This window comes from Arthrobacter sp. KNU-44, assembly GCF_051843155.1.
In the GTDB taxonomy this organism is placed as follows: domain Bacteria; phylum Actinomycetota; class Actinomycetes; order Actinomycetales; family Micrococcaceae; genus Arthrobacter.
On the sequence record NZ_JBPXNG010000002.1, the window covers coordinates 2,608,708 to 2,662,639 of the forward strand.

At 64.3% G+C, this 53,932-nt stretch carries 56 protein-coding genes and 3 riboswitches (2 of these 59 running past the window's edge); of the genes, 29 read left to right on the plus strand and 27 right to left on the minus strand.

The window, feature by feature from the left end:
* The 6 genes from ACSVHC_RS13205 to ACSVHC_RS13230 all read left to right on the plus strand — a co-directional run.
* Positions 1-626: the 3' portion of an oxygenase MpaB family protein gene (locus ACSVHC_RS13205; protein ID WP_437771600.1), read on the plus strand. Its footprint begins 196 nt before the window's first position; only the last 626 of its 822 coding nucleotides appear in the window; its start codon lies beyond the left edge, outside the window; the stop codon is at positions 624-626.
* Entirely contained in the window at positions 619-1,479 is an 861-nt protein-coding gene (locus ACSVHC_RS13210; RefSeq protein ID WP_437771599.1) for a DUF817 domain-containing protein, read from the plus strand. Before ACSVHC_RS13205 ends, ACSVHC_RS13210 begins: the two co-directional genes overlap by 8 nt.
* A gap of 297 nt (positions 1,480-1,776) precedes the next feature.
* Positions 1,777-3,657 (plus strand): molecular chaperone DnaK, encoded by a 1,881-nt coding sequence (gene dnaK / locus ACSVHC_RS13215; RefSeq protein ID WP_437771598.1) that lies wholly within the window; start codon positions 1,777-1,779, stop codon positions 3,655-3,657.
* A gap of 2 nt (positions 3,658-3,659) precedes the next feature.
* Complete coding sequence (locus tag ACSVHC_RS13220) at positions 3,660-4,340, plus strand: nucleotide exchange factor GrpE (RefSeq protein ID WP_437771597.1); 681 nt, start codon at positions 3,660-3,662, stop codon at positions 4,338-4,340.
* 233 nt (positions 4,341-4,573) lie between these two features.
* On the plus strand, positions 4,574-5,539 hold the full coding sequence (locus ACSVHC_RS13225) for a DnaJ C-terminal domain-containing protein (RefSeq protein ID WP_437771596.1): 966 nt from the start codon (positions 4,574-4,576) through the stop codon (positions 5,537-5,539).
* 29 nt (positions 5,540-5,568) lie between these two features.
* Complete coding sequence (locus tag ACSVHC_RS13230; protein ID WP_269995195.1) at positions 5,569-5,991, plus strand: heat shock protein transcriptional repressor HspR; 423 nt, start codon at positions 5,569-5,571, stop codon at positions 5,989-5,991.
* A 4-nt stretch (positions 5,992-5,995) separates the two neighbouring features.
* On the opposite strand, the gene ACSVHC_RS13235 is transcribed toward ACSVHC_RS13230, so the two are convergent.
* Complete coding sequence (locus tag ACSVHC_RS13235) at positions 5,996-6,631, minus strand: CG0192-related protein (RefSeq protein ID WP_437771595.1); 636 nt, start codon at positions 6,629-6,631, stop codon at positions 5,996-5,998.
* Between the two features lie 165 nt (positions 6,632-6,796).
* Positions 6,797-10,198 (minus strand): DEAD/DEAH box helicase, encoded by a 3,402-nt coding sequence (locus tag ACSVHC_RS13240; protein ID WP_437771594.1) that lies wholly within the window; start codon positions 10,196-10,198, stop codon positions 6,797-6,799.
* A 32-nt stretch (positions 10,199-10,230) separates the two neighbouring features.
* On the opposite strand from ACSVHC_RS13240, the gene ACSVHC_RS13245 reads away from it, so the two are divergent.
* Together ACSVHC_RS13245 and ACSVHC_RS13250 are read left to right on the plus strand one after the other, a co-directional pair.
* Entirely contained in the window at positions 10,231-10,359 is a 129-nt protein-coding gene (locus ACSVHC_RS13245; protein ID WP_439181002.1) for a hypothetical protein, read from the plus strand.
* 104 nt (positions 10,360-10,463) lie between these two features.
* Positions 10,464-11,312 (plus strand): DMP19 family protein, encoded by an 849-nt coding sequence (locus tag ACSVHC_RS13250; protein ID WP_439181003.1) that lies wholly within the window; start codon positions 10,464-10,466, stop codon positions 11,310-11,312.
* Positions 11,313-11,426: 114 nt separating this feature from the next.
* Here the strand turns inward: ACSVHC_RS13250 and ACSVHC_RS13255 are convergent, their stop codons facing one another.
* The gene (locus ACSVHC_RS13255) at positions 11,427-11,981 is read right to left on the minus strand and encodes a COG4315 family predicted lipoprotein (protein ID WP_437771592.1); all 555 of its coding nucleotides are present in this window, start codon (positions 11,979-11,981) and stop codon (positions 11,427-11,429) included.
* A 154-nt stretch (positions 11,982-12,135) separates the two neighbouring features.
* On the opposite strand from ACSVHC_RS13255, the gene ACSVHC_RS13260 reads away from it, so the two are divergent.
* Together ACSVHC_RS13260 and ACSVHC_RS13265 are read left to right on the plus strand one after the other, a co-directional pair.
* Positions 12,136-12,636, plus strand: a complete 501-nt coding sequence (locus ACSVHC_RS13260) for a sigma-70 family RNA polymerase sigma factor (RefSeq protein WP_059389901.1) — start codon at positions 12,136-12,138, stop codon at positions 12,634-12,636.
* Positions 12,633-13,349: an anti-sigma factor family protein gene (locus ACSVHC_RS13265; RefSeq protein WP_437771591.1), complete on the plus strand. Its 717-nt coding sequence runs from the start codon at positions 12,633-12,635 to the stop codon at positions 13,347-13,349. Before ACSVHC_RS13260 ends, ACSVHC_RS13265 begins: the two co-directional genes overlap by 4 nt.
* Positions 13,350-13,384: 35 nt before the next feature.
* On the opposite strand, the gene ACSVHC_RS13270 is transcribed toward ACSVHC_RS13265, so the two are convergent.
* Positions 13,385-14,197, minus strand: coding sequence for a methylenetetrahydrofolate reductase (locus ACSVHC_RS13270; RefSeq protein WP_437771590.1), 813 nt, complete (start codon positions 14,195-14,197; stop codon positions 13,385-13,387).
* Between the two features lie 16 nt (positions 14,198-14,213).
* Positions 14,214-15,239, minus strand: coding sequence for a lipoyl synthase (gene lipA / locus ACSVHC_RS13275; protein ID WP_437771589.1), 1,026 nt, complete (start codon positions 15,237-15,239; stop codon positions 14,214-14,216).
* Between the two features lie 49 nt (positions 15,240-15,288).
* Positions 15,289-15,392, minus strand: a riboswitch (glycine riboswitch).
* A gap of 1 nt (position 15,393) precedes the next feature.
* A riboswitch (glycine riboswitch) is annotated at positions 15,394-15,492 on the minus strand.
* A 133-nt stretch (positions 15,493-15,625) separates the two neighbouring features.
* Here lipA and ACSVHC_RS13280 point away from each other — a divergent pair.
* Complete coding sequence (locus tag ACSVHC_RS13280; RefSeq protein WP_439181004.1) at positions 15,626-16,591, plus strand: hypothetical protein; 966 nt, start codon at positions 15,626-15,628, stop codon at positions 16,589-16,591.
* A 104-nt stretch (positions 16,592-16,695) separates the two neighbouring features.
* Entirely contained in the window at positions 16,696-17,175 is a 480-nt protein-coding gene (locus ACSVHC_RS13285; RefSeq protein ID WP_439181005.1) for a hypothetical protein, read from the plus strand.
* Positions 17,176-17,191: 16 nt separating this feature from the next.
* Here the strand turns inward: ACSVHC_RS13285 and trmB are convergent, their stop codons facing one another.
* The gene (gene trmB, locus ACSVHC_RS13290; RefSeq protein WP_439181006.1) at positions 17,192-18,115 is read right to left on the minus strand and encodes a tRNA (guanosine(46)-N7)-methyltransferase TrmB; all 924 of its coding nucleotides are present in this window, start codon (positions 18,113-18,115) and stop codon (positions 17,192-17,194) included.
* A 102-nt stretch (positions 18,116-18,217) separates the two neighbouring features.
* On the opposite strand from trmB, the gene ACSVHC_RS13295 reads away from it, so the two are divergent.
* Entirely contained in the window at positions 18,218-19,504 is a 1,287-nt protein-coding gene (locus ACSVHC_RS13295) for an MFS transporter (RefSeq protein WP_437771585.1), read from the plus strand.
* 82 nt (positions 19,505-19,586) lie between these two features.
* Here ACSVHC_RS13295 and ACSVHC_RS13300 read toward each other — a convergent pair whose 3' ends face one another.
* Complete coding sequence (locus ACSVHC_RS13300; RefSeq protein ID WP_437771584.1) at positions 19,587-20,879, minus strand: MFS transporter; 1,293 nt, start codon at positions 20,877-20,879, stop codon at positions 19,587-19,589.
* Positions 20,880-20,905: 26 nt separating this feature from the next.
* Positions 20,906-22,126, minus strand: coding sequence for a M20 metallopeptidase family protein (locus ACSVHC_RS13305; protein ID WP_437771583.1), 1,221 nt, complete (start codon positions 22,124-22,126; stop codon positions 20,906-20,908).
* A gap of 143 nt (positions 22,127-22,269) precedes the next feature.
* Between ACSVHC_RS13305 and ACSVHC_RS13310 the strand changes: the two genes are divergently transcribed.
* Complete coding sequence (locus ACSVHC_RS13310) at positions 22,270-23,319, plus strand: Lrp/AsnC family transcriptional regulator (protein ID WP_437771582.1); 1,050 nt, start codon at positions 22,270-22,272, stop codon at positions 23,317-23,319.
* On the opposite strand, the gene ACSVHC_RS13315 is transcribed toward ACSVHC_RS13310, so the two are convergent.
* Entirely contained in the window at positions 23,316-24,467 is a 1,152-nt protein-coding gene (locus tag ACSVHC_RS13315) for an alkaline phosphatase family protein (RefSeq protein WP_437771581.1), read from the minus strand. The two genes, ACSVHC_RS13310 and ACSVHC_RS13315, sit on opposite strands and share 4 nt — an antisense overlap.
* On the minus strand, positions 24,464-25,729 hold the full coding sequence (locus tag ACSVHC_RS13320; RefSeq protein WP_437771580.1) for an alkaline phosphatase family protein: 1,266 nt from the start codon (positions 25,727-25,729) through the stop codon (positions 24,464-24,466). Before ACSVHC_RS13320 ends, ACSVHC_RS13315 begins: the two co-directional genes overlap by 4 nt.
* A 152-nt stretch (positions 25,730-25,881) precedes the next feature.
* Here ACSVHC_RS13320 and ACSVHC_RS13325 point away from each other — a divergent pair, with 152 nt between their 5' ends.
* A complete protein-coding gene (locus tag ACSVHC_RS13325) occupies positions 25,882-27,381 on the plus strand; it encodes an MFS transporter (RefSeq protein WP_437771579.1) in 1,500 nt (499 codons plus the stop codon).
* Here the strand turns inward: ACSVHC_RS13325 and ACSVHC_RS13330 are convergent.
* Positions 27,378-28,052 (minus strand): SAM-dependent methyltransferase, encoded by a 675-nt coding sequence (locus tag ACSVHC_RS13330; RefSeq protein WP_437771578.1) that lies wholly within the window; start codon positions 28,050-28,052, stop codon positions 27,378-27,380. The two genes, ACSVHC_RS13325 and ACSVHC_RS13330, sit on opposite strands and share 4 nt — an antisense overlap.
* A 429-nt stretch (positions 28,053-28,481) precedes the next feature.
* Here ACSVHC_RS13330 and ACSVHC_RS13335 point away from each other — a divergent pair, with 429 nt between their 5' ends.
* Positions 28,482-30,206, plus strand: a complete 1,725-nt coding sequence (locus ACSVHC_RS13335; RefSeq protein ID WP_437771577.1) for a DEAD/DEAH box helicase — start codon at positions 28,482-28,484, stop codon at positions 30,204-30,206.
* A gap of 11 nt (positions 30,207-30,217) precedes the next feature.
* On the opposite strand, the gene ACSVHC_RS13340 is transcribed toward ACSVHC_RS13335, so the two are convergent.
* The 5 genes from ACSVHC_RS13340 to ACSVHC_RS13360 all read right to left on the minus strand — a co-directional run bounded on the left by ACSVHC_RS13340 (position 30,218) and on the right by ACSVHC_RS13360 (position 33,528).
* The gene (locus ACSVHC_RS13340) at positions 30,218-30,868 is read right to left on the minus strand and encodes an MBL fold metallo-hydrolase (RefSeq protein ID WP_437771576.1); all 651 of its coding nucleotides are present in this window, start codon (positions 30,866-30,868) and stop codon (positions 30,218-30,220) included.
* A gap of 36 nt (positions 30,869-30,904) precedes the next feature.
* Positions 30,905-31,924, minus strand: a complete 1,020-nt coding sequence (locus ACSVHC_RS13345; protein ID WP_437771575.1) for an aldo/keto reductase — start codon at positions 31,922-31,924, stop codon at positions 30,905-30,907.
* A 69-nt stretch (positions 31,925-31,993) separates the two neighbouring features.
* Entirely contained in the window at positions 31,994-32,359 is a 366-nt protein-coding gene (locus tag ACSVHC_RS13350; protein ID WP_437771574.1) for a DMT family transporter, read from the minus strand.
* 2 nt (positions 32,360-32,361) lie between these two features.
* Positions 32,362-32,676, minus strand: coding sequence for a DMT family transporter (locus ACSVHC_RS13355; protein WP_437771573.1), 315 nt, complete (start codon positions 32,674-32,676; stop codon positions 32,362-32,364).
* Between the two features lie 9 nt (positions 32,677-32,685).
* Positions 32,686-32,751: riboswitch (guanidine-III (ykkC-III) riboswitch) on the minus strand.
* A gap of 147 nt (positions 32,752-32,898) precedes the next feature.
* Positions 32,899-33,528, minus strand: a complete 630-nt coding sequence (locus ACSVHC_RS13360) for a HutD/Ves family protein (RefSeq protein WP_437771572.1) — start codon at positions 33,526-33,528, stop codon at positions 32,899-32,901.
* A gap of 133 nt (positions 33,529-33,661) precedes the next feature.
* Between ACSVHC_RS13360 and ACSVHC_RS13365 the strand changes: the two genes are divergently transcribed.
* The 7 genes from ACSVHC_RS13365 to poxB all read left to right on the plus strand — a co-directional run bounded on the left by ACSVHC_RS13365 (position 33,662) and on the right by poxB (position 39,306).
* Positions 33,662-34,258 carry a phosphoribosylanthranilate isomerase gene (locus ACSVHC_RS13365; RefSeq protein WP_439181007.1) on the plus strand — a complete coding sequence of 199 codons (597 nt, stop codon included), beginning with the start codon at positions 33,662-33,664 and terminating at the stop codon, positions 34,256-34,258.
* A 198-nt stretch (positions 34,259-34,456) separates the two neighbouring features.
* The gene (locus tag ACSVHC_RS13370; RefSeq protein ID WP_236813141.1) at positions 34,457-34,807 is read left to right on the plus strand and encodes an ArsR/SmtB family transcription factor; all 351 of its coding nucleotides are present in this window, start codon (positions 34,457-34,459) and stop codon (positions 34,805-34,807) included.
* Complete coding sequence (locus tag ACSVHC_RS13375) at positions 34,804-35,265, plus strand: SRPBCC family protein (RefSeq protein WP_437771570.1); 462 nt, start codon at positions 34,804-34,806, stop codon at positions 35,263-35,265. Before ACSVHC_RS13370 ends, ACSVHC_RS13375 begins: the two co-directional genes overlap by 4 nt.
* A gap of 180 nt (positions 35,266-35,445) precedes the next feature.
* On the plus strand, positions 35,446-35,874 hold the full coding sequence (locus ACSVHC_RS13380; RefSeq protein ID WP_437771569.1) for a hypothetical protein: 429 nt from the start codon (positions 35,446-35,448) through the stop codon (positions 35,872-35,874).
* 64 nt (positions 35,875-35,938) lie between these two features.
* On the plus strand, positions 35,939-37,015 hold the full coding sequence (locus tag ACSVHC_RS13385; protein WP_437771568.1) for an ATP-dependent DNA ligase: 1,077 nt from the start codon (positions 35,939-35,941) through the stop codon (positions 37,013-37,015).
* A gap of 64 nt (positions 37,016-37,079) precedes the next feature.
* Positions 37,080-37,481, plus strand: a complete 402-nt coding sequence (locus ACSVHC_RS13390; RefSeq protein WP_234754734.1) for a YccF domain-containing protein — start codon at positions 37,080-37,082, stop codon at positions 37,479-37,481.
* A gap of 88 nt (positions 37,482-37,569) precedes the next feature.
* A complete protein-coding gene (poxB, locus tag ACSVHC_RS13395) occupies positions 37,570-39,306 on the plus strand; it encodes a ubiquinone-dependent pyruvate dehydrogenase (RefSeq protein WP_437771567.1) in 1,737 nt (578 codons plus the stop codon).
* A 17-nt stretch (positions 39,307-39,323) separates the two neighbouring features.
* Here poxB and ACSVHC_RS13400 read toward each other — a convergent pair whose 3' ends face one another.
* Complete coding sequence (locus ACSVHC_RS13400) at positions 39,324-41,033, minus strand: sialidase family protein (RefSeq protein ID WP_437771566.1); 1,710 nt, start codon at positions 41,031-41,033, stop codon at positions 39,324-39,326.
* A 64-nt stretch (positions 41,034-41,097) separates the two neighbouring features.
* Between ACSVHC_RS13400 and ACSVHC_RS13405 the strand changes: the two genes are divergently transcribed.
* On the plus strand, positions 41,098-41,457 hold the full coding sequence (locus ACSVHC_RS13405) for a DUF1801 domain-containing protein (protein WP_437771565.1): 360 nt from the start codon (positions 41,098-41,100) through the stop codon (positions 41,455-41,457).
* A 45-nt stretch (positions 41,458-41,502) separates the two neighbouring features.
* On the opposite strand, the gene ACSVHC_RS13410 is transcribed toward ACSVHC_RS13405, so the two are convergent.
* The 8 genes from ACSVHC_RS13410 to ACSVHC_RS13445 all read right to left on the minus strand — a co-directional run bounded on the left by ACSVHC_RS13410 (position 41,503) and on the right by ACSVHC_RS13445 (position 46,456).
* On the minus strand, positions 41,503-42,264 hold the full coding sequence (locus ACSVHC_RS13410; protein WP_437771564.1) for an ABC transporter permease: 762 nt from the start codon (positions 42,262-42,264) through the stop codon (positions 41,503-41,505).
* Positions 42,261-43,061 (minus strand): ABC transporter ATP-binding protein, encoded by an 801-nt coding sequence (locus tag ACSVHC_RS13415; protein ID WP_437771563.1) that lies wholly within the window; start codon positions 43,059-43,061, stop codon positions 42,261-42,263. Before ACSVHC_RS13415 ends, ACSVHC_RS13410 begins: the two co-directional genes overlap by 4 nt.
* Before the next feature lie 2 nt (positions 43,062-43,063).
* Positions 43,064-43,438, minus strand: coding sequence for a DUF1048 domain-containing protein (locus ACSVHC_RS13420; RefSeq protein WP_437771562.1), 375 nt, complete (start codon positions 43,436-43,438; stop codon positions 43,064-43,066).
* 2 nt (positions 43,439-43,440) lie between these two features.
* The gene (locus ACSVHC_RS13425) at positions 43,441-43,770 is read right to left on the minus strand and encodes a PadR family transcriptional regulator (RefSeq protein WP_345448401.1); all 330 of its coding nucleotides are present in this window, start codon (positions 43,768-43,770) and stop codon (positions 43,441-43,443) included.
* 100 nt (positions 43,771-43,870) lie between these two features.
* The gene (locus ACSVHC_RS13430; RefSeq protein WP_437771561.1) at positions 43,871-44,650 is read right to left on the minus strand and encodes a 2-phosphosulfolactate phosphatase; all 780 of its coding nucleotides are present in this window, start codon (positions 44,648-44,650) and stop codon (positions 43,871-43,873) included.
* Positions 44,647-45,516, minus strand: coding sequence for a DUF4031 domain-containing protein (locus ACSVHC_RS13435; RefSeq protein ID WP_437771560.1), 870 nt, complete (start codon positions 45,514-45,516; stop codon positions 44,647-44,649). Before ACSVHC_RS13435 ends, ACSVHC_RS13430 begins: the two co-directional genes overlap by 4 nt.
* A gap of 16 nt (positions 45,517-45,532) precedes the next feature.
* Positions 45,533-46,000 carry an SRPBCC family protein gene (locus ACSVHC_RS13440; RefSeq protein ID WP_437771559.1) on the minus strand — a complete coding sequence of 156 codons (468 nt, stop codon included), beginning with the start codon at positions 45,998-46,000 and terminating at the stop codon, positions 45,533-45,535.
* 117 nt (positions 46,001-46,117) lie between these two features.
* Complete coding sequence (locus ACSVHC_RS13445; RefSeq protein WP_234754760.1) at positions 46,118-46,456, minus strand: YciI family protein; 339 nt, start codon at positions 46,454-46,456, stop codon at positions 46,118-46,120.
* A gap of 222 nt (positions 46,457-46,678) precedes the next feature.
* On the opposite strand from ACSVHC_RS13445, the gene clpB reads away from it, so the two are divergent.
* On the plus strand, positions 46,679-49,348 hold the full coding sequence (clpB, locus tag ACSVHC_RS13450) for an ATP-dependent chaperone ClpB (protein WP_437771558.1): 2,670 nt from the start codon (positions 46,679-46,681) through the stop codon (positions 49,346-49,348).
* Here the strand turns inward: clpB and ACSVHC_RS13455 are convergent, their stop codons facing one another.
* Complete coding sequence (locus tag ACSVHC_RS13455) at positions 49,349-50,065, minus strand: septum formation family protein (RefSeq protein ID WP_437771557.1); 717 nt, start codon at positions 50,063-50,065, stop codon at positions 49,349-49,351.
* A gap of 220 nt (positions 50,066-50,285) precedes the next feature.
* Here ACSVHC_RS13455 and ACSVHC_RS13460 point away from each other — a divergent pair, with 220 nt between their 5' ends.
* Positions 50,286-50,519: a DUF3073 domain-containing protein gene (locus ACSVHC_RS13460; protein WP_028265518.1), complete on the plus strand. Its 234-nt coding sequence runs from the start codon at positions 50,286-50,288 to the stop codon at positions 50,517-50,519.
* A gap of 153 nt (positions 50,520-50,672) precedes the next feature.
* Here the strand turns inward: ACSVHC_RS13460 and ACSVHC_RS13465 are convergent, their stop codons facing one another.
* Positions 50,673-51,299 (minus strand): GntR family transcriptional regulator, encoded by a 627-nt coding sequence (locus ACSVHC_RS13465; protein WP_437771556.1) that lies wholly within the window; start codon positions 51,297-51,299, stop codon positions 50,673-50,675.
* Positions 51,300-51,411: 112 nt separating this feature from the next.
* On the opposite strand from ACSVHC_RS13465, the gene ACSVHC_RS13470 reads away from it, so the two are divergent.
* The 3 genes in view from ACSVHC_RS13470 to ACSVHC_RS13480 are tightly spaced (each overlapping or abutting the next) and all read left to right on the plus strand, a layout consistent with a single transcriptional unit that may run on beyond the window.
* A complete protein-coding gene (locus tag ACSVHC_RS13470; RefSeq protein WP_439181008.1) occupies positions 51,412-52,446 on the plus strand; it encodes a succinylglutamate desuccinylase in 1,035 nt (344 codons plus the stop codon).
* The gene (locus ACSVHC_RS13475; protein ID WP_439181009.1) at positions 52,433-53,377 is read left to right on the plus strand and encodes an ABC transporter substrate-binding protein; all 945 of its coding nucleotides are present in this window, start codon (positions 52,433-52,435) and stop codon (positions 53,375-53,377) included. Before ACSVHC_RS13470 ends, ACSVHC_RS13475 begins: the two co-directional genes overlap by 14 nt.
* Positions 53,374-53,932 carry the 5' portion of an amino acid ABC transporter permease gene (locus tag ACSVHC_RS13480; protein WP_437771553.1) on the plus strand. Its footprint extends 383 nt past the window's final position, so 559 of the gene's 942 nt are visible here — the first part of the coding sequence; the start codon lies at positions 53,374-53,376; the stop codon falls past the right edge of the window. The genes ACSVHC_RS13475 and ACSVHC_RS13480 overlap by 4 nt, the downstream gene beginning before the upstream one ends.

Consider the following 53,932-nt stretch of genomic DNA (forward strand, 5'->3'; position numbering starts at 1 on the left):
AATTGGCCGCGGTGCGCCGGGCTGTGAATCGTGCGCACGCCCCGGTTCGCCGGCCAGCGGACGATTCCGCCCCCGGATACAACGCCTTTGACGCGCAATCCCAGCTCTGGGTCGTGGCAACCCTTTATGACACCGCCGTCACCGTTTACGAAAAGGTCCATGGAGCCCTCGACGACGACACGGCCGATCGGGTCTACCGTGAGTATGCGCGGATCGGGACGGCGTTGCAGCTTCCCGCCGAGCTCTGGCCTGCCGACCGCTCCGCCTTCGCGGGCTATCGGGATGAATGCCTGAGGAACCTCGAACCGGATGCAGCCGCTTTGCGGGTGGCCCACGAGCTCCTTTACCCCGCGAGCGGGCCGTTTTTGATGCGCTTGAGCATGCCGTTGGTCCGGCTGCTGACCGCCGGCCTGCTGCCGGAGCGGCTTCGCGCGAGATTCGGGCTGCCTTGGAATGCCCTGCATCGGCGCAGCTTCGACGGCACCATGCGCCTTTTGGCAGCGGCTTACCCAAAGCTGCCGGAGAAAGTCAGGCATTGGCCGAAGAACTACTATCTTGGCCGGCTCGGATCGGGCGAGCTCCGCCCTGGCGAGGGACGCGCCGGCCAGCAGCGCGCCGATGCGTGAGCTCACGGCGGTAGAGGAACTTATCGACGGGAGCGCGAGCCGCTTCCTGGGCGGTGCCCCGGCCCGAGGACTTCGATCCAGGCTCACTGAGTTCACCGTCTTCGGCCTCAAGCAGGCGTGGGCGTGTATCTTCGGCGCTTCGCTCCTTGCCGTCATTTTCGGTGCCCACCTCTGGTATCCAGCCAACGCCGGGCTCGCGAGGAACGATTTCCTGACGATCGCCGCCGTCGTGATCCAAGTCCTGATGGTGGCCACGAAGCTGGAAACCTTGCGCGAGCTCAGGGTGATCGTGCTCTTCCACCTCGTGGGAACGGTCATGGAGTTGTTCAAGACCGACGTCGGCTCGTGGTCGTATGAAGCCGAGGGTGTTCTCCGCGTCGGCGCCGTTCCCCTCTTCAGTGGCTTCATGTACGCGGCGGTCGGCTCGTACATGGTGCGGGTTTACCGGGTTTTCGACCTGCGCTTCGCCAGGTATCCAAGGCGTTGGATCACGGCGGTCCTGGCTGCGGCCGTCTATGTGAACTTCTTTTCCCACCACTACATCGTTGATGCCCGCTGGGTCCTGCTGGCCGCCGTCGTCGTGATCTATGGCCGGTGCGTCATGTACTTCCGGGTGTTTCGGCATCGACTCCGGATGCCGCTGGTCCTGGCATTCCTGCTGGTGGCGCTCTTCATCTGGATTGCCGAGAACATCGCCACCTGGTCGCACGCCTGGCTGTATCCGAGCCAACTGGATGGCTGGCACTTGGTGTCCCCGGACAAGCTCGTCTCGTGGTTCCTCCTGATGATCATCTCCGTGGTGCTGGTGGCATGGGTGTACAAGCCGATGCCGCCGGATGAGGCGTTGGCCTGACACAGGAGGGCCACTCGCGAACCGGCACTCTTCCCGCGAGTTCGACGTCGGCCCTCAGGCGTTCTCCCACGGCGAAATCGGCCTTACATCCCTGTGTTTCCGGGGTTTCTTGACCCGCATTCGGCAGAGTTGAGTGCACTCGACTCAACTTTAGATTGACATTGAATGAGGCCTGAGTACAGTTGAGTGCAGAACGCTCAACTAGCCGAAGGTTGAGTGCTCCCCGCCCTCCAAGCCCTTGACGGGTAGCGGAATCGGGTGAAATCTCGATCGTCGGCCATTGAAAGGAAGCAACATATGTCACGCGCTGTAGGTATCGACCTCGGAACCACTAACTCCGTCGTCTCTGTTCTCGAAGGTGGCGAGCCCACCGTCATTGCCAACGCCGAGGGTGGCCGCACCACGCCGTCGGTCGTTGCATTCTCCAAGTCCGGTGAAGTCCTGGTGGGCGAAATCGCCAAGCGCCAGGCCGTCAACAACATCGACCGCACCATCGCTTCCGTGAAGCGCCACATGGGCACCGACTGGTCCGTCGCCATTGACGACAAGAAGTACACGCCGCAGGAAATCTCCGCGCGTATCCTCATGAAGCTGAAGAACGACGCCGAGAGCTACCTCGGCGAAAAGGTCACCGACGCTGTCATCACCGTCCCGGCCTACTTCAACGACGCCGAGCGCCAGGCCACCAAGGAAGCCGGCGAAATTGCCGGCATGAACGTTCTCCGCATTGTCAACGAGCCCACCGCCGCAGCACTTGCCTACGGCCTGGACAAGGGCAAGGAAGACGAACTCATCCTGGTCTTCGACCTTGGTGGCGGAACGTTCGACGTCTCCCTGCTGGAAGTCGGCAAGGACGAAGACGGCTTCTCCACCATCCAGGTCCGCGCCACTGCCGGCGACAACCGCCTCGGCGGCGACGACTGGGACCAGCGCGTTGTTGACTACCTGCTGAACCAGCTCAAGATCAAGGGCATCGACCTTTCCAAGGACAAGATCGCCCTCCAGCGTCTGCGCGAGGCTTCGGAGCAGGCCAAGAAGGAACTCTCTTCCTCCACCAGCACCAACGTCTCCCTCCAGTACCTCTCCGTCACCCCCGACGGCCCGGTCCACCTGGATGAGCAGCTGACCCGCGCCAAGTTCCAGGACCTCACCAAGGACCTGCTTGAGCGCACCAAGAAGCCGTTCCACGACGTCATCGCCGAGACCGGCATCAAGCTCTCCGAAATCGACCACATCGTGCTCGTGGGCGGTTCCACCCGCATGCCCGCCGTTTACGACCTCGTCAAGGAACTCGCCGGTGGCAAGGAGCCCAACAAGGGCGTCAACCCGGACGAAGTTGTTGCCGTTGGCGCAGCACTGCAGGCCGGCGTGCTGAAGGGCGAGCGCAAGGACGTTCTCCTGATCGACGTCACCCCGCTGTCCCTCGGCATCGAAACCAAGGGCGGTGTCATGACGCACCTGATCGAGCGCAACACGGCCATTCCCACCAAGCGTTCCGAGACCTTCACCACCGCTGACGACAACCAGCCGTCCGTGGCCATCCAGGTCTTCCAGGGCGAGCGTGAATTCACCCGCGACAACAAGCCGCTGGGCACGTTCGAACTGACTGGCATCGCTCCGGCACCGCGCGGCGTCCCCCAGGTCGAGGTCACGTTCGACATCGATGCCAACGGCATCGTCCACGTCTCCGCCAAGGACAAGGGCACCGGCAAGGAACAGTCGATGACCATCACCGGCGGCACCGCGCTGTCCAAGGAAGACATCGACCGCATGGTCCGTGAAGCCGAGGAACACGCAGCCGAGGACAAGGCCCGCCGCGAGGCTACCGACACCCGCAACACTGCCGAGCAGCTCGCCTACTCCGTGGACAAGCTCATCGCCGAAAACGACGAGAAGCTGCCGGAAGAGGTCAAGACCGAGGTCAAGGCCGACGTCGATGCCCTCAAGAAGGCCCTCGAGGGCACCGATGACGCAGCAGTGAAGACCGCTTTCGAGAAGCTGCAGCACTCGCAGTCCAAGCTCGGCGAAGCGATCTACTCACACGCCGGTTCCCCGGATGGCGCAAGCAGCGCCGCCGGTGCCGAAGGCGCTCACGCCGGTGCCAAGTCGGGTTCTGCCTCCGGCGATGAGGACATCGTTGACGCCGAGATCATCGACGAAGACGAAAAGAAGAAGTAAGCATGCCTCACCACGGCAACGACGCAGAGCACTCACCTTCCAACAACGAGGGCAAGCACGACGAGCGTGAAGGAGCCGGTCAGCAGAAGCCGGTCATCCGGGATAACCGCAAGGTTGACCCGGAGACCGGGGCCGCCCGCCACCCCCAAGGATCGGCAGCTGCCTCCGCCGCTGCCGCCGAGGGCGACGCCCTGTCCCAGGCTGAGGAAATCCTCAACGGCATGGAGGTTCCGGCTGAAGAGTCGGTGGCCCCCGGTGCCGCTGCAGAAGCAGAGGCCGCGGAACTCCGCAACGACCTCCTGCGCCTGCAGGCCGAGTACGTCAACTACCGCAAGCGCGTCGAACGCGACCGCGCCGTCGCTGGGGAAATGGCCGTCATCGGCGTCCTGAACTCCCTGCTGCCGGTGCTGGACGACGTCGACGCCGCCCGCCAGCACGGCGACCTCGTGGACGGCCCGTTCGCCGCGATCGCCGCCAAGCTGGAGAACGCGCTGAAGACGTACGGCTTGGAGCGCATCGCGGAAACCGGAGTCGACTTCGACCCCACGATCCACGAAGCCCTCATCCAGCAGCCGGGCGAGGACATCGAAGTAGACACCGTCAGCCAAGTGCTGCGCTCCGGCTACCGCTCCGGCGACCGAGTGCTGCGCGCGGCCCAAGTGATCGTGGCTGTGCCGGCCTGAGGTTCTCAACGCGCTAGGTGTGCTCACCTTGGCGCTTCGCCGGATATGGGGCGGTGCCCGCTTCGCGGTGCCCTCCACACCGCCGCCCCATATCCGGCTTCGCGCCCGCTGTAAGCTCGCCTGAGGTGAGATGACAGCAGGCGCGAAGCGATGCATAGGCCCCGGGAAGGGGCGGGGGCCTATGCATCGCGTAGCGCACGCAACCGTATACACAGACGAAAGAGAGAAGCCGAGTGGCCAGCCAGGACTGGGTTGAGAAGGATTTTTACGCCATCCTTGGTGTCGCCAAGGACGCCTCTGACGCTGACATCAAGAAGGCGTACCGCAAGCTTGCGCGGAAGTACCATCCGGATACCAATTCCGGGGATGCTACTGCGGAGAAGAAGTTCAAGGACATCTCGGAGGCCTATTCGGTGCTCTCGGATGCCGAGGAGCGTCAGCAGTACGATGCCATTCGCGCCATGGGCGGGGCACGCTTCGCTCCGGGCGCAGCTCGCGGCGGGCCGGCCAACGGCGGCTTCGAGGACCTGTTCGGCGGCCTTTTCGGCGGCGGCGCACGCCAGCCTGCAGGGGCCGGCGGTATCCCTCCAGAGTTCGCTGACCTGTTCGGCGGCGGCTTCGGCGGTGGACAGACCGGTTTCCAGCGCGCGCCCCAAAAAGGCAGCGACCGTACGGCGTCCACTTCAATTTCCTTTGCCGGCTCTATTCACGGCACCACGGTGAGCTTGCGCGAAAGCAACGGGAACGTCATCGACGTCAAGATTCCCGCGGGCATCAGGGACGGCCAGAAGGTCCGCCAGCGTGGCAAGGGTAACCCCGGCGCAGCCGGCAACGGGGACCTCATCATCACGGTGAACGTCAAGCCCCACGATTTCTTCAACCGCGACGGCGACAACATCCGCATCCATGTGCCGGTCACGTTCGCGGAGGCCGCCTTGGGTTCCAACATCCACGTGCCAACGCTCGACGGCGACACTGTCACCGTCCGCGTCCCGGCCGGTACGCCTTCCGGCCGCACGCTCCGGGTCAAGGGCCGCGGCGTCAAAACTTCGAAGGGCACCGGAGACCTGCTGGTGACGATCGACGTCTCTGTCCCGCAGAACCTCAACAAACAGGCCGAGGAGGCTGTCAAGGCGTTCGCCGCGGCCACCGCCGACGCGGATCCTCGCCACGACCTGGCCGCCAAGGCCCGCTTGTAGCGGCAGAACACATGGGAGGGGACGTAGGCATGGGCATCGACATCAACCAGCCGATCTTCGTCATCTCCGTTGCGGCCGAACTGGCTGACATGCACCCGCAGACCCTGCGGCAGTACGACCGCCTCGGCATCGTGTCGCCGAGCCGTGCCCCGGGCAAGTCCAGGCGTTACTCCCAGCGCGATATCGACCGCTTGCGCGAGGTCCAGCGGCTTTCCCACGAGGGCGTGTCCCTTGAGGGCATCAAACGCATCCTCGAGCTCGAAAACCAGGTGGCCGCGCTGCAGTTCCGCGTGGCCGAGTTGAGCGAGGAACTGCAGCGCCGGCGGAGCCCGATGGAGGCCCGCGTCTTCGCGGCGGGAGCAGCCGGCGACGTCGTCAGCCTGGCCCGCGGTCAGCGCCCCCGGGCGCGGTCCCAGGCAGTTGTGGTCTGGCGGCCGCGACCGGGGGAGTAGTCCTCTAGGCCTGCGAGAGGGATGCCAGCAGCACCGGCGCTTCCTGTCCGGCCCATGTACCTCTCAGGGAAGCCGAATCTTCCGAACCCTGTGTACCCAGATCGAGGACACGGTTCACCAGCAGTGTGAGCTCACCGGCGTCGATCCTGGTGACGCCGTCTTCGGTGATCGGAGCTGCCGGGCTCAGCGCCGGGACTTCGCCACCGGGCGTTCCGCTGCCTTTGACGTTTACCGAACTCCTGCGTGGCTCCAGCATGCCGTCCACGTCCACGAACTGTTCGGCTTCCTGCTGTCCCGTGAGCATTGCGGTGGCCAGGGCAACGACGTAGACGGGATCTGCGCAGGCGTCGTACACCCACCTCGTGCCCAAAACGGAGTGTTCCATGGTGCCAAGAAGCGAGTCCTTTGCCCCGGGCAATTCCGAACCACGGTAGCTCAGGGGAACCTGGTAGACCTTGCCGCCGTGGGAGACCAAGTGGGTCTCGAGGCCGACTTCGCCGTCCGGATCATCGAAGCGGTGTGCCCCAAGCAGTTCGGGCGGCGCCGAGCCATCGTTGTTGAACCATGACTGGACGGGTAAGTACTTTTCGATGAGTTCAAGTTTGCTGGGACTCAGGGTTGCTCGATGGATGATAGCCATGCGGTCCAGCCTAAGCCACCTCGAATCAGTTGCTTCAGGGGCGAATCAAGGAAAGGTCTTCTAGTCTTTGGAACGGTGAGTTGCTCGCTCCTCATTCACATTTGTGGCATTAAAAGTGAATAGTGCCCACCTTGGTGGTTGTTTCTGCGTCGCAGGGGCGAACCCTCACTCCGCGAACAAGCCCGCCAGGTCCTCCGCCGTCAGGGCACCACCGGACAAGGCATCGCCCTCCATCACATCCGCGAACAACTGCGACTTCCTGGTCTTGAGCGCCATGACTTTTTCCTCGATGGTGTCCTTGGCGACCAATCGGTAGACCATCACGTTCCTCGCCTGCCCGATCCTGTGGGTGCGGTCCACGGCCTGCGCTTCGGACGCGGGGTTCCACCATGGGTCCAGCAGGAACACGTAGTCGGCCTCGGTCAGGTTCAGGCCGAAGCCGCCGGCCTTCAAGGAAATAAGGAACACAGGCGCCGCGCCGTTCTTGAATTCGCTCACGACGTCGGCCCGGTTCCGGGTGCTGCCGTCGAGGTAGCAATATTCGATGTCCTCCGCGTCGAGCCGCTCCCGGACCTTGCCCAGGAACCCCGTGAACTGGCTGAAAATGAGCGCCCTGTGCCCCTCGGCAACAATGTCTTCCAGCTGTTCGAACAGCACATCCAGCTTGGACGAGCGCACGGCGGACAAGGACTCGTCCACGAGGGAGACATCCAGGCTGAGCTGCCGCAGGAGGGTGAGCGACTGGAAAATGGTGAAGCGGTTCTTATTGACGTCGTCGATGAGCCCCAGGATTTTCTGCCGCTCACGCTGCAGGTGCGTCTGGTACACCTTCTGGTGCCGCGGGTTCAGTACCACTTCCAGCACCTGCTCCTGCTTGGGCGGCAGGTCCTTGATGACTTGCTCTTTGGTGCGGCGCATCATGAGGGGGCGGACCCGACGGCGGAGCTTGGCGAGCTGGGCTTTGTCGCCGTTCTTTTCGACCGGCTTTTGGTAGTACTCCGCGAAGCGGCGCGGGCTGGAGAACAGCCCGGGTGCGACGATCGAGGTCAGCGCCCAGAACTCCATGAGGTTGTTCTCAAGCGGCGTTCCCGTGATGGCCAGCTTGAAGGATGCCGGAAGTTTGCGGGCGCACTGGTACGCCTTGGACTGGTGGTTCTTGACGAACTGGGCTTCGTCGAGCATCAGCCCGGCCCATTCCTTGGCTGCGTAGGCCTCGTAGTCGATCCGGAACAGCGCGTACGAAATGATGACGACGTCGGTCCCGGCCATGGCTTCCTGCGGATCCGCGCCGCTCTTGGCGAAGGTCTCTCCCACGGTCTTGATGCTCAAACCGGGCGCGAAGCGCTGCACTTCCGCGGCCCAGTTTCCCACGACGCTGGTGGGCGCCACTACCAAGAAGGGGGCGCCGCCGCCCGAGCCGCCCGTGCCGCCCGCGGTGCCGGCGTCGGATTCAGCCTGCTCCTTCGCCGCACACATCAAAGCAATCGCCTGCACCGTCTTGCCGAGGCCCATGTCGTCGGCCAGGACCCCGCCCAGGCTGTGACGGTACAGGAAACTCAGCCAGTTGAAACCCTCCAGCTGATAGGGACGGAGCTCGGCATCGAGCGAGCCCGGCAGCGGGAGCCCGGTCACGCCGTCGTCGAGCAAGCCGCCCACGGCCTCGCGCCATGCGGCCGCCTGCTCGTCGACGATCCCCAATTGTGCGAGCTCATCCCAGAGCCCGGCCTGGAAGCGGCTGATCTGCAGGGTGCCGTGCCTGTCCGGGTTGTCCTGCAAGGACCTGGCTTCGTCGATCAGCGCGCGGAGTTGGTGCAGCTCGTGCAGGTCCAGCGAGAAATAGGCTCCGCTGGGCAGCAACATCCGGCTCTGGCCGGCAGCGAGGGCGGAAAACACCGCGGCGAAGGACACAGGTTCGCCCTCGAGCGTGATGACGATGCCGAGATCGAACCAGTCGCGGCTGTCGGTGGCCTTGGTCGAGATGGAGACGACGGGAGCCTCGGTGGCCTCGCGGTAGTCGGCGATCTCGCCGGACGTGTCCACGACGACGTCCGGCAGCTCGCGAAGCCGGGGCAGCAACTCCTCGGTGAAGGCCAGGGTGTCCAGGCCGTCCAGCGCTACCGAGGCGGCCAGCCGTGGAGCCCCCCATCCGCCGCTCGATGATTCGCCCAGCGCGGCGACTACGTCCCAAAGCCGGCCCAGGGACTCAAGGATCCGGGCCTCCTCGGCGTCGTCGCGGTAGCCGTGGTCGTCCGGGTGCCGCCAGAGGGGCTGGGCAGTCACGAGCTTGCCGGCCTTGTAGTGCCACTCCCAGTGCAGCCGCACCCGGTGGTCAGCACCGTAGTTCGCCAGAAGGGATAGCGTGGGCACGGCGAGGACCGGCAACTCCACTGAATGGTCCGCTGCCGTGACCCGGGTGGACTGCTTGAGCTTCGGATAGAAGGCCGTGAGGAACCGCTCTTCGTCCTTCGCCGGGATCTGGAGCCGGGATGCGCCCATGACGAAATCGAGGAGTTCCTGCGACTCACCGCCCTCCAACGGAGCCAGCGTGATGAGGTTCTCGGGTGCCGATACCCCGGGCAAGTGGCCCTCGCCGGGACCCGTGAAGAACAAGCCATGTGCCGGGCGGCCGATCAAGCCCAAGGTCGCCGGATCAAGGGCGTCCGTGCCCAAGGTCACCGACGGCGCGAGCTGCAGTCCGTCGTCGGGCCGGCTAAGGTCAAGCCCGACGACGGCGGGCTCCGCAGCAATGCGGACCGGCTCGGTCCCGCCGGAGTGAATGAGCGAAACCCCTATCTTGTCGGCTTCGACCAGGAGGCTCCACAAGTTCTTGCCGGCGAATTCGTTGAGGAGCATCCACATGCTCGAAGTGAGCTGCCGGTAGTCCGCAGTGGAATGCGCGGCCAGGAAGTTCTGCATCCAGTCGATATGCGCTTCGTTGAACTCGCGCTTGTAGCCGAGGTAGTTCAGGTTCGTCCAGGAAACATCGCCCCGGATCCATTTGCCCTTGGCGCCCATCATCACCGGGCGGGCCTTGAGCTGGCGCACGCTCCGGAGCGGATCGCGCCGGCCTGTGTAGGAGAAGTGCGGGGCCGGCTCTTCCACCTCGAACGCCAGGGCCAAGGGGAGGCCCTGGCCCTGCGGGGCGGCGCCCGGAGTGGCGATGAGTTTGCTGAGCGCCTGCTCCCAGGCCGGCCGCTGCACGATTCCCCCTGTTTGGGCCGTCTGCCCGAACGCCGGCGCGCTGAGCAACTGTGCCCGCACGGCGGGATGGTCCTCGGCAGCGAAGAGAAGTGCGGCCACGTGTTTGCAGTCCTTGCGGACCGGGCAGCTGCACACGCCGACGGTGCAGCTCCAGCCGCCGGGCTTGCGGACCAGCTTGGCCGACGTCGAATACGCTGACGGGCCACTGCCCCTGACCTTGCCCATCATCAATCCCGTGGCGGAATCGAAAGTGATGCTGCTGACCCGGCTTCCCATGGCATAGGCGAGGCCGGCCGCCAGGGAGCGGTCGTTAATGGCGGGTGTCTGAATCGCCAGTTCCCAGGAGTCGTCTGAGTGGGAAGGCATTCGTTAGGGCTACTTTCGGAAGGAGGCTATCTATGAATCCTAGTCCCCGCCGCCTCCCTCACTTCGCTCCGCTCAGCCAGGGAACCCGGGCGGCGTGGGCCCATGCCGCCTCACTCACTTCGCTCCGCAGCAGCCAGGGTGCGCCGACGCAGCAGCCCTGAAACTTTGCCGGACGTTCACCTCTGCCTAGCTTGCCCGACAACCGCCCCCGCGTACGTTGAAAGGGTCCGGAGCAGCACAAGCTTCCTAGCAGTGAGGAAATCCCATGACCAGCAATGAGAACCCCGTCGTTCTGACGAAGGACAGCATCGAGGCCGACAGCGCCGACGTTGTGGACGCGAACGTCACCGTGGTCAACGAGATGTACGAGGAGCTCCTCAACCATGAGGAAATCGCTACCAATGCTCTGCGCAGCTACTTTGTGGACTACTACCTGACCCAAGCACTCGCGGGCGGTTTCGCGCAGTACGTGTTCACGGTCCCGGAACGCGAAGAGGTGGATGCGTTTGTCCGCGAAGGCCTCGAAGGAATGGGCGCCAAAGGCCACCTTGAGCTGTTCAACCGCACCGCCGCAGCTTTCGACGCCCTGTCCGAGGAAGACGCCGAGGCCTACCTGGACGGCGACCTTGACGAGTCCGAAGTGGCACCGGAAGCCGTTGCTGAACTCGAAGCCCTCGACGGCGAATTCGAATCCCTCCTGGAGACCGAGGACATCATCGAACTCAACGCAGCGTGGCTCCGCAGCCAGGACGGCGTGCTCTACCTGGACGAGGAGCAGCTGAAGGCTCACATCGCCGAGCGTGTAGCACTCATCCCGAACCTCGAAGAGCGCCAGGCCGAGGCAGCCGAAGCGGAACTTGAGAACGCCCCTGAATTCGCGCTCATCATCCGTGAACTGTGCGACGTTGCCGGCTACCAGCTGGAGAAGATCACCATGGGCGATCCCAACTACGAGCACGACGGCGAGACTATCCTCGCCTGGCACTTCACCACGGACCACGGCAACTACATCATGATCGAAGAGGACGACGAAGCCTTCATGATCCACCCTGAGACGAAGGAAATCATCGCGGCCGTCGAGTTCGAGGACGCTGAAGAGTTCGAAGACGCCTAAAACGCCCGCTCACCTTTGAGGCCTTTTCGACAAACGCTCGCTCAGATCTTCCGGCCGGTCCGGAAAGATCTGAGCGAGCGTTTGCCTTTTGGGGTGCAAAAGTGAGCGAGGGTTTTAGTAGCCCATGCTGCTGCCGCTTGGGGTGCTGCTGCTCGGGGTGAGCATGGAACCGGATGGGCTGACCAGGAACCACACGCCACCCACGCCTTGGCCGTAGGTGTCACTGGAGTCTTCATCCTTGGAGAAGAAGTAGATAGGCATCCCGTTGATGGTGATCTGCATCTTGCCGTCTGCCGTGGGGATGGTGCCGATGGTTCCGCCCACCCCGTCAACCGCCGGCGTCTTCGACGTCGTTGTCACGGCGGGCCAGCTGGTGGCGCAGCCGCCGGTGCAAGCGCTCTTGCCGGAACCCTTGACGTCCTTCGCGAAGAAGTAGACGCTCTTGCCGTTCGCAGCAACCACTCTCTCGCCGACGCTCGACGACGCCGTCTTCAGTTCCGCCGCTCCAGCAGGAGTGCTCGACGCCGGAGCGCTTGAACTCGCCGACGCCGCGGAACTGGGGCTGGTGGCGCTCGAGGACGTGGAAGACGAGCCGGGGCTTCCTCCACAGCCAGTGAGGGCGATGGCCAGAGCAAGAATGCCGAGCCCGGTGCCGAGTTGCTTCTTCATGGTTTGCTCCTTCGCTTGCACCGGCCGTGGACGTGCCGGAAGCTAACCCGTACGACGCCGCCAGGTGAAGAATGGTTCAGGGGGCTTGAACCTTTTTCGTGGCGGGCACGTCGTATCGCAGGAGAAGGGGAAGCCGAGCACCAAGGAGGCGCCGATGCCGCTCGACGAGGATGTGGTGGCCGCGATTTATCGCGACCACGGCACAGCGCTGCGCCGCTTCGTTCTGAGCTGCACGCCGGATGCGCACTTGGCTGAGGACGTGGTGCAGGAAACCATCCTTCGCGTGTGGCAACACGCCCCGCAGATCACCGGCAGCCTGCGCAGCTATTTGTTCCGCACTGCCCGCAATGTCATCATCGACAACTACCGCAAGGCCCAGCGGCGCCCGGCAGAGGCTGCCGAACGCGACATGGCGGACCCGGAGGAGGCCACCGAGCGGGTGGACGAGCTCCTCAACCGGGTCCTCATGGAGGAGGCGCTCCTGCGGCTCAGCACCGAACACCGGGAGGTTCTGGTAGCCCTGCATTACGAACGTTTCACGGTGAACGAGGCCGCGCTGAGGCTCAACATCCCCAGCGGCACGGTGAAATCCCGGGCCTTCTACGCCGTCAGGGCGCTTCGCACGATTCTCGATGAAATGGGGGTGCAGCGGTGAACGAAACCGGACTTCACCAATTGCTGGGCGCCTACTTGCTCGGCGGCCTCGAACCTGCCGAGGCCCGGGTTTTCGAGGAGCACTTGGCACGCTGCGCTGATTGCCGGCTCGAGCTGGGGGAGCTGGAGAGCCTTCCGGCCCTCCTCGACGCCGTCCCCGTGCCCGACGCCGTCGCGCTCGCCGCCGGGCGGCCCGCCGTCGAGCCCTCCGCTGCAGTTCCGCCCGCTGCTTCCGACGCTCGCTCACTAATGGGGGCTTTTTCGGAAAGGCTCCCGCAGCCGATTCTCTTGAAAATGGCAGCACGGCGACGGAAATCGCGACGCCGGTGGGCGGCTCTGGTGGGTGCCGTGGCCGCCGCTTGCCTTGGCTTGGGCATACTGGCCGGGCCGGTGTTGAACCAGCCACCTAAACCTGACGCCAGCTACTCGGTGCAGACGGACAACGGCCTGCAGCTCACTGTGGGGCTCGTCAGGAAGGCGTGGGGAACCGAGCTGCAACTGGAAGGCCGCAGCATGCCGCCGCAAGGCACGATGTACCTGTGGGTCAAGGGTCGCGACGGCACGGAAGAAATGGCCTGCGGTTGGACCGCGACGTCCAGCGGCCACATCAAGGTCACGGGCGCGACGCCGGTCCAGCTTGCCGGGATTTCGGGCGTGGAACTGCGCGATGACAACCAGAAGACCGTCGCCGTGATTTCGGTCCCGGGGAGCTAGGGGTCCCCAGGACCTAGGTGGTCAGCGGTGAGCGGTCAGGCGGACGCAGGTTCGCTGGCTTCAGGATCGGGCAGGTCGTTTCGCTCCCAGGTGGGCATGTCCAGTCGGTTGAAACTGTAGAGATGTATTCCCGCGACGCCGTCCGGGTGCGCAGTGAGTTCGGAAACCAGGCCTTGCGGTGAGTACTTGTCTCCGCCGAGAAGCTTGCGGGCGAGGGTTCCTTTATTGCTGAGGAACTTCAGGGATGTCCCGACGCCGATCTGGGTTGCCAGGGCCAGCAGTTTGGTCCGGGGAACTGCCCCGGCAATCCCAGCCCATACGGGAAGCTCGACGCCTTCCCGGCGCAGGAGTGCTGAGTAGTCGAGGATCGTCGGGGTGGAGAAGCACATCTGCGTGACAACGTGCGTCGCCAGGTGTTGTTTGGCCAACAGTGCGTCCAGCAAGTCCAGCCCGCTCACGGAAGGATGCCCCTCGGGGTAACCGGCGATGCCCGCTGTGATGGTGCCACCGGTGTACTCGGCGATGTCCGCCAAGAGGGGAAGGCTCGATCGGTAGGGGCCGGCACCAAGAGGTCCGTCTCCACCGATGGCGAAGACCTCCGTGATCCCGACGGCCCCGCAGTCCCGGAGGATGCCGGAAAGCTGCGCCCTGTGCTCCAGCCCGCGCGCCGAGACGTGCGGAATCACGTTGTAGCCCAGGAGGCTGAGCTTGACGGAAGCCTCCATGGTCCGCGCGATGCCGTGATGGGGCAAGCAGGTGACTGTGAGCGTTGTGGAAAGCGGCACTGCGGCCTGGACTTTCTCAACGATTCCGTCTGAGGGAATGATTTCAATCCGGGTGGGGAACATGCTGGCTCCTTGCCGATCAGGCCGTCGCGTGGTGTGCGAGGAGGGTGCGGGCTTCCTGGCGGGTGGTGCCGGAGTCCTGGATGCCTTCGGCGATGTGGGCGAGGTGGGCAGGGATTTCGCGGCCTTTCTTGCGCATCGCGGTGGCCCAGAGGCGTCCGGCGCGGTAGGAGGAGCGGACCAGGGGGCCGGACATGACGCCGAGGAAGCCGATTTCCTCGGCTTCGGTGGCGAGGTCGACGAATTCCTGGGGTTTGACCCAGCGGTCCACGGGCAGGTGCCGTTCGGAGGGGCGCAGGTACTGGGTGATGGTGATCAGGTCGCACCCTGCGGCGTGCAGGTCGGTCATGACTTCGGAGATCTCTTCGCGGGTTTCGCCCATGCCCAGGATCAGGTTGGATTTGGTGACCATGCCGGCGGCCCGGCCCTGGGTGATGACGTCCAGGGAGCGGTCGTAGCGGAACGCGGGGCGGATGCGTTTGAAGATCCGGGGCACGGTTTCGACGTTGTGCGCGAAGACCTCGGGGGCGGAGTCGCAGATCGCTTGGATGTGTTCGGGTTTGCCGGAGAAGTCGGGGATGAGCAGTTCGACGCCGGTGCCGGGGTTCAGTTCGTGGATCTTGCGGACGGTTTCGGCGTAGAGCCAGACGCCTTCGTCTTCCAGGTCGTCGCGGGCGACGCCGGTGACGGTGGCGTAGCGCAGGGCCATGGCCTGGACGGAGCGGGCGACCTTGGTGGGTTCGAACATGTCCACGGGGGAGGGTTTGCCGGTGTCGATCTGGCAGAAGTCGCAGCGGCGGGTGCATTCGGAGCCGCCGATCAGGAAGGTCGCTTCCTTGTCTTCCCAGCACTCGAAGATGTTCGGGCAGCCGGCTTCCTCGCAGACGGTGTGCAGGCCTTCTTTTTTCACGAGGTTCTTCAGGCCCACGAATTCCGGGCCCATCTGGACCTTGGCCTTGATCCACTCGGGTTTGCGTTCGACCGGGACGGCTTTGTTGCGCTGTTCAACGCGCAGCAGCTTACGGCCTTCAGGTGCCAGGGTCATGAGGAACTCCATAATTCAGGTGGCGCGGACGCACCACGATGATTCGGTTCCTCCCCGCTCTGTATTGGACCTGAGAGTTTCCGCGTTGCCGCCTCGCGGCTGGACGCTTGCACCGTCGGTGAGTCCGGTTGCCCGGGCTGCTTTCCAGAGTTGCCTTGCCGCGGCGGTACATGGGCCTGAGAGATTCCTGGGGAGGATTTGCTCCTACGGCGCCTGCTGAAACGTACCGGCAGGGCTCTCCCGCCGCAGATCATAAGCGCGTGCCACCTTTCGGTGACACGTCTCACATGGTATCCGGTGCCTGTGCGGCACGCAAAGAGCTGAGTCATTGATTCCTGACGTTGGCTGATGTACCTTGGCGCCAAGGAATCCGACATCCTTGCCGGATGACCGTCGAAAAGGTCGACGCCATGGCAGGAACCTCAACAGCTCCCCTCCGCATTTCGATGCACAATTCGGGTCGAGCCGCACCGAAGGTCCTCGCCGCCCTGTCGGTGCTGGCAGTCTTGTTTTGCGGCATCAGTACCGCTTCCCCGGTTCTTGCGGCCACGCCCTGCTGGGACATCAGCGGTACTTGGACGACGGTCCAGGGCGGCTCCCGGACCTTAACGTTCACCTTCCAACAGAACGGCAACCAGGTGAGCGGCACTGCCGGCGACACCAGCCTCAGCGGGACCTTCACCGGAAACGTTACCGGCGACCACGTCGACGTGATCGTGGTGTGGAACGCCCAGCGCGCCAACGGCTCCACCCTCGAAGGCGAGTACGAGGCCACCATCTCGGCCGGGACGCTGACCGGGACGACCCACGACGTTGCCAATCCCTCCAGCCACGCCACATGGACCGCTACCGGTGGCCCGACCAAGGCCTGTGCCGGAGCCACCGCGACGCCCACCGGCTCGGTGACGCCCACCAGCGCGGCGACGCCAACCGGCTCGCCCACGTCGACCAGCTCGCCCGCCTCGACCGACTCGAATGAGGCCGCGGCGGAAGCGGCCATCCTCCAAGCCCTGGAGAGCACCGGGCACACTAGCGTGCCCGCTACGGAAGGTCTGAATACCAGCGGCGCCCAAGCGATTGAAGGCGCCTTCAGGGGGCTCTTCTCGAAGAACGACGACGTCGCCAATGCCCTGGTCTTCCAAGCCGGTCTGCTGGCGTCGTCGGACGGCTCGGATGGGAGGCCCAGGTTCCCGGGCGTCCGGGCATGCATGCCCATCATCCTGCGCATGGCTTACAACGGGGTTACCGGTCCGGATGCTGCTGCACGTGCATCAGCGCTGTTGGCGGGCCGTCGCCTGCTGCTCTACCTCCTGGGACGGGACTTCGCGGTCACCAAGGGGGCGGCGTCGTGACTCCGTGCCGGATCCTCGTCGTCCTCGTCGCTTTCACAGCAACGTCAGTGGCCCTCGCGGCCTGCCAGGGGCCCCGGCCTAGTTCCCCCAATTCTTCTCAGGTGATGCCTCCCTCTTCCCAGGTAACGAGATCAGGGCCGCCGCAAAGCGCAGGGCTCACCCTGACCCCGCCGGCGGGGTGGGCGAACCGGGTACTGCCCACCCTCGGCGGGATCGTGCTGGCCGGGACGGAAGCGGACCTGACTGCCCAGACCCCGGCCGGGCCGAGGCTGACCGCGGTGCCGAACACGGCGGCGCCCACGGCCGACAAGCTGATCGCCAACCTCGACACGGGCGCGCTGTTCGCGCCGACGGCCACCCAGCAGACCTTCGGCCCGTACGAACAGGTCCCGGTGCTGCGTTTCATGACGGCGGCCACCCCCAGCGACGGCGAAACCGTCGAGATCATGGCAATCACGGTTGCTCCCCACGAGGCCTATTTGATGACGCTGGAGGCGCCTTCGTCGAGCTGGAATACGGCACAGGCAACACTCGAGGGGATCGTGGCGTCCGCCTCGATCAACGCGGAGCTCTTCCCGAAATAACCGCTTCCACCCCTGGTTAGATCCTGCGATAGCTAAGGTCGAAGATCATGCGTCCGGCCTCGTGGGCCTTGTTTTCGAAACTCGTGCGGATGCGGCCATCGAAGCGCGGAGCCCATCCGCCCATGTGATCCACTCCCTCGTTGGGGCCGGTGTGCTCGGTGCTGACCGGTGCGCGGCCTTCCTTGACGGGGGCCCCGCCCACCATGGATTCGACGCCGGATTCCCACACTTGGGTGAGGGGGCTGTCTGCGCCGGTCCGCTCGCCGTCGTGCACGTTCTCAAACTCGGTAGAGCCTGCAAGGACCTCGCGGACGTGGATGGCGTAGTTGGACCAATCTGTGGCGATCCGCCACAGGCCACCCTTCCCGAGGGACCGCGCAGCGAGTTCGGCGAACGCGGGCTGGATAAGGCGGCGTTTGTGGTGCCGGGATTTGTGCCACGGGTCCGGGAAGAAGACCCAGAGCTCGCTGACCGAGCCCGCGGGGAGCATGGTGGCCAGGACCTCGGGGGCGTTGGCTTCCACGACGCGGACGTTGCTGAGTCCGCGACTGTTGATCTTGATCATGGTGTTGGCCAGGCCTGGGGTGTAGACCTCCACTGCGAGGAAGTCCTTGTCCGGGTTCTCTTCTGCCGCGTGGCATACGGCGTCGCCGAGTCCCGAACCGATTTCGACGATCAGCGGTGCTTTGCGCCCAAACTCGGCTTCGGCGTCGAACACGTAGTCCGGGTGCACGGATGTGTTGGCGACATGCCGCGGAACCTGGATGGCCCAGCGGTCCGAGTGCTCTTCCCACGCTGCTTGGCGGCGCCCCTGAAGGCGCGTCCCGCGGCGCACGAAACTGACCGGCCGGCCACCATAGGTGCCGAAGGAGGCCTGGCTGCCCGGGGTCACGGGGCGCGAAGACTGCGGTGTTTCGGGGGAATCTGGGGTTTCACTCATCTCCTCCAGAATACCGTTGCAGGACCAAACGCCCGCGGCGGAACTTGCGTACGACCCCGTCACGAGGCCGCCCTGCACGGGTGTGACTGCCAGAATGGGTTGGTGACCCCCGCTTCAGGCTCCCCCAAGAACACCAAGCCGCACCCCGGCGTCCCCGAGATCCTCGTCGACGCCGAGATCGACGAGCTTCCCGCCGCCGAGCCCACGCAGGTCAAGACGCGCGGCGGACTCGTCTTCCTGGGGATCTGCCTGGTGCTCATCGGCCTGAATCTGCGGACGGTTTTTTCGAGTTTTTCGGCAGTCCTTCCGGAAGTCACCGCCGACGCCGGGCTGCCGGGCTGGGCGGTGGTGGTTCTCACCACTGTGCCGGTGACCTTGTTGGGCGTCTTCGCGCCGCTGGCGCCGATCCTGGCCCGCCGATTCGGTGCCGAGAGAGTATTGCTCGGCGCGATGGCAGTGCTGACAGCGGGGCTGCTGCTCCGTCCTGTGGACCTCGCCGGCGCCGGGCACTTACCGGCCCTCCTTGCCGGTACCGCGGCGTGCGGCGCCGCGATCGCGCTATGCAACGTACTGCTGCCCGGCGTAGTCAAGCGTGACTTCCCGCATCGCCTTGGGCTCATGGGCGGGCTATATACGACGGCGATTTGCGCGTCTGCCGCGCTTGGCGCCGGTTTCACCTATCCCGTCTTTACCGCGGCCGGGCACTGGACCTCGGCGCTGTGGTTCTGGGCGCTGCCCGCCGCCGTCGTACTCTTGCTTTTCCTGCCGCTCGCGATCCGCCAGCATCCCGTCCGGCACAGCGCGGCCGACGGCGGTACGAACGTCTGGCGTTCCGTCGTCGCCTGGCAAGTCACCATCTTCATGGTGTTGCAAGCGATGATGTCCTTCAGCGTGTTCGCCTGGTTGGCGCCGATCCTGCGTGATCGTGGGATCGACGGCGGGACGGCCGGTTTGATCGTGTCCGTGTCGATTGTGCTGCAGATGCTTGGTTCGTTCATCGCTCCTGGGCTCGCGGCACGTTTCAAGGACCAGCGAGTCATCAACACCGTGGTGGCGCTCATGACCGGCGGCGGCTTCGCCTTGAGTATTTTCGGCCCCACGGACCTGATCTGGGTGTGGACCGGGCTGTTGGGCCTGGGCCAAGGGAGCCTCACGGCCGTGGCGTTGACCATGATCATGCTGCGTACCCGCGATTCCCATACCGCGGCGCACCTTTCCGGCATGATGCAGGGCGTCGGCTATGGCTTGGGCTCCACGGGAACCCTGATGGTCGGCCAGTTGCACCAAGCGACCGGCGGATTCGCGGCGGCCGGCATCCTGTTCCTCGTGGTGGGATCCCTCGCGGCCTTCTTCGGCTTCCGCGCGGGCCGGAACCGCTACGTCGGCTAGCCCAACTAGCTCGCAGTTGTTGTCGTTTTGAGGGCTCTAAACGACAACAACTGCGAGTCAGTTGGGTTCAAGCGGGGGGAGTTTAGTGCGTCAGGTCCTTGCCCTTGGTTTCCGGGATCATGAAGGCGAACGCGATTCCGATGGCCAGCAGGATCACGGCGTACACGTTGAACATATTGGCCTGGCCGATGCTGCCGAGCCACGTCTGCAGGTACGGGGCCGTGCCACCGAAGACCGCAACGCAAATGGAGTACGGGACGCCGACACCGACGGTGCGGATCTTGGTCGGGAACAGCTCGGCGTACACGGCAGGGACAATCGAGGCGCTGCCGGCAATGAAGAACAACATCACAGACATCGAAACGGCCAGCTGCCAGGGCGAATCCTTCAGGAGCCACGTCATCGGGAAGTGCAGCAAAGCCGCACCTGCAGAGCTCATGATCAGCACGGGCTTGCGGCCGATGCGGTCGGACAGCTTGCCCCAGAACGGGAGCGACGCAATGAACGCGATGTTGCCGATGACGCCGGCCCACAGGGCTGCTCCACGGTCCATCTTGAGTGTGCTGGCCGCGTAGCTCGGCGCCACGACGCCCCAGATGTAGTAGACAACGGTGAGGCCAACGGTCAGCCCGATAACCTGAAGGGCCTGCTTGCGGTACTTGACGATCTGCGGCCACATGGGCTCGCGCTTTTCCGTGGGCACCTCGGCTTCGAATGCCTCGGTCTCCTTCATCTTGGCCCGCATGACCAAGGCGTAGACGCCTAGGGCGCCGCCCACCAGGAACGGGACGCGCCAGCCCCAGGCGTTCATGTCGGCCTTGCTCAGCACACCGGTCAGGATGGCGCCCAGCAGGGTTCCGGCCAGAATGCCGGCGGTGCCGGAGGTGTAGATAAGCGTTGCCCAGAAGCCGCGCTTTTCCTTGGGTGCCATTTCGGACAGGTACGTTTGCGACGACGGCAGCTCGCCACCGTGGGCGAGGCCCTGGATGAGGCGGGCCACCAGGAGCATGACGGAAGCCAAGGCTCCGACCGCCTGGAATGTCGGCGCGATACCGATCAGCAGGCTGCCGACAGCCGCGAGGCCGACGGCGAACGTCATGGACGTCTTGCGGCCGATCCTGTCGCCGATCCAACCGAAGACGAAGCCGCCGAACGGCCGGGCCACGAATCCGACGGCGAAGATCGCCAGGGTGGAGAGGACCGCGGACGTGGGGTCGGCACTGCTGAAGAGCGCACTGGCGATGAAAGGCGAGAACGTGGCGTAGATGGCCCAGTCGTACCATTCGACGGCGTTGCCGATGCCGGTGCCGATGAGGGTTCGCAGATGGGATTTGTGAACCTGGACTGTGGCTGAAGTGCCAACGGTGGCGGTCATATCTTGCTCCAAGGCTGGGTTGATGGTTAGTTGCCGGCGGCGAGGGTGGCGATGCGGGAGACCGCGAGCTCTGCGTAGAGCGCCGCACCATCGGAGAGGACGCCGTCGTCGAACGTGGCGTACGGGGAGTGATTGAACGCTGAGGTGGTGTGGTCCACGCTCCGCGGCACTGCGCTGAGGCCCACGAAGGTTCCCGGAACTTCGGCCAGAACCCGGGAGAAATCCTCCGAGCCACTGATGGGCGTGGCCCAGCGGGAGAGTCGCGAATCGCCGAACATGCCGGAGATGACGTTCTCGGCGGTGTGGGTCTCGTCCTCGTCAGTGACGGTCATGGGGTATTCGCCGCGGTAGTCGACGTCCACCTCCAGGCCGTGCGCGGAGGCGATGCCCTTGAGGAGCTGCGGGATGGAGGTCATCATCCGCTCGCGGGAGGCTTCCGAGAAAGTGCGGATGGTGGCTTCGAATCGGGCAGATTCGGGGATGATGTTGCGCTTGGTGCCGGCCTGCAGCACTCCCACGGTCAGGACTACGGGATCGAACATGTTGAACTGCCGCGTGATCATGACCTGCAGCGCAGTCACCATTTCTGCCGCTGCCGTGACGGGATCCTTGGCCGAATGGGGCGCCGAACCGTGCCCACCGGCACCCAGGATGGTGACGAAAAGCCCGTCAGAGGCGCTCATCATCACTCCAGGCTTGGTGCAGAACTGGCCATACGGTTCCAGGGAGGAGAAGACATGCATGCCGTAGGCGGCGTCAACACGGCGGCCTGCGGCGTCCAACACGCCTTCGCGGATCATGTGGCCCGCGCCGTCGAAGCCTTCTTCGCCGGGCTGGAACATCAGCACGACGTCGCCCGCTAGCTGATCGCGCCGTTCGGCCAGCAGGGTTGCGGCTCCGGTGAGCATGGACGTGTGGAGGTCGTGGCCGCAGGCATGCATGGCGCCGTCGATCTTCGAGGAGAACTCGACGCCGGTGCGCTCCTGGACGGGAAGTCCGTCCATGTCGGCGCGGAGCAACACAGCGGGCTTCCGGGCCGAAGCGTGAGGCGCGCCGCCGCGCAAGACGGCAGTGACCGACGTCGTGCTCTCGCCAAGGGTGATTTCGTACGGGAGTCCGTCGAGCGCCTTGAGCACCTTTTCCTGGGTGCGCGGGAGGTCCAGGCCGATTTCCGGTTCCTGGTGGAGCTCGTGACGGAACCGGGCGATTTCTCCCTGCATCTCTTTGGCGTCTGAGGCGATCGACATCTGTTCTCCTGTTTCCTGAACGTTTGGTAGGTATCCATAGCCATTGTGAAGTGACTAGCCTCACAATCTTTAAAAGCACTGGAAAAATTCAGGAATATGCCAGAATTAACAGGAATCATGCATCACTTAGGAGAGGGTCGCTGATGGAACTCAGTGAAGAGGACCTCCGGTTGATCAATGCCCTCCAGATCTCGCCGCGGATCAGTTGGTCCGACGCCGCCGAGGTCCTGGACGTCCACGCCACCACTTTGGCCTCCCGATGGGACCGGCTGCGCGAGTCCGGAGCGGCCTGGACCACGGCGCACCTCATGGGCGACCCCAAGCATGCCTGCCTTGCCCTGTTGGACGTGGACTGCGAAATGCACCTCAGGCCCGAGGTCACGGCCGCGCTCGCAGCGATTCCGGAGATCATCACGGTTGAGGAGGCGGCCAGCAACCGTGACCTCATGCTCACCGTAATCACCCAAGACCTGAGTGAGTTCAGCAGCCGGCTATTGCCCCAGCTCAAGGAAATCCGGGGACTCACCAAGTACCGGACCTCGCTCTGCACCCGCATCCACACGAGCGGCTACGCGTGGCGGCTCAACGTCCTGAGCCGGGCGGAGCAGCAGGCGCTGCGCGCCCTCGCCGGGCCGGAGGCGCTCAATCCGTCCGCCCCTTACGCGCAGGTCACCCCATTGCCGGAGAGCCATATGGCACTCTTTCCCTTCCTTGCCCGGGACGGGCGGGCGTCCGCGGCGGAAATCGCACGCGCCCTGGGACGGCACCCTGCTACCGTGCAGCGGCAGCTCGGACGCGTGCTCGCGAGCCGGATGCTGTCCTTCCGCTGCGAAATCGCCCAACAATTCTCCGGCTACCCCATGACGTGCCAGTGGTTCGCGAATGTCCCAGCAGGCCAGCACGAGGCCGCGGCCGCCGAATTGCGGGCCGTCAGGAACGTCAGGTTCACGGCCTCCACCACAGGCAGCACCAACTTTGTGATCATCATGTGGCTGCGCTCGCTGGCCGAGGTCATGGAGATGGAACTCGCCATCCAGCAGCGCATTCCCGGGATCGAACTCGTCGAAAGCGTCGTGATGCTGAGCACGGCCAAGCGGGTCGGCTGGATGCTGAACCCCGACTCGACGGCGACTGGCGCCGTCGTGCCGACCGCCGCCGCTATACCAACCGCCGCCGCCGCGAGCCCGGCCTAGAGGCCGGCGTTGTAGACGTCGCTTCCGAAGCGGTTCAGGCCAGGGGTGCCTGCGTAGCCGAGGTACGGAAGGCCGAAGGTGTCTTCGATGCTGGCCAGCAGGCTGTAGTGGTTATAGGGCGTTGTGGACCAGGTGCCGCCCTTGGTGAACGGCGAGATGACCAAAGCGCCGACCCGGCCGCCGCCCTGTCCGACGATCCCGGGAAGCGGGGAGTTGGGTCCGGGGCCTTCGCCGCAGCAGGCGGAGGCATCCGATTGGGGGCTGTCGGATTCGTCGAAGGTGATCACCAGGACACCGTCTTGGCGGAATGCGGGAGACGAAGTGATCAGCGGAACGTACTGCTTCAGCCAAGCATCCGCGCTGGTCAGGCCGCCGGGCTGTCCGTCAACGCAAGGGGAGTCGTGTCCGTCGTGGCAGAGGTTCGGCGTGATCATCGACAGATTGGGCGTGGTGGAGACCGAAGCAAGATCGGTCTTGAGGGCTCCGAGGTCCACGTCGTTCTTGGCGCAGTCCGGTGATCCAGTGATCCCAGCGAAATAGACAAAGGGATTGTGGCGGGCGGCGTACTGGTACCCGACCTTGGCTTTCTGGGTGTCGTCGGGGGTGCCGAGGGCCGGGTGGCGGCACGACGTGCCCATGTCCTCCATGTAGCCCTTCCAGGTCTTCCCAGCTGCCGTCAATTGGCCGGCCACCGTAGGCACATCGGCGGGGAAGACGCAGCCATCTCCAACGGCCTGGCCAGGAGCTGCCGTGCCGGTCTTCACGAACGGAGAGTATGTCTGGCAATCTGCCTGCATCTGCGGATTGGGGCCTTGGCCGGAGATCTGGGCGACGTAGTTCGGTTGCGAGTTGTGTGCCGTGCCGAAGTATTGGTTCAACAGGACGCCTTGGTTGCGCAGCGTGGTGGAAAGGTACGGTGCCGCCGAACCGGGTCCCCACGTGGTGTCGTACCCCTTGTTTTCAAGGTTGATCACGAACACGTGCTTGGCTCCCGGGAGATATCCGGTGCTCTGGACGGTCTGTGGTTCGCTCGCTTGTGCTTCCGTCTGCTGCAATCCGGAGGCGATGAAGGAGGCGCCGAGCAGGACGACCAGCAGCGCAGCCAATCCGAGCCGCATCCTGGAAATGGCGAAGGTCTTGAAGGTCATGGCAGGATCCATCCGTCCGCAAGTGCTTTCTGTTTCAACCCGGCCCACTCTTCCTCCGCGGGGGGACCGACCGGGGAGCATGCCGGTCCGGCGGCATAAGGCGGAACGAGGTACGTCGGCGCGGTCAGGTTGGGCGCTGCTTGGAAATCGAGCACCTCGGCGATGTTGCGGGCGGCGTTGTCCCGCGGCGTCAGGGGTTGAAGCCCCCAGCGCCACTCGATGGCCTTCAAGATTGAGGTGTGGTCGTAGGTATTGTGAGCCACGTATTGCCTTCGGGCGCGCGGAGAAATGACCATTGACGGTACGCGGAAGCCGCGCCGGGCAGTGTCTGGATTGCTGTCCGCTGCTGTTTCCGGTGGCACGTGGTCGTAGAACCCGCCCCACTCGTCGTAGTTGACCACCAGCATGGTGTTCGCCCATTTGGGGCTCTTGGTCACGGCGTTGTAGACCTCCGCCAGGAAAAGCTCACCGGAGCGGATGTCCGCATGCGGGTGGTCATCGCCGGAGGTTCCGCTGGACTCGTCCGTGAAGCGGGGATCCACGAAGGACACCGAGGGGAGCTTGCCGGAACTGCAATCGCTGAGGAACTCAGCGTAGGGCCTGGAGATTCCGAGGTACTTGGTTCCCCATAGGGCGGTGAAGGGAATGTCGCCGTAGTAGTACTTTCCCTGCACCCCGGCTGCTGCCAACCGGTCCCAAATCGTGGGCATTGTGCTGGTGACGGTCGAGTTATGGAGCCTGTCCGTGGCCGCGGAGTGCTGATAGAAGCGGTTCGGATACGTTTCGGCCAAGGTGGCTGCGAAATAACGGTCGCAGACAGTCCAGTCGGGACCCGCTTGGCGCCAAAAGTCGAGGTCGCTCGAATCGTAGTATCCGACGGCGAATTCATCATTCTCGCCTGCCCGCAGCCAACCGTCGTTCTTGCCGTTGTTGAACTGGATCCGGCCGCCCTCATAGGAATGGTCCGGGTCTGGATGCCCGCAGCCCTGGAAGTCCATCAGGTGGTGGGTTGTATGGGGAATCCCGTAGCGGTCAACGAACGTCAGCCCGGACTGTTTTCCGTCCGCGCCGGGCATCCAACCGAGGAAGTGGTCGAACGAGCGGTTTTCCATCATCACCACGATGATGTGGTCTATGCCCGAGGAACCGGGTTGGGGGAGGGCGGTCGCAGCAGGCGCGGTCCCCGCGGAGGCGCCGCTGATAAGCGTCGCGGCCGTGGCAGATCCGGCAACTGACAGGAAGTTGCGTCTTGTGAAGTTCACGCCAAGCAGTGCATCACGGAATGATTACGGGAACAACCGATAGTTGGCTATTTAGTTCAGTGTTTGCCCAGAGTTAATTTAAGGTGAATGTTAATCACTTGAATGGATTTTGTGGGTGGCCCCAAACTCGTTTGGCCTTCTAGGCTGGGATGATGACAAGCCACGACGCAACGGCAGGCATACTGCAACGCCCCTATCTCCTGGCGACAGCGGGTGCCTGCGCGTTGGTCTTCCTTGCGGCTTTCGAGTCCATGGCCGTCACCACCATCATGCCGCTCGTGAGCCGCGAGCTCGACGGTGCCGGACTCTATGCTTTGGCGTTCGCCGGGCCGCTCGCCACTGGCGTGATCGGGATGGTGGCCGCAGGGAACTGGGCGGACAGGCGTGGTCCCTCCGCCCCGCTGTACGCCTCCGTGGCGCTGTTCGCGGCGGGGCTGCTCATCGCCGGTACTGCGGTTTCCATGCCGATCCTCGTGGCCGGCAGGCTGGTCCAAGGCCTCGGCGGCGGCGCAATGACCGTGGCGCTGTATGTGGTGATCGCCCGGGTGTATCCCGCGAGATTACATGCCCAAGTCTTTGCCGCGTTCTCGGCGGCCTGGGTCGTTCCGTCGATGATCGGTCCCTTCGCCGCCGGCGTGGTTGCCCAGTTGAGCAGCTGGCACTGGGTGTTCCTCGGCGTCGTGGGCCTCGTGGTTCCGGCCTTGGCAATGATCCTCCCCGCGATGCGGGGCATGCGTTCCTCACCGGACGCGCGGGACGGAGGCTCCCGGAAGGCGGGCTCCTCGAAGGCGGCCGCCTTCGAGGCAAAGCCCAAAGGCGCCGGCGTTCCCTGGGCCTTCGGCCGCATGGGGTGGGCCGCGCTCGCAGCCCTTGCGGTTCTCGGCCTGAACCTCTCCGGCCAGGTGCCCGGCGTCGGCTGGGTGATTGCCGGCGTCGCGCTCGTCGTCGCAATGCTGGCAGTACGGCCGCTGGTTCCGCGCGGCACGCTCGGCGCGCACCGCGGACTGCCGAGCGTCATCCTCATGCGCGGAATCGCTTCCGCTGCGTTCTTCGGTACCGAGGTTTACGTGCCGTACCTCCTCACGGAGCGGTACTCGTTCACCCCGGCATTCGCCGGACTTGCGTTGACGGGATCGGCGATTGCCTGGGCCGCGGCGTCCGCCGTGCAGGGTCGGATGGGTTCCCGGCTTGGCAATGCCCCGGCGGTCAGGATCGGGTCGGCGCTCGTGCTCGGTTCGGTGGTAGTTGTCCTCGTGACCACGATGTTTTCGTGGCCCGCCGCGGTGGCGATTGCGGGCTGGCTGTTCGCGGGCGCCGGCATGGGCCTGATGTACCCGCGGCTGAGTGTCATGACCCTGGCCCTTTCCAAGCCCGAGGACCAAGGCTTCAACAGCTCGGCAATGTCCATCTCCGATTCCCTTGGCGGAGCTCTCTCGCTCGCCGTGACGGGTCTCGTCTTCAGCGCGCTGACGACGACGGCGGGCTCCTTCGCGGGGGTGTTCTCGCTGACGTCGGTGATCGCCGTCGTCGGACTCATCATTGCGCCGCGGGTTGCGGCCCGGCGGCCTTCGGGTGCTGAACGTGCGGACGACGCCGAGCCGCACCGCGCCGCCGAAGCGGACGACGTGCGGGCCGAGGATGCGCGGGCCTAGGAGGTCCGGGTGGCCCGGAGCACGCTGTCGATGGTGGTGGCGTGCTGGCCCTCAGGACTCGTCACGGCGCGTTCCCGGGAATCGGCAACATTGATCCTCCACGAGCCCGGGCCGCCCGTGAGTGCCTCGACCAAGTCCTCGGGAGTGAAGAACTTGTCCTTCATATCCTTGTGCCCGCTCCAAGGAGTCAAGCCATCCGGGTGATGCCCCACCACGAGCAAAGCGCCGCCGGGAGCCACGGCGGCAGCGGCCGAGGCGAGCGAATCGCGCCACGGAACAAGCGGAGAATGAAGGAATTGCGAAGACACGAGGTCGAATCCCTCGTCGGGGTGCCACGAACCGAAGTTCCTTTGTAGCCACGCGATCCGGTCCTGCAGCCCGACGTCGGCGGCATGGGCTTCCGCCCGTTCAAGCGCGACGGCGGAGACGTCCACCGCGGTCACCGTCCAGCCGTGCTGGGCGAGCCAGATGGCGTCCGCGCCCTCCCCGCATCCGAGATCCAGTGCAGTGCCGGGAACCAGGCCCTTGGCTTCCGCGATCAGCTGCGGATTGGGATTGCCGCTCCACCGCTTCGCCTTTTCGCGGTACACCTCGTCCCAAAACTGCGCCGGGTCGGCGTCGTGGTCAGGTTCGCTGTGAAGGTGGGCTCCGCCGTCGTGCTGGTGCGTCATGGCTCAAGCCTGCCCCGAGGTGCCCCCGTGAGGCAACGCCTGTCCCTACCCAACTGATCCCCGCCCAACTGACTCGCAGTTGTTGTCGTTATGAGCCGTCAAAACGACAACAACTGCGAGTTAGGTGGGGACGCCGCCCGGGTGAAGGTGCCCTGTGGAAAGGCCAGCGGCCCGCAGATGCTAGAATGGGTTTACTTGATGTGCAGTGATGCCCGCTTAGTCCCCGAATTTGGCTTGGTTCCAAACTTGGGAAGTGGGCTTTTTTCATGTGAGAGGCACATCCTGCGTCGATGAACGCGTTTTCTCTGGTCCCGGCCACGGCTTATTGCCTACCGGTTGATCACTGACTTTTTCCTCGGCGAACCCTTGGCCCAACCGGCGTCGGGGGACGATGTCCGTTGGACACCGCCAGAAAGACCCTTGAAACACATGACTACTTTTGCTGCCCTTGGCACGCCCAAGGCCATCGCCGACTCGCTCGCTGCAGATGGCATCGAAGAAGCATTCCCCATCCAGGTCAAGACCCTCCCGGATACGCTCGCAGGCCGCGACGTCCTGGGCCGTGGCCGCACGGGCTCCGGTAAGACCATCGCTTTCGCTATCCCGCTTGTGGCACGTCTCGCCGAGCGCGAAGCCAAGCACTTCCGCAAGCCCGGCCGCCCGATGGGTCTGGTCCTCGCACCGACCCGTGAGCTGGCCACCCAGATCAACGCCACCATCGAGCCGCTGGCCAAGGCCATGGGCCTGAACACCACGGTCATCTATGGTGGCATCTCCCAGGCCCGCCAGGAAAAGGCGCTGCGCGCCGGCGTCGACATTGTCATCGCCTGCCCGGGCCGCCTGGAGGACCTCATCCGCCAGCGCATCCTGACTCTCGAAGCCGTCGAGATCACCGTCCTGGACGAGGCCGACCACATGGCCGATCTCGGCTTCCTCCCGGTGGTCAAGAAGCTCATGGACATGACTCCTACCCAGGGTCAGCGACTGCTCTTCTCCGCGACGTTGGACAACGGTGTTGACAAACTGGTCAACCGTTACCTGTCCAACCCGCTGACCCACTCGGTGGACGACCCCCAGGCCGCGGTCACCACCATGGAGCACCACGTCCTGGTGGTCAACGACCAGACCGTCAAGAAGCAGCTGATCGTGGAGCTGGCCTCCGGTGCCGGCCGCCGACTCCTCTTCATGCGGACCAAGCACCACGCACGCAAGCTGGCCAAGACCCTGACCGATTGCGGCATCCCCGCCGTCGATCTCCATGGCAACCTGTCGCAGAATGCCCGTGACCGCAACCTCGCCGAGTTTGCCAGCGGCGAGGTCCGGGTCCTGGTGGCCACCGACGTCGCTGCCCGCGGCGTGCACGTCGACGACGTCGAACTCGTCATCCACGTCGACCCGCCCACAGAGCACAAGGCTTACCTGCACCGCTCCGGCCGTACGGCCCGTGCAGGTTCAGACGGCACCGTGGTCACGCTGACGCTCCCCGAGCAGCAGTCCGACGTCAAGAAGCTCATGAAGGCTGCCGGCGTCGACGTCTCGTTCGAGCGCGTCACGGCCAACTCCCCGTTGATCGCCGAGCTCGTGGGCCAGGTTGCCGACAAGGTTGATCCCCGAACCCGTGCGGCATTGCTCGCAGCGAAGACCCAGCAGTCGGGCGGCGGTACATCCACCGGTGCCAACGCCCAGCGCAAGCGCAACCGCCGTTCCACCCAGGCTGCACCCACTGCGGGTGGCCGCGGTGGTCGCGGTGGCCGTGGCAAGGTTGCCTCCGAGCCCGTGCGCACCGACATCAACCGCGCCGATCGCCGCGCAGCAGCAAACGACGACGTCGCCCGCAGCCCACGTGGACGCGGAAACGCTGCTTCCGGTCACCGCAACGACGTTCCTGGTGCACAGGGCCAGGGTGGTCGCAGCGGTCGTCCGGCAACCGGTCAGCGTGCTGCCGCCGGCAACCGCTCGGCGTCGGCGCCACGCACGGAATCCGCTACTTCCACGCGTACCAGCGGCAACAAGTCCGTATGGTCCTCGAACACGGGTGGCAACTCCGGTGGCTCCTACGGCTCCGGCTCAGGCAACTCGGCTTCCGGCCGTCCGGCCCGCGGCGGCCCGCGCCGTGCCTCGGCTCCGGCGTCGAACGAGCGCCGCGGCCGCTAAGCAGGGCGGGATTACCAGCCGCGCTCGCGCCATTCCGCAAGGTGTGGCCGCTCCGCACCGAGCGTGGTCGGATCTCCATGGCCCGGATGCACCACAGTGTCGTCCGGGTAGGCGTCGAACAGCCGTTCGCTCACGTCGTTCAACAGCGAAGTGAAGCGGGCGGCATCGTTCTGCGTGTTGCCCACACCGCCGGGGAACAAGGAATCGCCGCTGAAAATGTGCGCGGGCCCTTCCGGGTCCAGGTACACGTAGGCGATCGAACCGGGAGTGTGGCCGCGCAAGTGCACTGCGGTGATGTCGAAACCGTCGAAGTTGCCCACATCGCCATGGCGCAGCTGCACGTCCACCGGAACGGGCAGCGCGTCGGCGTCGTCTACTCCGGCCGAGGTCTTCGCGCCCGTAGCTTCCACCAACCCGGGCAGCGCACGGACGTGGTCCCAGTGCTGGTGCGTCGTGGCGATCAGGGCCAGTTTCGGCGTGGCGGTGGTGTCAGCGGCCGCGTCTTCGATCATGTGTTGGATGGCCGGAAGGTCGTCCGCAGCGTCGATCAAGAGCTGCGCGCCGCTTGACTTGGCGGTGAGCAGGTACACGTTGTTGTTCATCTCGCTGACCGAGATTCGCCGGATGGTGATGTCACGCAGTGAATGAATGAGTGAGTCCATTCGTCCACTCTACGGAAGCCGCCTGCGGCCCACCGCCTATTCGCGGCCCTGCGAAACCCAAGCGGGATCCGCGGACCGTGAGCCGACGACGGCGTCCGCGGCGCCGTCGAGCACGTCCAGTTGGGCGGCACTCAACTCGAGTGACAAGGCGCCCAGGTTCTCGTCGATCCGGTGCGCTTTGCGCGTACCCGGGATGGGGACCACGCTGAGCTGGAGACGGCGGCCCTGGGCGAATAGCCAGGCCAAAGCCACCTGGGCGGGAGTTGCATCCCGGCCGGTGCTTTCGGACAGCTCGGCGGCCACGGTGCGCACTGCGGCAACAACCGCCTGGTTGGCGTCGAGTGCGCCGTCTGCAAAACGGGGAATGCGGTGCCGGAAATCGTTCTCGCCGAGTTGGTCGGCGCTGACGGTTCCCGTGAGGAAACCCCGGCCAAGCGGCGAATAGGGTACGAAACCCACGCCCAGCTCTGCCGCGGCCGGGACAACGTTGCGCTCAACGTCCCGGCTCCAGATGGACCACTCGCTCTGCACTGCGGATATCGGGTGTACGGCGTTGGCTTCCCTCAGCTCCTCGGCTGTTACTTCAGACAGCCCGAGGTGCCGGACTTTGCCTGCCCGGACAAGCTCTGCCATGGCCTCCACGGTTTCCACAATCGGAACGCGGAGGTCGCGGCGGTGCATGTAGTAGAGGTCGATGACGTCGGTGCCCAGGCGGCGGAGGCTTGCTTCCGCCGCCTGCGCCACGTACTCGGTATCTCCCCGGACATCGGTGTAGCCTTCGCGCGGGTTGCCCACGATTCCGAACTTGGTGGCCAACTGGACCTCGTCGCGGCGATCCCTCAGCAGCTTCGCGATCAGTTCCTCGTTGTCGCCCGCGCCGTAAATATCCGCGGTGTCAATGAAGCTGATGCCGGCATCCACGGCGTGATGCAGCGTCTTGAGGGATTCGGCGGGATCCACCTCGCCGTATACCGGCGTCAATGCCATCCCGCCGAAGCCTAGGGGGCTCACGGTCAGGCCATCGCCGAGCCGTACGTTTGTGGTTTCCGGGCTCATGGTGCTTCTCCTTCGCCGAGGGTTTGTCTCATTGCTCGCAACTCCGAGCAGCGGGGGAGTATTCCGCTCTTATGATTGGGCCGGTTCCGTCACTTCTTCACGCTTCTCCGTGGGAAGGGCCTTCAACCCGGCCGCGCAACCCACGATTCCCGCAATGAACAGCAATTTGAGTGGGCTGGCCGGTTCGACGCCGGTGGCCATCGCCCAGCCGACCGTCAGCGCAGCGCCGATCCCGACCCAGACGGCGTAGGCCGTGCCCAGCGGAATCTGCTTCACGGCGACTCCGAGGCCGATCATGCTGAGGCTTGCAGTGACGGCGAAGACCACGGTCGGGAGGGCTTGGCTGAAGCCGTCGGACAGTCCAAGGGCAGTCGCCCACACAGCTTCGAGCACGGCGGAGGCCAGCAGAATGGCCCATGCGAACTTGGCGGTCATGGCTACGCCACCACCTTCAAGCCGACCACGCACGCACCGATCCCGGCGAGCAGGAGCAGCCGGGCCGCCGTCGGGCGCTCGACTTTGGTGATCATCGCGTAAGCCGCAGTGAGGACGACGCCGACCCCCACCCACACCGCATACGCGGTCCCGGTGGGAATGGATTGCATCGCGAAGGCCAGCCCCGCGGTGCTCGCGAGGACGCTGACGAGGAAGATGGCGGAGGGGGCCGGTTTGCGGAAGCCGTTGGAACGGTGGAGCGCTGCGGCCCAGACGGCCTCAAGCGCGCCGGACAGAATGAGGATTAACCACGGCATGACAGATCCTTTGGCCAGTCTTGTCGCGTGCCGGGTACTGAACCGTCGTCCGGAGGTCCCTCTTCGGGCCTTCCTTCGAGGCTAGCAAATCCCGACGCCGGGTAGCCAGCCTTGGTGGCGAGCCTCACCAAGGGACATGCGCTGCTGCGGGCTTAACCAAGGGACATGTCCAGCGTTGGGGCGAGCGGGTGCGCATGTTGGCATTATGTCCAGTGCTGGGACCTACGAGTGCGCATGCTCCACGCGGTCGATGGAGATAACGGCCAGGAATCCGCGGCCCAGAATCTCCGGACTGCGGGTGTCGGAACCGACTACCGCGTCGTAGCGAGCGAGTTCGACGAGCTCCGTCGTCGCGGCCTCACTCTCCGGTACCTCAGCCGTTTCCGTGGGATCCGCGCCTGGACTAACAGAAGCCTTGCCCTCCAAAAGGACTGCCAACTGGCCTTCGAACACGGGGTGTGCGCGCTTCTTGGAGAGCTCGATGATGGACGTGTAGCCCTTGAATTCGCCGGCCCGGGCGATCACGTTGAGGTCCCGGATGTCGCCGGTCGGGAGTGCGCTGGCAGAGGCAGCCTCGCCCGAAAACCGGAAAGGCCGGTACTTTTCCAGAGGGTGCTCTTCGCCGTCCACAGTGAGCAGCAGCAATTCGCCGTCGATCACCGTAATGACTCGCTCCATGCCGGGGAACGTCGAGAAGTCGCCGGCCGACCCGACGTCGGCGATGCTGACCCGCCAGTCCCACGCTCCGTCTTGCGCCGACGCCGCTTTCGGATGGCTGGCGAGTTCGCGGGTCACCCCGCCTCCGTTGCGCCACGGTTCGGGTTTGAGCTCGGCAAAGCGGATGATCTCCATGCGCTCCAGCCTAGCCCGAGGCCGTCGTCGGCCTGTTGAACGTCCGCGTAACATCGGTGCAATCTTGGCACGGTTCAACAATCCCGGAGGCCCTTGCTAACGTCGTAGGGAGGGAAACGGTTGGAGGCGCGGAATGTTCGTCAAAGTGTGTGGCTTGAGCACGCCGGAATCCGTGCAGGCCGCCGTCGAGTCCGGCGCAGACGCCGTGGGTTTCGTCCTGACGAAGAGTCCGCGCGAGGTATCGCCCGATCGTGCCCGAGACTTGTTGACCCATGTACCGGAAGGCATCACCGCCGTCGGGGTCTTCCGCCACGAGGCAGCCGCCGACGCCGTCGCAACCGCGCGCGCGGCCGGCCTTGAATGGGTCCAGCTGCACGGAAGCCGCTCGCCGGAAGACGTCAAGACCGTGCACGACGCCGGCATGCGGCTCATCCGGGCCGTCACCATGGGTGCCGCTCCGGACGAGTTCGAGGCGTGGGGCGAGGAGCTTCTCCTGATCGACGCCGCCGTCCCGGGTTCGGGTGAGGCCTGGGACTATTCCTCGGTCCGGAAACTGGGCCTGGGTGCACGCCATTGGTTGTTGGCTGGCGGTTTGACCCCGTCCAACGTCGGAGCCGCCGCCCTCGAAGCCGAGGCATGGGGCGTCGACGTCTCCAGCGGCGTGGAGTCCTCGCGTGGGGTGAAGGACCTCGACCTCGTGCGCGCCTTCGTCCCAGCAGCAAAAGCCTGACGCACTTTCCCCAAACGCTCGCTCACTTATGACGCACTTTCCCCAAACGCACGCTCAGATGATGTGAGCGAGGGTTCGCGGTTTTGCCCTCAAAAGTGAGCGAGCGTCGCTGAAGAGACCCTTGACAGGCGCCGTCCGCCGTCGCATATTTAATACATCGGTTAATTAGCCGAGCAGTTAAATACAAAGGCGCCAGCGATGTCCGCAGACCGGCTCAGTCTCATCTTCTCGGCTCTTGCCGACCCCACCCGAAGGGCCATTTTGGCACGGCTTTCGGAGGGTGAGGCCACCGTGAACGAGCTTGCCGAACCGTTCGACATCAGCCTTCCCGCCGTCTCGCGGCATCTCAAGGTCCTGGAAAACGCAGGGCTGATCAGCCGGAGCCGGAATGCACAATGGCGGTCTTCCAAGCTGGAAGCGGAACCACTGCGCGAAGCCACTGAATGGATGGACAAATACAGGCGTTTCTGGGATGCCAGCTTTATCCGCCTCGACGCCCACCTACGCAAGATTCAGCACGATTCAAAGGATCCAGGAGCCAAGCAATGAACACGGAACAGCACATCCTCACCATGACCCGCGAATTCGAAGCCCCGCGCGAGCTCGTCTTCCAAGCCTTCGTGGACCCCGAGCAGCTCGCCGTATGGTTCGGGCCGGTGGGCGTGGATTCGCCGCGCGACCGGATAGTCGTCGACCCCCGGGTGGGCGGAGTCTGGCAGCTCACCATGACCTGGGAGGAGAACGGCGTTGCAAAGGAATCACCCATCGACGCCGTCATCACCGCGTACGATCCGCCCGCCCTGCTGGTCGCCACCCAGAAAGCAGAGCCCGACGCCGGGATCACACTTTTGCTGGAAATGCGCCTTGAGTTCGAGGTACTGGATGGCGGCCGTACGCGGCTTCATCTCACACAGGGTCCCTTCGACTCCGACGAATGGGTGGACATGACCCGCGAGGGGTGGGGCACCTCGTTCACCAAATTGGACACCTTGCTGGTGCGGGAATAGGGAAGCGGTCTAAAAGGGGCTGGAAGTCAACTTGGAAGGCCAGGGCCCATCCGGGCTAGACTCCACGGCGGGGACAGAATGCCATTGCTCTGGAGGCCGAACGGTTCCGGAGACACACGATCAAGCAGAATGCGACCTTTGAAAATCCTTTCCAAACCTCTTAACGGCCCTATCCGATACATGACAGTCGCGCTCTTCGCTGCGTTGGCGCTGTCCGGTTGCTCCACGCAGGGAGGGGGCTCCGCAGCGGCGGGCACGCCGTCGTCCTCTTCTACAGGCGACTCCGCAAGCGCAAGCCCAACTCCTTCATCGGGCCCGTTCGGGGGCTTCGCTTCGGCAGCCGAAATGTGCTCCACCATCTCCAAAGAAGCTACGGGAGCGTCGTTGCTGCCAATGTCCGCGGCGCAGGGAAAGACCGCGGAGCTGGAGCAATACAAGACCGAGCTTGCCGCCACCGCCGATCGCGTCCCGGACGCACTCAAGGCTGATTTCACCAACCTCAAGGACACTGCGATCGCGGGCTTGAAAGACCAAACCGTCTACTCGAGCGGCAAGTTCGAAAAGGCGATGGCTCCCGTAACCACTTGGCTGAGCGCCAACTGCAAGTAGTCCTTTATCCACTTAAGCGAATGAACGGGTAGCGCGGTCCCGGTGCCGGGGCAAGAATGGCTTCATGCAACTGCCAGTCATGCCCCCTGTCGCACCTATGCTTGCCAAGGCGGTGGGCGCCATCCCGGAGGGCGCCATGAGCTACGAGCCTAAATGGGATGGTTTCCGCTCCGTCGTTTTTCGTGACGGTGACGACGTCGAAATCGGTAGCCGCAACGAGAAGCCCATGAACCGGTACTTCCCGGAGCTCATCGAGGCTTTGAAGGCAAACCTGCCGGAACGCTGCGTCCTCGACGGCGAGATCATCCTGGTCGGCAGGTCCGGTGACCGCTTGGACTTTGAAGCCCTCCAGCAACGCATCCATCCGGCAGCCAGCAGGGTCAAGCAGTTGTCCGAGCAGACGCCGGCGAAATTCGTGGCCTTCGACCTGCTCGCCCTTGGCGATGAGGACTTCACGGGACGGCCCTTCGCCGAACGGCGGGCAGCGCTTGAACAAGCACTTGCAGGCGCCGCCGCTCCCATCCACCTCACCGCGGCAACCCGGGACAAGGTAACGGCAGAGCAGTGGTTCAACCAGTTCGAGGGCGCAGGCCTGGATGGCCTGCTCGCCAAGCCGCTGGATGGTACCTACCAACCGGACAAGCGCGTGATGTTCAAAGTCAAACACCAGCGGACCGCCGACTGCGTTGTGGCCGGCTACCGGGTTCATAAGACCGGTGACGACCTTATTGGTTCACTATTGTTGGGGCTTTACGACGACGGCGGCCGGCTATCCAACGTGGGCGTGGTGGGGTCCTTCTCGATGCAAAGACGCAGGGAACTGTTCGACGAACTCCAACCCCTCGTGACTGCGTTCGATGGGCATCCCTGGGCATGGGCCGAGCAGGAGGAAGGCAACCGGACACCCCGCAACGCCGAAGGCAGCCGCTGGAGCGCAGGGAAGGACCTGTCGTTCACACCCCTGCGGCCCGAGCTCGTTGTGGAAGTGGCCTACGACCATATGGAAGGGGAGCGGTTCAGGCACACCACGCAATTCGTGCGGTGGCGGCCGGACAGGGATCCGGAGTCGTGCACCTATGAGCAGCTTGAGGAACCCGTGAAGTTCGATTTGTCAGCGGTCCTGGACACCGGGAAACGATAAATCAGGGGGATTTCAGGGCCAACCCCTAGGCCCAGTCCGCGCCCGGCAGGAGACAATGGGAAATATGAAAACGCTGCTCAACATCATCTGGCTCGTCTTCGGCGGCTTCGTCCTGGCCTTGGGATATTTCATGGCTGGAATTGTCTGCTGCTTGTTGATCGTCACCATCCCGTGGGGCATCGCGTCGTTCCGGATTGCCTCGTACACGCTGTGGCCGTTTGGTCGCATGGTCGTGGACAAGCCCGGAGGCGGGGGAGTCTTCCCGCTCATCGGCAACGTCATCTGGTTGCTGGTTGCAGGCATTTGGATCGCGATCGGGCACGTGGTCACGGCCTTCGCCATGGCCATCACCATCATCGGGATCCCGCTGGCCATCGCCAACCTGAAGCTCATTCCGGTATCGCTCATGCCGCTGGGCAAGCAGATCGTGCCTAGCAACCGACCGTTCGTCAGCACCTACCACTAACCGTCCCGCGTCTCGCGTCAGGCGCCATGGACTGTTCCGGAGTAGCGTAGGCCGTGTCTGCACTGCCTCCCCTCGAAAGGAACAGTCCATGTCCGCCGCCAGGAACACCGTTGCCAAGAACATCGTCGCCACCCTCAAAGCCAACAACGTTCAGCGCGTCTACGGGATCCCCGGGGATTCGCTGAACGGATTCACGGACGCGCTGAGGGAAGAAGAGAGCATCCGTTGGGTGCATGTCCGCCACGAGGAAGCCGCGGCGTTGGCAGCCGCAGCCGAGGCGGGCCTCACGGATGAATTGGCGGTGTGCGCCGGATCCTGCGGCCCCGGCAACCTGCATCTGATCAACGGGCTTTACGATGCCAACAAGTCCAGGGTTCCCGTGTTGGCCATCGCCGCCCACATTCCCAGCGAAGAGATCGGCAGCCAGTACTTCCAGGAGACGCACCCCCAGGAGTTGTTCCGGGAGTGCAGCGTTTACGTCGAGCACGTTGCCCATCCTTCGCAAATGCCAAGGGTCTTGGAAATCGCCATGCGGACGGCCCTCGAGAAGCGCGGTGTCGCCGTCGTCGTGATTCCCGGAGATGTCGCCCTTGCGGAGGCGCAAAGCAACCGGACAGCGGTGATCCGGGCCGCCCGTCCGGAGATCCGGCCCAACCCGCGGGAGCTCGCAGAGGCAGCGGACATTCTCAACGCTGCCGGCAAAGTCACCATCCTGGCAGGCGCCGGCACTGCGGGCGCGCACCCCGAGGTCATGGCCTTGGCGGACGCGCTGGGCGCGCCGATCGTCCACGCAATGCGCGGCAAGGAGCACATCGAATACGACAACCCGTTCGACGTCGGCATGACGGGCCTGTTGGGGTTCAGTTCAGGCTATCGGGCGATGGAGAGCTGCGAGGCCTTGCTCATGCTGGGCACCGATTTTCCGTACCAGCAGTTCTACCCGGAGAACGCCAAGATCATCCAGGTGGATATCCGGGGCGAGCAGCTTGGCAGGCGGGCCAAGATCGATCTTGGCCTCGTCGGCACGGTCAAGGACACCGCGGCCTCGCTTCTGCCGCTGATCGAGCGGAAGGCGAAACGAACACACTTGAGTACCTCGCTCAAGCACTACGCCAAGTCGCGCGGCAAACTCGACGACCTGGCCTCTCCGGCCAAGGACGGCCAGCCCATTCATCCGCAATTCGTGGGCAGGCTCGTGGATGAGTTGGCGGCCCCGGATGCGGTTTTCACGTGCGACGTCGGGTCCCCCACCGTGTGGGCGGCCCGGTATCTAGGCATGAACGGCCGACGCCGGCTGCTCGGCTCGTTCAACCACGGAACCATGGCCAATGCACTGTCCCACGGAATCGGTGCGGCGGCCGCGTATCGGGGGCGCCAAGTGGTCGCCTTGGCCGGCGACGGCGGCCTGACCATGCTCCTCGGCGAACTGATCACTTTGGTGCAGAACAAGCTCCCCATCAAAGTGGTGGTCTTCAACAACTCCTCGCTGAACTTCGTGGAGCTCGAAATGAAGGCCGCGGGATTCGTCAATTTCGGCACGGAGCTCGAGAATCCGGACTTCGCCAAACTGGCGGAATCGCTGGGCATCCGCGGTATCCGGGTGGACAACTCCTCCGGGCTGAAAGCGGGACTGGCTGAAGCTTTCGCCCACGACGGCCCGGCCCTCATCGACGTCCGCACGGCCCGGCAGGAACTGTCCATTCCGCCGGCGATCAGCGCCGAACAGGTCAAGGGCTTCACGCTCTACGCAATCCGGACGGTTCTCTCGGGCCGCGGCGACCAGCTCATCGACCTCGCAAAGACCAACATCCGCCAAATTTTCTAGCCCACCCTCGCGCAGGACTAACCAGCCGCCACGGCTCCCGTGCGCAGATCGAAACTGAAGCTGCGCTCCGCGACCCGCGCGCCGCCGTCGTACGCCACCCCAAAAGTCAGCTCGAGCGAGTCCCGCGCCAGATCCTCCTCGGTGACGGTGTACACCGGCGTGAAGTACAGGGCTTCCGCGCCCGGTGCCAGATCCGCGGGCGGGAAGTCCTCCGGATTGGCGTGCGGTCCCACGAGTACGACGCCGGTGGCCCGCCGGGTGCCGAGGTTGCGGGCGCGTCCGGTGAAGGCGAGGATGTCCCCGGCTTTGTAGCCGGGAACTATAGGCCCGTAGTTGAGGTCCTGGGCTTCGCGGGTGCCGAGGACCTGCGCCTGCTCCGCCGAGTAGCCTTGGCCCACTTCCTTCCAGGTCTGCACGTCCCATTCACCGTCGTTGTCCGGAGAGATGACATGGAATTCGCCGGCGTTTTGCCAGGCGGCAGGTCGGCCGGGAGTGATGGAGCGCAGTTCCATGTGAAACTCGAGGCCATCGGGCCGGGTTTCAGGCGCACCCGATCCGGCCGAGGCCAAAAGCTGTTCCGCCAGTTGCTCAACCGGGACTGAAACGAAGACGATCTCGCGGTATCCCTGCCGTTCGTACAACACGCCGATGTTGCCATCGGGGAGCCGCGCCGCCGTCGAGTACGCCGAGCTGCCCTCGCACAGGACCAGCTTGGCGGGCCAGCTTGCCCCATTGTCCGTTGACAGGCTGAGGACCGTGTTGCGCCGCAGGGAGGTGTCCTGGTTGTTGCTCGCGAGCAGCCAGCTGTTCGTGGCCGGGGTGGCCAGGGATATCACGCTTGGCAGGCCGTCGAAGCGGATCAGCGAGCCGTTGTCGCTCGGGTCGGGGAGGTCTTCCACGGGTTCCAGCTGGCTCCACGTCTCGCCGCCGTCATGGGAGACTGCTGCGAGCCGCCGGGGAGTGGCGCGCGAGTGCAGGAGGAGGCAGCCATCGTCGAGGCACGCAACTTTGTTCTCGTTGGGGCCAACCCCGTCCGGGCCCCTTCCGATGAGCGATCCGAGCGTCCACTTCTCGCCGTGGTCGTCGCTGTACGCGGAAGCGGCCATGATTTCGCCGTCCACGAGCACGACGAACTGCTGGACCAGGCGCCCGGCGAACGGACCGGTGTGTATCTGGATTCCCTGCCCGGCCGCAGCGAAGATCCCCGTGATGCTGCGGTCTCGAGTGCCGGTGCGGACGCCCGCCACACCGCCCAGCTTGAGCTGATCGGTGAGCCTCCGGTGCTGCCAGGTGACGCCGTCGTCGTCGGAAAAGCTGACGTCGCAGTGCTGCACGTCGTCATCCGGTTCCAAGCCGCCTACCGCCTCGAAGAAACCGGCATGCGTCCCCGCGGCGTGGAACATGAATATCCGCCCAGTCACGGCGTCCACCAGGAGGCTGGGATCGCCGAAGCCTTTGAGCCCCGAGCCGCTGCGGACCACCCGCTGCTCCTCCCAGCTGCGGCCGTTGTCCATGCTGCGCCGGAGCAGGAGATCTATCGGATTGGGCAGGTCGTCCAGGTTCGGCCGGCCGTCATAGGCGGCGAGCACTGTTCCCGCCGTGGAAACGACCAGCGCGGGGATGCGGTACTGCCGGTACCCTCCCGTGCCGCGCACCGCCAGGACGTGCTCGACGACGGGACGGGCTTGGGGCAGTGCGGCACCATTGCGCCGAAGGTAGGAGGTCACACGTCTATGATACGAGACGGCGCCTTCGGCCCCTGGGCGTGGACTCGGGATTATGGTTACAGCCATGGGCAATCGAAATCCGGACGTGGACACCTGGCTTCAGCAATACGACAACCCCCACCGTGAACTGGTCGGCAAAATCAGGGAATTCATCCTCGCGGTGGACCCGCGCCTTTCCGAGGCCGTCAAGTGGCAGGCGCCCACCTTCATCTACAAGGGAAACATCGCGTCGTTCTTTCCGAGATCGAAGAAGAACGTCACGCTGATGTTCCACCAAGGGGCGTCGATCGTTGATGAGCTGGGCCTGTTGGAGGGCGACGGCGAGGTCTCCCGCGTCGCCCGGTTCATGGACGACGCCGACTTCGAGGCAAAGAAGCCTGCGCTTGAAGCTGTGATCCTGGGCTGGATCAAGGACAAAGGCTAAGCCCCTTCCGTCGCACTGTCCGACCAACGGAAGGGAGCTGCGCGCCTAGCTGATCTTGCGCCGGTAGGCTGCCGTGGCGAAGAAGTACGCGAGAACGAGGATGCCTAGGCACCATGCGAGTGCGACCCATATGTCGCTGGCGATCGGCCGTTGTTCAAACAGATCCTGGATCGTGTTGACGATCGAAGTGACCGGCTGGTTCTCTGCGAAAGCGCGCACAGGACCCGGCATGGTGGCCGTGGGCACGAAAGCCGAGCTGATGAACGGCAAGAAGATGAGCGGGTAGGAAAACCCGCCGGCACCGTCCACGGACTTCGCTGTCAGGCCCGCAATGATTGCCAGCCAGGTGAGTGCCAGGGTGAACAGCGCCAGAATCCCGATGACAGCGAGCCATGACAGCAGGCTTGCCGATGTGCGGAATCCCATGAGGAGGGCCACCAGCACGATGATCACGAGGGAAAGCCCGTTGGCAACCAGCGAAGTCAGCACATGCGCCCACAGCACGGACGATCGTGCGATCGGCATCGAGTGGAACCGCTCGAAAATGCCGCTCTTCATGTCGGTGAACAAACGAACGGCGGTGTACGCGATTCCCGATGCAATCGCGATCAGCATGATCCCCGGCAGCAGGTAGTTGACGTAGTTCCCGGAGCCTGTCTTGATGGCGCCGCCGAACACGTAGGCGAACAGCAGCATGAGGGCGATCGGCGTGATCGCGGTGGTGATGATGGTGTCCGCGCTGCGGAAGATGTGACGCATGGAGCGGCCCAGCAAGACGGCCGTGTCTCCGAAGAAGTGTGTGCTCATGACTGGTCCTTAATTGACGCGACCTTGCCCTCGTTCCCCACAAGTGCGAGGAAGATATCCTCCAGGGTGGGCTGCTTTTCGACGTATTCGACCTTCGCCGGCGGGAGGAGTTGCTTGAGCTCGGCGAGACTGCCGTTCGCGATGATGCGCCCTTGATGAAGGATGGCGATCCGGTCCGCGAGTTGTTCAGCCTCGTCGAGATACTGCGTGGTGAGCAGGACGGTGGTGCCCTGATTGGCGAGCTCCTGGACCACCTGCCACACTTCGATGCGCGCTTCGGGGTCGAGTCCGGTGGTCGGCTCATCGAGGAAGATCACCTCGGGCTGCCCGATGAGGCTCATGGCGATGTCGAGGCGACGACGCATGCCTCCGGAATACGCGGACACCTTCCGAGATGCGGCATCGGACAGGTTGAAGCGCGCGAGAAGGTCATCCGCCGCCTGGCCGGGGTCCTTCAGGTGGCGCAATTTGGCAACCAGAACCAGGTTTTCCCGGCCGGAGAGGATTTCATCGACTGCTGCGAATTGTCCGGTGAGGCTGATGGTTTCCCGGACCCGCAGTGCTTGGCTCACGACGTCGAATCCATTGACGGTGGCCGTGCCGGCGTCCGGACTCAGCAGTGTGGACAGGATTTTCACCATTGTGGTCTTTCCTGCTCCGTTGGAGCCGAGAAGGGCGAAGATGGTGCCCGGCGCCACATCGAAGTCCACGCCACGCAGTACGTGCAATTCCTTGTAGGACTTTTCCATGCCATGCACGCGGATCGCGGGTTCGCGGGTGGTGGATGCACTGGTCATGGTCACCTCTCCTTCCCATCGTCCCCGGCAGCGGCGTCGATTGCCTGGACCAGGCGTTCGCGCTCCTTGTTGATCCACTGACCGACCGTGTAGTTGCGCATGAACGTTTCGGCGAATTCCACCGGGTCGTCACCGACGATGTCGCGGATCGGCGTTCCGTCCGCGGCGCTCTGTTCGAAGAGATCGGTGAGATCGCCGAGCATCCGCATCAGGATCTCTCCTTTGGTGATGGCCCCGAAGTACATCAGGTACCGTTCCAGCGCGGTCGCCGCCGCGCGATAGTCCGCGGGAAGCTGCTCCACGCGTGCCTTGTTTTGCCGGTATTGCTTCTTCTGTTCGAGCGATCCCGTGAGCTGCTCGATCCACCCTGTGGCCATGTTCACTTTCCTCCCTTTCGGAGCTGTTCCAGTCGCTCGGACAGGAAACTCCACGTATTCCAGAATTCGTCCAGTTCCTTCTCGCCCTGCTCGTTGAGCGAATAGACCTTGCGCGGCGGGCCCTTCTCGGACGGCCGCTTCTCGACGTCGACAAGGCCCTTTTGCTCGATCCTGACGAGCAGCGCATACACGGTGCCCTCGGCGATCTCGGTGAAGCCCTGCCCCCGGAGCAGCGTGGTGATTTCGTACCCGTACGCGGGATTCCCCGTCAGGAGGGCGAGAACGATGCCCTCCAGGGTCCCTTTGAGCATCTCCGTCATCTGCTTGCCCATTGGACACCTCCTTTCACTACTCAGTGTTACTAGCTACTAGTACATAGTAGCGCTAAGTAGTGGAAGCGCAAGCCCCTCATGGAACTGCGCCGAAGCGGACTCAAGGACGCTGGAACGCGCCGTCCCTCAACAGGGCCACAGTGGTCCCGGCGTCGAGTTCTGCGGCGATCTCGACGTCGTCCGGGTACCCTGCGCCGATCAACTCACGGCCACTGGAGCAGCCTCGTAGGGCGTCATGGAGCCGGGGTTCGGCAGCGTTGTAGACCGCCATCGCGGCGTCGGCCTCCGGAGCGAAGCCTTGCTTGCCGTCTTCCGGTGTGAATCCGCCTCGCCCGGCGGCAACGAGCCCGGCAATGAAGGCGCCGGCCCCGATCTGATCCTCCACGGCGGGCCGGAGCGAACCGCCGGGCCAGAGCTCGCCGGCCGCGATCACAGCCACCACCGCATCCGGGGGGAGTTCGGATGCCACCCAATCCGCGGTGGCCGCTGCGTTTCGCAGTGACACGGCTGCTATAAGGGGGATTTCCCGGGCGAGCTCGTACGCGATCGACGAGCCGTTGGGTGAAGGCAGCACGACGCGGCTCAACGTCCGGGCGTCCCGCAGGCTCGACGGCGAGAGGCTCAGGCCGCCCCCACCTCGCGGACCCGCCAGTTGGGCATCGTGGCGGGCGGCGAAATCCTCGGCCCCGGCGTCCTTCCACGGATAGGGGAACACCATGGCGCCCCGATCGACGGCGACACTGACGCATGTGGTGAAGGAGAGGACGTCAACCACGACGGCGAGGTCCGCTCCGGACGCGACCGCATGGGCGCCGTCGAGCCCCCATTCAAACCTCACCGTGAACGGAAGCTGACGGTGCACCGTCCCCGCCATGGTCATGACAGTTCGGCCTCCAGGTTGCGGCGCGCGGCATCGAGCCACAGGCTTTTCGCGCGTTCGCTGTGGAAAAGCGGATCCAAGGCGAGTAGTTGGCGGACGACGGCGGCGCGGCCCGCCGCGAAGTCTGCATCGCCGACGTGCGCGTAGTCCTCGCGGACAGCAGCCAGATAGCGGGCGTAAGCCTTCGGTTCTGCGCCGAGGACGGACAGATCGGCGTCGCATAAGAGGGCGCCGAGATGGTCTCCCGGTTCGGGGCTGTGGGTGGAGGTCAGCCTGACAAGCCGGGCAACGTCGTCGATCACTGGCCCGGGAAGTCCCGCAATGGCCAGTCGGTCCTCGGCCAGCCTGGCCGACTGCTCTTCGTCCTGCCCGGCGATTCCCTCGTAGACGGCATCGTGGAACCAAGCCGCCAGCGTAACTGAGCGCGCCGGCGGCCCGGGTTCGGTGAGGAGATCCAAGGCTTCCAGGACCGCCAGCAAATGCGTGCGGCTGTGGTACTTCCGATGGTCCTCGCCCCAGCGTTCGAGCAGTTCGAAACCCAGCTCCTCGTGTCCCGGAAGTGTCGAATTCCAGCGCTCCAGCAAGGGCACGGTGAGGGCCTTGCTCCGTTGGCGGGCGGGGATCCGCAAGCCGCTTGCGATCAGTTTGCGCACCAAAATCCGGGCCTCCACGGGGATGGCACCTGCGGAAAGGAGGTCCTGGTAGCGGCGTTCAGGGACGTCGTAGTGGTCGCCGTCGAAGGCACGCTCGGGAATCCCCGCAGCCTCGGCGAAGGCATGCAGCTCCTCGAGCGATGTGTCCGAGACGAGGTGGGAAAACACGGTCCCGTGCGCGGGCCACAGCGGCGGATCAAGGTAGACGGCCATGGCCTGCGCCGAGAAACTACGGGTTTTTCCGGGTGGCTACCGCTGAGAGTGCCGTCAGGCCTTTCTCGAAGTCGCCGCCCACCATCTTCTCCATGTTCATGAACAAAGCGAAGATTTTGCCGAGGCCCTTGTTCTCGCCGGTCATTGTCCAGGTGACGCGGGTGCCCTCCCCTTCGGGCGCGAACGTGAACCCCGTGGGGTTGACGGCCTTCATCGGCTTGGTGAATTCGAGGCGGATGTCGATCTTGCCAGGCTCTTCCGAGCCGACGATTTCCATGGTTCCGGTGCCGGCCTTGTTGTTGCCGCTCCAGGCATACTTGGCTCCGACGCCGGATTCGTTGCCCGAGTAGCTGCGGCTCAGCTTGGGGTCAACGGCTTCCCACGGAGACCATTTGGTCCACTCGTGGAAGTTGTTGACGAAGGGGAAGATGTCGGCGGGCGCGGCGGGGATCAGCGCATTGCGAGTGACTGTGAAGGGTGCCATGTGCATATCGTACGGCGCTTTACCGGGATCGTGGGTGCGGGCCGCGCCGCCTTCCGGCACGCAGCGCGCGGCCCACACCCACGAATTCGACGGCGGGGTGCCGCGGCGGTTGCTGTGTTACATGCCCGGGATGTCGAGCGCTTCGTAGACGGTGATCGAGGCTTCGGGTGCCATGAGGAAATGCGGGTGGCCTTCGAGGAGCTTCAGGGCCCCGTCCATGTCCTCGGCCTGCAGGACGCTGTAACCGCCTACTCCCGTCTCCGCATCGGATACTCCAGAGTTCCCGACCACCTTGCCGCCACCGAGGGGCGTGCCGAGATCGGCAATGCCGTCGCCAGCCTTCGCGGCCCAGTCCATCCACAGCTTCATGCCTTCGGCTGCTGCCTCAGGGGTACTGTCAGCCATGGCCGATTCCGCCGATTGCGGCGCATTGTAGAGAACTACGAACTTCTTCATTGCGTGTCCTTTTTCTCATGCTCGCCAAGGGGTGTTCCCCCGGTCACACCTGATCCTAGGGCTACGGCTCGCAAACGGCGAGGGGCTTTTCAAGGTAAGCGGAGAAGGCTATAGACAGCAGTTTCGCCGTCGGCAAACATGGAGCAGGAGGGATGATCTGGCAAAGTTGAGCATAGTAGACTCAACTTTGAGAAACAGTCTACTCCCGAAAGGAGCTCTTCCATGGACGTCAAATTCACCACCAAGAGCCAGGAGGCTCTTTCCGCAGCGGCCATGAACGCCTCCACCGCCGGAAATCCGCAGCTGGAGCCGGCCCACCTGCTCAAAGCGCTCATGGACCAGCGCGAGGGCGTCGCCGTAGCCCTTTTGCGCGCCACTGGAGCGGACCCGGATGCCGTGAGCGTGCAGGCGAGCTCGGCTATCAAGGCCCTGCCGTCGTCGTCGGGCAGTTCCGTGCAGCAAGCGCAGCTTTCCCGTCCTTCGATGCAGGCCATCCAGGCCGCCCAGAACGAGGCTGAGAAACTCGGCGACTCCTTCGTGTCCACTGAGCACCTCCTCTTGGGGCTCTCGGCCGGAAGCGACGCCGTGGGGAAGCTACTGCGCGACGCCGGCGCCTCCCACGAAGCGCTCCTCGCCGCCCTGCCGGGTGTCCGTGGCGACCGGAAAGTCACCTCGCAAGACCCCGAAAACACCTTCCAGGCCCTCGAGAAGTACGGCATGGACCTCACCGCCGTCGCGCGCTCGGGCAAGCTGGATCCCGTGATCGGTCGGGACAGCGAAATCCGGAGGGTCGTCCAGGTCCTGAGCCGGCGCACCAAGAACAATCCGGTGCTGATCGGTGAACCCGGCGTCGGCAAGACCGCCGTCGTCGAAGGGCTCGCCCAGCGCATGGTGGCCGGGGACGTCCCGGAAAGCCTGCGGGGCAAGACCCTGATCGCCCTGGACCTTGCGTCCATGGTGGCCGGTGCCAAGTACCGCGGCGAATTCGAGGAACGGCTCAAGGCCGTACTGGAGGAGATCAAGAACTCCAACGGGCAGATTGTCACGTTCATCGATGAAATCCACACGGTGGTGGGCGCCGGTGCCACCGGTGAAAGCGCCATGGACGCGGGCAACATGCTCAAGCCGATGCTGGCCCGCGGCGAGCTGCGCCTCATCGGTGCCACCACCCTGGACGAGTACCGCGAGAATGTGGAGAAGGACCCTGCCCTGGAACGCCGCTTCCAGCAGGTCTACGTGGGCGAGCCAAGCGTGGAGGACACCATCGGGATTCTCCGCGGCCTCAAGGAACGCTACGAGGCCCACCACAAGGTAGCGATCGCGGACTCCGCCCTCGTGGCCGCCGCCACGCTCTCCAACCGCTACATCTCGGGCCGTCAGTTGCCGGACAAGGCGATCGACCTTGTGGACGAGGCCGCGTCCCGGCTGCGCATGGAAATCGACTCGGCTCCTGAGGAAATCGACCAGCTTCGCCGTGCCGTGGACCGTCTGACCATGGAGGAATTGGCCCTCGCCCGCGAGACCGACGCGGCCTCCATCGAACGCCTCGCTGCGCTACGCGCGGACAAGGCCGACAAGAAGGAAGCCCTCGCGGCATTGAACGCCCGTTGGGAATCCGAGAAGGCCGGGCTCAACCGCGTTGGCGACCTCAAAGCGAAGATCGACGAATTGCGTTCGGCCGCCGAAAAGTACCAACGCGAAGGCGACCTTGAAGCTGCCTCGCGCATTCTCTACGGCGAACTGCCCGCTCTGGAGCGCGAGCTCAGCGCAGCAGCCGAGGAAGAGTCCGCCCGGGAAGCACGCGGTGAAGCGAAGCCCGCCCTGATGGTCGCGGACGAAGTCACGGCGGACGATATCGCCGAGGTCATTTCGGCCTGGACCGGGATCCCCGCTGGCCGCATGCTGCAGGGAGAATCCCAGAAGCTGCTGCACATGGAGGAGGAGATCGGAAAGCGGCTGATCGGCCAGTCCAAGGCCGTGGCCGCCGTTTCCGATGCCGTCCGCCGCGCCCGTGCGGGCATCAGCGACCCCAACCGCCCCACGGGCTCATTCCTGTTCCTGGGCCCCACCGGCGTCGGCAAAACTGAGCTCGCCAAGGCACTCGCTGACTTCCTGTTCGACGACGAACGCGCCATGGTGCGGATCGACATGTCTGAATACGGGGAAAAGCACTCCGTGGCCCGGCTGGTCGGCGCCCCTCCCGGATATGTGGGCTACGAGGAAGGCGGTCAGCTGACTGAAGCGGTCCGTCGCCGCCCGTACTCCGTGATCCTGCTCGACGAGGTGGAGAAGGCCCACCCGGAGGTGTTCGACATCCTCCTGCAAGTGCTCGACGACGGTCGCCTCACCGACGGGCAGGGCCGCACCGTGGACTTCCGGAATACCATCCTGGTGTTGACCTCCAACTCGGGCAGCCAGTTCCTTGTGGATCCAACGCTGGACGCCACGGCGAAGCGAAATGCGGTCATCGCCGTGGTCAACGCCTCCTTCAAGCCGGAGTTCCTCAACCGGCTCGACGAGATTGTCCTGTTCGATCCGCTCAGCGTGGACGAGCTCGCCAGGATCGTCGAGCTGCACGTGGACGAGCTGACCAAGCGCCTGCACGACCGCAGGCTCACCCTGGAGGTCAGTGACGGCGCCCGTGCCTGGCTCGCGATGTCCGGTTACGATCCCGCGTACGGCGCCCGTCCGTTGCGACGGCTGGTCCAACGCGAGATCGGCGACCGCTTGGCCAAGGAGATCCTCGCCGGAGAGATCGCGGACGGCGACACGGTACTGGTGGACACCGCGGCCGACGTCGACGAACTCACCATCGAGGGGCTCGAAGCTTTGACGGGTCCCGACGGCGGGGCTCCGGCGGGTAGCGGCCTGACGGTGAGGCGGAAGGAGTAGCTACTTCTGCAGCACGGATTCCTTGAGCGTGTTTCCCGAGTTCACCACGATGAAGCAGTCCACGCGGCGGTCGCCGTTGTCCCAGCTGGTGGCACTCGGGTACACGTTCTGCTGCAGGAGCGCGTACTTCGTAGAGGCCTCGTTGAGCATCAGATCACGGCAGATTTCGCGGCCTTTGTCACGCAAGGCAGTGGCACCGGGGAAGGTGTCGTCAGCCTTGTACCGGAAGATGGCGCCCAACTGGGCAGAATGGTCGGTGGTGCAGTCCACCACTTTGGACTTGGTGGCGTTGGAGTCGAAATCGGCGAAGCAATCGCCCAGCTGGTAGTCCTTTGCCTCGACATCGGCCGGGAGGGGGCCGCGGCTGGTGGACGTGGCCGGTGCGGGGGTGGAAGCGGCCACTGGACGGTTGGCCAAGGCCCCAACGAGGATCCAGATCACTACTCCGATGAGGATCAATACAGCCAGCACAATGCCGCCAATGATAAGCCGATACCGCGTTATGGCGTCCAGGGCAGTCCGCAGGGACGACCCTTTTTCGGAGGGAAAGCCGTCCTCGGGCTCGGTTTCGGCAGGCATGCCAGCATCCGGGTAGATGCCCGAAGTCCCCGGATACCCGGTCCCTGAACCAGGGTCTACCGGCGACTCGTTGTCGCCTGTACCGTTGTTTCCCGGGATCGTGTTGTCCTGGCCCATGTCTGAGTTAGCGCCTTTCATGCGTGCGGCCCGATATTAGGGCGACTCTACCCAAGTTTTTCATGCCGACGAACGGTGATACTGCCGTGTGGAACTGTGACGTCGCTTTCGCGAGGTCGTGGCAAGCAGTTGCTCCAGAAAGCATGTAATCTAGACATACGACAAATTGACCAAACATTCCGGGGCCTCACCGATCGCCAAGGTGACCACCTCCGGTCCAAGTACAAAAGGGGGTCACGCCATGGGGCGCGGCCGTCAAAAGGCAAAAGCTACCAAGCAGGCTCGGGACATCAAGTACTACTCCCCGAACACTGACTATTCGGCCCTTCAGCGCGAGCTGACTGGGCCATCAAGTCGTGCGACGAGCCGATTCGCGGACGATCCGCCGGAGCCGGATTACTCGGCTTACGAGGACAAGTACGCACAGGACTTGGAAGACGATGACGACGAGGTAGACACCCGCCGTATCGGATAGCTGTAGCAACAATCAGGTGCCTTTCGGCATCGAGTTGCGTACCGCCGTCGTACACGAAGTGATTTGGCATCCCCAGATGCCTCCTAAAACGATCGAGCCCGTAGGGCGCGCCATGATTGGCGTGCGCTACGGGCTTTTTTCGTTCTTTTCCGGTCAGTCCTTCTCGTGGCACAGATCCAGCAGGGGGATCAGTGTTTCGAGGTCATTGGCGCGGGCTGCAGCAAGGATCTTCCGGTGGGCGTCCGCCACGCGCTCAAGCTTGGCGTCGTCCAAAGGATACGAGCGGCTGATGAGCCGTTGAACCGGGTTGTCCCAGACGGATTCGAGGGTTTTCAGCAAGAATCCGTTGGGCGCAGGCGCCGCCAAGCCCAAATGGAACGCCCGCGTGGCGGTGAACAATTCCTCCGGGTCGGCGCTTGCGGCACCCTCGGCGATGAGCAGCTCGAGCCGGGCAAGCTGAAGGTTTGTGTACTTGGCCCCGCACTGTCTGATGGCCATGATCTCGAGGGCCTTGCGTACCTCATAGACTTCCTCGACGGCTGATCGGGTCAGCGTCGTCGCAAAATACCCGGACCCCGGGACCAAAGTGGCGAGTCCTTCGTGCACCAAGCGGTTAAGTGCGTCGCGGACCGGCGTCCGTGAAACGCCGTATTCTTCGGCCAGTTGTTCCTGGACCAGGGGAGCGCCAGGCCCGACCACTCCGTTGACGATCTCATTGCTGATCCTGTCGTAGACGTGCTCGCTCAGCGGCCTCATCCCCTTGGCAGCTTGCGTAGCCATTCGCCTCATCCCCTTTTTGGTATCAAAACTCGTTCAATCCTACGTGCTTTACATCACAGGATTCACTGTATACAGTGAATCCAATTCTACCAACCCTGAGGAAAGATGCCCCATGAGCCTGCACATTCCGCGCATTCCCGGGATCGATTTCGCCGCCGTCGGCAAGCAGCTGGGTTACCTGGAGATCGAACATTCGGACAACGAAAATGACGCCGCTGTCATCCCCTCGCCGATCGCGGTCCTGAGTGGTGGAGACGGTCCCACGGTTCTTTTGATCGCCGGCACGCACGGTGACGAATATGAAGGCCAGATCCTGCTCCAGGAACTCATCCGCACTTTGAACCCTGCTGAGGTGACCGGGAGATTGATCATCCTGCCTGCCCTCAACATCGCTGCCGTCCGTGAAGGAAGGCGCGTTTCGAACGTTGACCGGGTCAATCTGAACCGGGCCCTCCCGGGCCGCGCCGACGGCGGGCCAGCCCTGCAGATCGCCTCGATTGTGGCCGGAGAACTCATCCCCATGGCTGACTTTGTGATTGACATCCACTCCGGGGGAATCGCCTCGGAGTATGTTCCGTCCGCGTTCGTCTACCAAGGACCGACGCCGGAGCTGTGGCCTGAGAAGATGGCGGCGGTGGCCGCGTTCAATGCCCCGTACTCCGTGGTGGTTAAGCCGATGTTGAAGACGGGTTCCATCAGCGGCGCTGCCGATCGGGCGGGCGTGCCGATGATCTCGACCGAACTTGGTGGCAGGGGAGCCGTATCCCTGCCGATCCTCAACAGGGCGAGGACCGGACTTCGTTCGCTGCTTGGCCACTGGGGCGTGCTCAAGGACGCCGGGCGGTCCATCGCGGAAGCCCCGATCCAGTGGATGGAACTCACTGCCCAGTCCCCGGTCCATTCCACGATGGCGGGCATCCTCGAGCCGGTGGTTGAACTTGGCCAGAAGGTCACGGCCGGCGACCTCGTGGCCCGGGTCCACTCCGTGGAAGAACTCGAGCGGCCTCCAAAAGACTTCTTTGCGCCTATGGACGGGGTGGTCGCAATCGTTCGACATCCCGCCCTCGTCAATGTCGGTACCACCGTGGTCAACATCGCTGTTGACCACGGAACAAGCTATCTGAAAGGCAATCATGAACCGTCCTAGATACATCTCCACAGGCGCCCTGCTGCTGGCAGCCGCCGTCGGGCTCAGCGGCTGCACCACTGCATCACTCGACTCCGGCAAGGAAGCCGCGGCCAGCTCCATTCCCGGCAAAGACGCCGCGATTCCGGCGGCGCCTTTCAACCAGTCCGCCGCGAATCTCCTGCCCCCGGACGTCAAGGCCAAAGGGATCCTGATGGTTGGCACCGACCCCACCTTCGCGCCGTATGAGTTCTACGCTGCTGACAGCAAGACGGCTGTCGGCTGGGACGCAGACTTTGCGAAAGCCGTCGGCGAGACGCTGGGGCTCGAAGTCAAGATGGTCCCCGCGACGTTCGACACCATCCTCCCGGGCGTGAGCTCGAACAAGTACGACGTCGGCATTTCGGGCTTCAACGTCACGGCCGAGCGCAAGATGAATGCCGATTTCGCCTCCTACCAAAGCAGCGGCTCAGGCCTTGCCGTCAAGGCGGGAAATCCCAAGAAGCTCGCCCTCGACGCGATGAAGCTGTGCGGCACCAAGGTGGGTGGCGAGAAGGGAACCACGCAGGGGATCGAGACCCTTCCGGCGTTTTCAAAGCAGTGCGTCGACGCCGGCAAGGCACCGATTGACATCCAGCTGTTTCCCTCCCAGGACGAAGCCAACCTGGCCCTTATCTCCGGTCGCGTGGACAGCGTCCTCTCGGGACTTGTCGGCATGGGCTATGCGAGCAAGCTTTCCGGCGGTGCTTTCGAGCTCGCCGGCAACCAGGACTTTGAACCGACGCCGGTGGGTATCGCCATGCCCAAGGGTTCGCCACTGACGAAGGCGATCGTCGCGGCCGTCAAGGCGTTGGTTGCGGGCGACACGTACAAGGCGATCAATGCGAAGTACGGAATCCCGGACTCGGTGACCATCAGCGCGGATGCAGTGGACGCGAGTGGTGCGAAATGAGCGGCGTGATCACCGTCCCCAAGATGGGAACAAGGGACAGCGGACAGTTCACCGTGGTCCCAGGCAGGCACCCTTGGCGATGGGTGGCTGGTACTGCGGTAGCCGCCGTCGTGATCCTGTTGCTTTTTTCCGCGGTGAGCAATCCCCGTTTCGGCTGGGACAAGGTGGCCCTGTATTTCCGCGACGTCGCCATCGTCAACGGGATCGGCATCACCCTGTTCCTGACGGTTGTCTGCATGGCTGCCGGGGTGGGGCTTGGCGTGGTGCTTGCGGTCATGCAGCTTTCGGCAAACCCCGTGGTCAAGGCCTCGGCAAGTGCCTACGTGACGATCTTCCGTGGCACCCCGGTCCTGGTCCAGCTGTTGTTCTGGTTCAACTTGTCGGCGCTGTATCCGGAGATCACCTTTGGCATCCCGGGCGTCAGCCTGGACGCCAACCAGATCATCACACCCCTCGCCGCGGCGATCCTTGGCCTGGGCCTCAACGAGGCTGCCTACATGTCGGAGATTGTCCGGGCAGGCATCCAGTCCATCGACCAAGGCCAAGGCGAGGCTG

Excerpts from the sequence above, each read along its gene's own strand:
- ACSVHC_RS13210 (WP_437771599.1), top strand. The coding sequence starts at position 619 with ATGCGTGAGCTCACGGCGGTAGAGGAACTTATCGACGGGAGCGCGAGC.
- dnaK (WP_437771598.1), top strand. The coding sequence starts at position 1,777 with ATGTCACGCGCTGTAGGTATCGACCTCGGAACCACTAACTCCGTCGTC.
- ACSVHC_RS13220 (WP_437771597.1), top strand. The coding sequence starts at position 3,660 with ATGCCTCACCACGGCAACGACGCAGAGCACTCACCTTCCAACAACGAG.
- ACSVHC_RS13230 (WP_269995195.1), top strand. The coding sequence starts at position 5,569 with ATGGGCATCGACATCAACCAGCCGATCTTCGTCATCTCCGTTGCGGCC.
- ACSVHC_RS13235 (WP_437771595.1), bottom strand. The coding sequence starts at position 6,631 with ATGGCTATCATCCATCGAGCAACCCTGAGTCCCAGCAAACTTGAACTC.
- ACSVHC_RS13240 (WP_437771594.1), bottom strand. The coding sequence starts at position 10,198 with ATGCCTTCCCACTCAGACGACTCCTGGGAACTGGCGATTCAGACACCC.
- ACSVHC_RS13245 (WP_439181002.1), top strand. The coding sequence starts at position 10,231 with ATGAATCCTAGTCCCCGCCGCCTCCCTCACTTCGCTCCGCTCAGCCAG.
- ACSVHC_RS13250 (WP_439181003.1), top strand. The coding sequence starts at position 10,464 with ATGACCAGCAATGAGAACCCCGTCGTTCTGACGAAGGACAGCATCGAG.
- ACSVHC_RS13255 (WP_437771592.1), bottom strand. The coding sequence starts at position 11,981 with ATGAAGAAGCAACTCGGCACCGGGCTCGGCATTCTTGCTCTGGCCATC.
- ACSVHC_RS13260 (WP_059389901.1), top strand. The coding sequence starts at position 12,136 with ATGCCGCTCGACGAGGATGTGGTGGCCGCGATTTATCGCGACCACGGC.
- ACSVHC_RS13270 (WP_437771590.1), bottom strand. The coding sequence starts at position 14,197 with ATGTTCCCCACCCGGATTGAAATCATTCCCTCAGACGGAATCGTTGAG.
- lipA (WP_437771589.1), bottom strand. The coding sequence starts at position 15,239 with ATGACCCTGGCACCTGAAGGCCGTAAGCTGCTGCGCGTTGAACAGCGC.
- ACSVHC_RS13280 (WP_439181004.1), top strand. The coding sequence starts at position 15,626 with ATGACCGTCGAAAAGGTCGACGCCATGGCAGGAACCTCAACAGCTCCC.
- ACSVHC_RS13285 (WP_439181005.1), top strand. The coding sequence starts at position 16,696 with ATGCCTCCCTCTTCCCAGGTAACGAGATCAGGGCCGCCGCAAAGCGCA.
- trmB (WP_439181006.1), bottom strand. The coding sequence starts at position 18,115 with ATGAGTGAAACCCCAGATTCCCCCGAAACACCGCAGTCTTCGCGCCCC.
- ACSVHC_RS13300 (WP_437771584.1), bottom strand. The coding sequence starts at position 20,879 with ATGACCGCCACCGTTGGCACTTCAGCCACAGTCCAGGTTCACAAATCC.
- ACSVHC_RS13305 (WP_437771583.1), bottom strand. The coding sequence starts at position 22,126 with ATGTCGATCGCCTCAGACGCCAAAGAGATGCAGGGAGAAATCGCCCGG.
- ACSVHC_RS13310 (WP_437771582.1), top strand. The coding sequence starts at position 22,270 with ATGGAACTCAGTGAAGAGGACCTCCGGTTGATCAATGCCCTCCAGATC.
- ACSVHC_RS13315 (WP_437771581.1), bottom strand. The coding sequence starts at position 24,467 with ATGACCTTCAAGACCTTCGCCATTTCCAGGATGCGGCTCGGATTGGCT.
- ACSVHC_RS13325 (WP_437771579.1), top strand. The coding sequence starts at position 25,882 with ATGACAAGCCACGACGCAACGGCAGGCATACTGCAACGCCCCTATCTC.
- ACSVHC_RS13330 (WP_437771578.1), bottom strand. The coding sequence starts at position 28,052 with ATGACGCACCAGCACGACGGCGGAGCCCACCTTCACAGCGAACCTGAC.
- ACSVHC_RS13335 (WP_437771577.1), top strand. The coding sequence starts at position 28,482 with ATGACTACTTTTGCTGCCCTTGGCACGCCCAAGGCCATCGCCGACTCG.
- ACSVHC_RS13340 (WP_437771576.1), bottom strand. The coding sequence starts at position 30,868 with ATGGACTCACTCATTCATTCACTGCGTGACATCACCATCCGGCGAATC.
- ACSVHC_RS13345 (WP_437771575.1), bottom strand. The coding sequence starts at position 31,924 with ATGAGCCCGGAAACCACAAACGTACGGCTCGGCGATGGCCTGACCGTG.
- ACSVHC_RS13350 (WP_437771574.1), bottom strand. The coding sequence starts at position 32,359 with ATGACCGCCAAGTTCGCATGGGCCATTCTGCTGGCCTCCGCCGTGCTC.
- ACSVHC_RS13355 (WP_437771573.1), bottom strand. The coding sequence starts at position 32,676 with ATGCCGTGGTTAATCCTCATTCTGTCCGGCGCGCTTGAGGCCGTCTGG.
- ACSVHC_RS13360 (WP_437771572.1), bottom strand. The coding sequence starts at position 33,528 with ATGGAGATCATCCGCTTTGCCGAGCTCAAACCCGAACCGTGGCGCAAC.
- ACSVHC_RS13365 (WP_439181007.1), top strand. The coding sequence starts at position 33,662 with ATGTTCGTCAAAGTGTGTGGCTTGAGCACGCCGGAATCCGTGCAGGCC.
- ACSVHC_RS13370 (WP_236813141.1), top strand. The coding sequence starts at position 34,457 with ATGTCCGCAGACCGGCTCAGTCTCATCTTCTCGGCTCTTGCCGACCCC.
- ACSVHC_RS13375 (WP_437771570.1), top strand. The coding sequence starts at position 34,804 with ATGAACACGGAACAGCACATCCTCACCATGACCCGCGAATTCGAAGCC.
- ACSVHC_RS13380 (WP_437771569.1), top strand. The coding sequence starts at position 35,446 with ATGACAGTCGCGCTCTTCGCTGCGTTGGCGCTGTCCGGTTGCTCCACG.
- ACSVHC_RS13385 (WP_437771568.1), top strand. The coding sequence starts at position 35,939 with ATGCAACTGCCAGTCATGCCCCCTGTCGCACCTATGCTTGCCAAGGCG.
- ACSVHC_RS13390 (WP_234754734.1), top strand. The coding sequence starts at position 37,080 with ATGAAAACGCTGCTCAACATCATCTGGCTCGTCTTCGGCGGCTTCGTC.
- poxB (WP_437771567.1), top strand. The coding sequence starts at position 37,570 with ATGTCCGCCGCCAGGAACACCGTTGCCAAGAACATCGTCGCCACCCTC.
- ACSVHC_RS13405 (WP_437771565.1), top strand. The coding sequence starts at position 41,098 with ATGGGCAATCGAAATCCGGACGTGGACACCTGGCTTCAGCAATACGAC.
- ACSVHC_RS13410 (WP_437771564.1), bottom strand. The coding sequence starts at position 42,264 with ATGAGCACACACTTCTTCGGAGACACGGCCGTCTTGCTGGGCCGCTCC.
- ACSVHC_RS13415 (WP_437771563.1), bottom strand. The coding sequence starts at position 43,061 with ATGACCAGTGCATCCACCACCCGCGAACCCGCGATCCGCGTGCATGGC.
- ACSVHC_RS13420 (WP_437771562.1), bottom strand. The coding sequence starts at position 43,438 with ATGGCCACAGGGTGGATCGAGCAGCTCACGGGATCGCTCGAACAGAAG.
- ACSVHC_RS13425 (WP_345448401.1), bottom strand. The coding sequence starts at position 43,770 with ATGGGCAAGCAGATGACGGAGATGCTCAAAGGGACCCTGGAGGGCATC.
- ACSVHC_RS13430 (WP_437771561.1), bottom strand. The coding sequence starts at position 44,650 with ATGACCATGGCGGGGACGGTGCACCGTCAGCTTCCGTTCACGGTGAGG.
- ACSVHC_RS13435 (WP_437771560.1), bottom strand. The coding sequence starts at position 45,516 with ATGGCCGTCTACCTTGATCCGCCGCTGTGGCCCGCGCACGGGACCGTG.
- ACSVHC_RS13440 (WP_437771559.1), bottom strand. The coding sequence starts at position 46,000 with ATGGCACCCTTCACAGTCACTCGCAATGCGCTGATCCCCGCCGCGCCC.
- ACSVHC_RS13445 (WP_234754760.1), bottom strand. The coding sequence starts at position 46,456 with ATGAAGAAGTTCGTAGTTCTCTACAATGCGCCGCAATCGGCGGAATCG.
- clpB (WP_437771558.1), top strand. The coding sequence starts at position 46,679 with ATGGACGTCAAATTCACCACCAAGAGCCAGGAGGCTCTTTCCGCAGCG.
- ACSVHC_RS13455 (WP_437771557.1), bottom strand. The coding sequence starts at position 50,065 with ATGAAAGGCGCTAACTCAGACATGGGCCAGGACAACACGATCCCGGGA.
- ACSVHC_RS13460 (WP_028265518.1), top strand. The coding sequence starts at position 50,286 with ATGGGGCGCGGCCGTCAAAAGGCAAAAGCTACCAAGCAGGCTCGGGAC.
- ACSVHC_RS13465 (WP_437771556.1), bottom strand. The coding sequence starts at position 51,299 with ATGGCTACGCAAGCTGCCAAGGGGATGAGGCCGCTGAGCGAGCACGTC.
- ACSVHC_RS13470 (WP_439181008.1), top strand. The coding sequence starts at position 51,412 with ATGAGCCTGCACATTCCGCGCATTCCCGGGATCGATTTCGCCGCCGTC.
- ACSVHC_RS13475 (WP_439181009.1), top strand. The coding sequence starts at position 52,433 with ATGAACCGTCCTAGATACATCTCCACAGGCGCCCTGCTGCTGGCAGCC.